The following is a 52,245-nucleotide window of genomic DNA, read 5'->3' on the forward strand; positions in this document are numbered from 1 at the left end:
ACCACAAGGAATAAGAGGAGCAACAGGAGCAACAGGAGCAAGAGGAGCAACAGGAGCAAGAGGAGCAACAGGAGCAACAGGAGCAAGAGGAGCAAGAGGAGCAACTGGAGCAACAGGAGCAACAGGTGCAAGAGGAGCAACAGGAGCAACAGGACCACAAGGTATACAAGGGGAACAAGGACTACAAGGTGAGCAAGGTATACAAGGTATACAAGGTGAGCAAGGACCACAAGGAGAACAAGGACCACAAGGTATACAAGGAGAACAAGGGCCACAAGGTGTCCAAGGGGCACAAGGAGAACAAGGACCACAAGGGTTAAGAGGAGCAACAGGAGCAACAGGCGCAACAGGACCACAAGGAATAAGAGGAGCAACAGGAGCAACTGGAGCAACAGGAGCAACAGGAGCAACAGGAGAGTCTGGAAATATTGAGGACTATGGAACAATTTATAGACAATTCCAAGATATTCAAGAATTATCTTATGCTGAAGATGTTGTTTTTAGTAATAATGAAATTGCTGGAAATAACATTCAACATGATGCTAATACTGCACCAGTAATATTACTAGGTGGACATCCTTATTTTGTAAAATATACAGTATCATATTCAGCTACTAACTGCGGTAGCAACGGAAGTGATATAATCTTTGCTCTTACTGATGGCAATGGAAATGAAATACCAGGAACTAAGCATGTAGCATCAGTTTCAAATGAAGTTTATGCTAATAATATTTCATTAGGTATTTTATTAGACGTTGATGATAATGAAATGGCAGTTGTTAAGTTAACTAACCTTACTAGAGATATTCCTAAAGTTAGAGTTCATGCAGCAACTATAACAGTTTTTGCATTAAGTTAATAAAAGTTAAAGTATTAAAATAAAGAGACTTCTAACCGTATGGTTAGAAGTCTTTAATAAATTTTAGTTAAAATTTATTAATTATCGTTTGTGTCAGTTGTATTATTATCGGAATCAGAATTACTATTATCATCATTTGGTATAATATCAGAAGATGATGTATTAGTATCTTTTATAGAGTTTGAATTATCTTGTTCAGGAGTAGTATTATTATCCATAGGATTTAATGTATCATCAATAGTGTCATTTGACTCTATATTTTCAGAACCACTAATAACAGGTGAATCAACAGAATTAGTAGAATTATCGTTATTTATATCACTTGAATTATTATTAAATAAGTTAGTAAACCAGTTCCATATTTTTTCGAAAAATCCTTTAGTTTCTTCAGAACTTGGTAATTTAATTGCATTGTCATCTGTTGCATCTACAACAACATTATCACCTAAAAGATCATCATTAGTTGTTTCTAATATGCCAAGATCCTTTTCATTACTATTAAATAATCCAGTAAACCAATCTCCTAAACCAGTAAACCATTCTTTTATAGACTCAATAAAACCTACTGATACTTTTTCACCCATAGCATCAAGTTTTTCATTAACAACATCTTTAACACTATTTAAAGCATCTTTCATTTCTTTATAATCATAATCTTGTTCTGAAACTTTAGCCATTAAGTTTTCTAATTGTTGTTGTTGTTCAGGAGTTAATGTAACATTATAATTATTAGTTACATTATTTATTGTATCTGCAATTTGTATAGTATCTTGAGTATTATTTTTAATAATTTCAGTTTTAATATCGTTTATAACACCAGTAGCTTTGTCTTGTCCAATATCTTCACCTAAGTCACCAGTTATAACTAGTTCTTCAGAAGCAATTTCTTTTTTTGTTTCATCAAGAGGTTCACCAGTTGCATCTTCAAAGGCTTTCATTATTCCAGTTAAAGCACCAGTACCACTTACACCGCCAGAAATTGGAGTCATTGCAATTACATTTGCATCAGTAATTCCACAAGTGGTAAGAGTACTAGCTATCATTGAAGAAGTAACATAAGTTAAATTTACTGTTTTAACATTAAGGCCATTTCCTTTTGAAGTAGGTTGTACATAAGCACAAGAGTAGGTTCTAGTACCAAGTTGAGCTTCAGTAGCAACTCCCTCTAAGTATTTTCTTTCTTCTTGGTTATTAACTTCTAATATAACAACTTCATTTTCTTTTACACCAAAGTAATCTAAAACTATTTGTTTTTGTTCAGATGATAGGTTTGTCCCTAAAGTCACAACATTAGCACCATCAGCATAAACTGTGCTAATATTTCCTAAAATTATTATTCCACATATAAGTAGTGTAGAAATCCTCTTCTTTAATCCCATAATTATCTCCTCTTAAATTAAAATATTTTATTGTAAGGTAAGTTAAATACCTAAATGGAATTACGTAGTTAAAGCAGTATGTATTACCTATTTTAATAAATTATATCTAATTAATATTTTAAAATCAAATGAACACTTTCTTAAGATTTTATAATTATATCATAGATTATATAAATGGCTACAATTATAAAGTATGATATAATGAGTAAATAAACAAAGGAAATTTAGTGAGGTGACAAATTTGGCTAAAGTTATAGTTGTTGGGGGAGGGCCTGCAGGAATTATGGCAGCTCTTAGTGCAGCAAAAAATAATGAAGTTACATTAATAGAAAGAAATAAAGAAATTGGTATGAAATTAAGACTTACTGGTGGAGGTCGCTGTAATATAACTAATAATAGGGATATAGAAGAATTTTTTGACAAGATAGTTAATAATAAAAAGTTTTTATATAGTGCGTTATATACATTTTCTAATTATTCACTTTTAGAATACTTAAGTAACAATGGACTTGAATATAAAGTTGAACTTGATGAAAAAGTATATACAAAAAGTGATAAGGCTGATGAAGTTATAGAATTACTAAAAAATGATTTAGAGAAGAATAAAGTTAAAATTAGATACAATACAATGGTAAGTGACTTAATAGTTGAAAATGAAGATATTAAAGGTGTTGTAACATCTTATGGTGAAAGAATATTAGGTGATAAAGTTATAATAACAACAGGAGGAAAGAGTTTTCCTAATACAGGTTCTGATGGAACTATGTATTCTATATTAGAAAAGTATGGGCATACAATTACACCTATATACGCGGCTTTAATACCACTAGTTATAAAAGAGGATTTTGTTAAAAGTTTACAAGGGGTTGCAATGAAAGATGTTGTAGTTTCTGCAAAACTTAAAAAGAAAAAAATTGAAAAGTTTGGAGATATGTTATTTACACACTTTGGTATTTCAGGCCCTGCAGTTTTAAAACTTTCTTCATATATAACTAAGGCTTTAAGTGAAAGGGAAGTAGAAGTATCTTTAGATTTCTTAAAAGATAAATCTAAAGATGAAATTTCACAAATAATGAGAAGTAATCCTAATAAAACTGTATTAAACAATTTAAAAGGTGTTCTTCCACAGAACTTTTTAAAAGTTGTATTTGAAATGTTAGGGTTAACTGAAATTAAATCAAGTGATTTAAAGAAGGAAGATGAAAATAAAATAATTGAGTATATGAAGGAAATGAAGCTTACAGCAAGAGAAACTTTAACTATAAAAGCTGCTCAAGTAACATCAGGCGGAGTAAAAGTAAAAGAAATTAATGCTTCAACTATGGAATCTAAGGTAATTAAAAATCTTTACTTTGCAGGTGAAGTTATTGATATAGATGCAGAAACAGGTGGATATAACCTTCAAATGGCTTTTTCAACAGGATATTTAGCCGGCTCAGATTATTAAAATAATTATTTTGATATATAGTTAATAATATATGAATCTATCAAACAGTAGATAAATTTTTAAACTTATCTACTGTTTTTTATATTATAAATCAAATAAATTTAACACCTAATATTACTTTGTACATTTGATATTTTTTTATTTTATTTAATAAATCATTTTCACTCATAAAATATCATATTTTCAAAAGTATATATCCTTAGTTAATTCAAGATGAAGTGAAGTTACAAAATAACTTAGATAGTTTATTAAAGAATTATGATTTGATTTAAAAGATCATATTTTGAGATTGTAGCAAATAAAAAATTAAAGAGTATTATGATAGTAAGTAGTTTTTTATGGGGAAAATTATGAATCAAAATGGAAATAATAGTTTTGATGAGTTTATAAAATTTTTTAATGAATATATGGCCTCTTTTGATTCAGAAACTACTGATGAAAATAGCAGTAGTAACACTTCACAAGCAAGTAATGGTAGATGTGAAAATTGCATGTTTGGAAATGAAAATGCAGAGGCTACAGAAGATCAAAGGAAGGCATGTAGTGATGTGCCAGGTGGATTTCAAGATTTTAATCCACAAATACTTAATTTGATAACTGTTTTGTTTGGTAATATTGCAGCACAAAAGATGCCATTTAATGTACAAAATGCTTTAGGTAACTGGCTTCAACTTTTAGGTCAAGTAATAATAACATTTAATGCTCAACAACAATATTTTCAAGGTGGACCAGGAAGAATATATAGTCCAATTTATAGAAATGCAGCTAATCCATTTTGCTCAAATTCAAGTGATGAGGGACAAGCTAATGTAAGTTCAAGTAAAAAGAAAAAAACAACCAGCAGTTCAGAAAATAAGGTACAATCAAGTAACGATATAAATGAATTAAAGAAATCCATATCAGAGTTAAGCAAGCAAATAAAGGAATTACAAAGTGAAATTGAAAATTTAAAGAAAAAATAAGGATGTGAAGCTAATAGAAATATATAGACTTTACATCTTTATTTTATTATAAATAATTTTTAGTATGGAATAGTTAAGTATTTATAAGGACAAAGTAATAGTGGAAATTTAATTCTTTTAAATAAAGGTTGTGAGAAAATGCTTGATTATTTTGTGAAAAAATATAATTTAAATATTACATCAATGATAAGAAATGGAACAGTTGCAGTAATTACAATGGCTGGTGTTGGAGTCTTATTTGGTGTTAAAAATATAATGATAGCATTTCCAATTGCATTAACCTCAACAGTAATAGGAAGACAAAATTTTTATGTTAAGCCACTTAGTAGAATAGGGCGAATTTTATTGCTAGATTTATTTATTGTTTTAGTTGCATTTATTTCATCATTAAATCCTTGGACTGGTATTTTAATAGATTTAGTAGCAATATTTTTAATAATATATATTGTATCCTCACCTTATGATGCAACATTTTATAAACCTTTTATAATGTTATATGTATTTACTCAATATTCTAAGATATCTATTTATGAACTTCCAAATAGATTATTAGCAGTTATATTTGGTGCAATGATAATAATTATTGGAACCTATATTAAAAGGGCTAATGCAAAAGTTGTTTTTGGAAACAGTGTTAATTCTGCTTTGAAAAGTTTAAAAGTTCAGCTAGATAATATTTTAGAAGATAATTTTGATTATAAGTTAACAAAAGATTGCTCAAAAATAATGATGGATTTGGTTTATAAAGTATATACAACAAGGCATAAAGGATATTTAACTACTAACCTTGGAACTATTCAGTTTAAATTATATTTAAATATAGAGTATATAAATATATGCTTGAAGAAGGTTTTTCAAGAGTATAAAAATAACAATATTTCAAAGGAAGAACTAGGAGATTTATGGTCGTTAATTGATTTAATAATTAATTATTCAAAGGAATCATGTAAGATAAGTGATATAGTCTATAAAAATACTTTTATAATTGAAAAAAATAAAAATTCAATGAATTTATATAAAGAAGTATTATTTGCTATTTCATCAATTATAGAATGTATTAAAGATTTGGAAAAATTAGATGATAAAGATATTAATAAAATATATAAGAATTGGGAAAGGACTTATTTAGATAAACCTAAAGTAATTTTTAAAGAATATTTTGTGATTTCATCAATTAGGTTTAAATTTGCTATGAGAATGTCAATTACATTGTCATTTGCAATTTTTATAGCAGAATTCTTAGGTTTTTATAAAGTGATTTGGGCAATAATCACTATAATGTCTATTATGCAACCTTATTATGAAGATACTATTTCGAAGAGTAGAGAAAGAGTAAAAGGAAATATTATAGCTATCTTACTTACAGGAATAATAATACATTTATTTGATTCTAAGTGGGTTATAATAGGGATCTTAGTTTTATCTTTGTATTTATTATATGGATTTAAAGAGTATTATAAAATATCATTATTTGCAGCTATGGCATCAATATGTGTATCATCATTAACAGTAAATATTAATAAATTATTATTTTATAGAATTTTATATGTGATTATAGGGGTAGTTATAGTTTTGTTAGCTAATAAGTTTATATTTCCATATAAATTGAAGGATGGAATAGAACAATTGGTTAGAAAAATTTTAAGATATGATGAATATTTAATGGATTCTACTCGGGATTATTTAAATAAAAGCAATGGGGCTAATTCTATAAGAGATTTAGTAATACATATAACTTTATTAACACAAAAGCTATATCTTAGAAATATGCAATATGGAGATGAAAAGATTGAACAGTTTGTTGATTTAAATAATGAGATTGTAGTAAGAATTGGATATAAAGCTTTAATTGTTTATGGAAAAAGATATAATGAAAATATTTTTAAATATATAAGTAATTTATATGAGGAACTGCAGGAGAGAATTAAAGGGTTAATATAAGAAAAGATATAGATTAGAAATAGGGGGAACTAATCTATATCTTTCTGAAGGGAATGATATTAACTAATAAATAACACTAATTTCTATGTGTTATTTTCTTTAGTATAGTGCATTAATATGTCAAATTAATGACAGTTGCATTAATTTGACATAATTTAGTAATAATAATTCATATTTGTATAAGTTACTATGTAATAAGAGTATAATAATATAAATAAAGTATTTTTTATAGTTAAGAAGGGAGATAAATGAAAAATGTTGTCTTAAAAAAAGTTAGGGTTAGATTGATAATAATAATTTTAGTAATTATATTCAGTGTAATAGGTTTTTTAAAAATAAAAAGTGATAGTAAAAAGTGGGTAGATGCAGATGTTACTGTTAAGCTACCTTTTGAAATAGATATATTGAGTACAGGAAAGTCAGATTTTATTTTGATTGAATGTGAAGGAAAATTTATTGTTATAGATACAGGATTTTATGAAAATAGCACCGTAATAAATGATTATTTAAATTATAAAGGTATTGAAGAAATTGAATATTTGATTTTAACCCATAATGATAAAGATCATATAGGTGGAGCGCCTACTATTTTAGATAATTTTAAAATTAAAAATTTAATTCAAGCTGATTATGAAAAAGATACTGTACAATATAAGAATTATATTGAAGCAGTAAAAAGAAATGAGTTGACACCTGTTTTATTGCATAACAAAATTGTTAAAAATATTAATGGTGCTAATATAACTATTTATCCGGCCATTAAAGATGAGTATGAAAAGTCAAATGATTATTGTATTATTGTTGGAATTGATTATGGAAAGTATAGATTTTTATTTGCAGCAGATGCTGAAGATGAAAGAATGAGGGAATTTATTAATGAAAATACTGGTGAATATACTTTTTTAAAGATGGCTCATCATGGAATATATAATAATGAGGTAGGAGATTTTTTAGAATCTGTATCCCCTAAATATGCAGTAATAACTTGCTCTCAGTTTATGTATCCTGATAGAAAACTAGTATCTTTATTAGAAAAATATAAAATAAAAACTTTTTATACTAGTAGTGGTGATATTAGTATTAAGAGTGATGGTGAAAATATTTATTTTATACAAAAGTAATAGAATTTTTCAAGAGTATGAGGTGGAAAATACCTAGTATAGATAACAAGATAATTGGAATAGATTATGATTGAAGATAAATGGAAATTGATAAAAATAAATTAAGACTACTGTAATAGATTTTTACAGTAGTCTTAATTAGTTTTTTCTCATAGTATAATTTATATATTATTTTAAATATGAGGTAGAAATGAAAAATACTCAATGGTATATAGTAAAATTAAGAGGGGAAAAGAACAGATTATCATTTACTTCTGAAGAAGCATGTAAAATAGCAAAAAAGATAGGCATTGATTTTACAAAAGAAAAATTTGATTTAAATGAGTTTACTATGGGGATAAATGTAGAGCTTGAACATGGTACTAAATTTTCAAAGGCAAATGTAACTAATAATGATCCTATTTTAACAGGTAAAATTGCATATGCACATCTTTTAGAGTTTCCTGATTATTATACAAGGCTTAAGAAGTTAGAAGCAGAGGCCGATATATATTGGAAAACTAAAAGGTAGTTAATCAAATGTGAGAGTTAGCTTAAAGGCGCTTAGAGATAAAAAAACGAAACTTTAAAGTTTAAGGAATTACAAATATATTTATATATAATATAAAAAATAAAAATCCCATGAAATTATTATTTTTCATGGGGTTTTAAATTATTAAATTTATATTTTATTTTATAAATACAAATTCTTTATCAGTAGAAAGCTCTTCAGAATATTTGAAAGATAGTTCAGAAAAGTTTTTAACATCTTCAATATTTTCTATGTTATTAGATGCTAGATATCTTACCATAAGACCTCTAGCCATTTTAGCCTCTGTAGCTTTTACTTTAATTTTATCATCTTTTAATTCTCCAAATATACAAGTAATAAATATATCATCTTTGCTTAAATATTTTTCGATTGCTTTACTATATTCTTTTGAAGCTAAATTTAAAATAACATTACTATTTTTAGTTATTTCTTTATATAAACTATTGCCCCAAAACTCATAAAGATTTTTATTATTATCGATTTTAAGTTTTGCTTGCATTTCTAATCTATATGGTACAACTCCATCAAAAGGATTAAGAACCCCATAAAATCCAGATAGTATTTTTAAATGAGATTTTACATAATTAAATTCATCTTCGCTAAAAGAATCTGGAGACATATATTTATATTGAATTCCTTCATAAGTTAATAAGGCTGGAGATAGATTTTTATTTAAATGCATATTTTTATATCTTTCAAAATTTAATTGAGCTAAATCATCATTACAAACTAATAGTTTTTTTAGTTCATCATATGAAAGTGATTTCAATTGATTATGTAATATGTTAGTTTTATCCATAAAGACAGGGTGATATTCATAAATAATATCATCATTGTTTATATTCATTTTTTTTGCTGGGGAAATAATTATATTCATTTTTTCAACTCCTAAATTATGCAACTAATATTAATTATTATTTAGTATAACATATTATTTAGTTTTATTATAATGAATAAATTCTTTTAGCATCATAATTATATTTGATAAAAAAGTAAAATTTTAATAATGAATATAAAAGAAATTAGAAAATGAAAATTTTAAATAAGATGTTACTTTGATATAATTAAAATATAAATAAATTAAAAGGGGAGGAAAAAGATGATTAAACATATTATTTTATGGAATTTTCAAGATGGTAAAGGTAGTGAAGAGGATAAATTAAAAATAAAAAATGGATTAGAAGGTTTAAAAGGTAAGATTCCAGGAATTATTGGAATAGAGGTTATAACTAATCCAGTAGCAGGTAGTAATGCAGATATAATGTTAAATAGTACATTTGAAAGCATTGAGGCATTAAATAATTATCAAGTTCATGAAGAACATGTTAAGATTGCTACAATAGTTAGAAGTATTACTTGCAATAGAATGTGTATGGATTATGAAATATAGTTTATAAAATTTCAAGAGGAGAATAAAGTGGAAGAAGAATATATAGATTATATTGTGAAACAATATTTTAAGGATGAAAATTATTATGTTAAACAAGAAAGTAGTGGAATGAATAATACTACTAAATTCTTATGCGTAGGAGATAAAAAATATATTTTAAGAATATATGAAAGTCACAGGGATAGTAAAAAGGTGAACTATGAACATTTAGTCTTAGAGGAGCTTAATAAAAGAAATTTATCATTTAATATTCCAAAGCCAAAACAAAATTTAAAAGGTAATACTATAAGTGTTAGTATAGATGAAAAGCTAGTGTCAATAGCTGAAATGATAAAAGGATCTAATCCTAAATTACATACTACTAAACAATTTTATAGCTTAGGTAAAGTTGTTGGTGAAATAACAAAAGAGTTAGGTAGTATAGAAGTTGAGCTTAATCCTATTTATGAACCATGCTATGAACTAGAAAAGTCTTATCCTAAATGCCCTTTAAATAAAGTAATAGAGTTTTGTATTTATCCATCTAATGAATTTGAAAATGAAAGAGAATATTTAAAGGAATTAAGTAGATATTTTATTGAATTTCAAGAGGTAATACCTAAATTAAGAAGTTTGCCACATCAGATTATTCATGGAGATATTAATGCATCTAATGTATTAGAGGATGAATATAACAATATATCAGCAGTTTTAGATTTTGAATTTTCAGCTAGGGATTTAAGGGCTATGGATTTAGCAATATGTTTGTCAGAAGCAATTTCAAATGAAAATGATGACAAAGTAAAACTAGAAAATATGAGAAGCTTTATTAATGGTTATAAGGAATATATAAAACTTTCAATTGATGAGATAAATGTAATACCATCATTAATTATGCTTAGAAGACTTGATGTGATAATACATTTTCTTGTTAGATATAAAGATGGAATTAGTAATAATTTTATGTCTTCAGAAAAAATTTTAAAAGAGCAGATTATAAAAGCAATAACACTATGTAAATGGGTTAAATCAAATGAAGAAAAAATAAGAAGATTATTTTAATTAATATTAAAATATTAAAATATTAATTAATATGAGGGTAAGCATATTAATTAAATTTATTTATATAAATTAATATGAACTTAAAAAACAAGGTGCTTTTTAGGAGGGTTTTGATATGAATGAGGTTATAAAAAATATTAAAGCTAGAAGAAGTTGTAGAGAATATATTGATACACAAATATCAACTGAAGATTTGAATGAAATCTTAGAGTGTGCTTTATGTGGACCAAGTGGAATGAATAGCCAAGGATGTTATTATACTGCAATTCAAAATAAAGAGGTATTACAAGAATTAAATAAAGCAGTTAAAGCTGTATTTAGAGAAAGAGAAGATTCAAGGGGATTTGATGAAGATTACAATTTTTATTATAAAGCACCAACCCTTGTAATAGTTACTGCAAAAAAGGATTATAAATATTTTTATACTGATGGAGCGGCAGGATTAGAAAATATATTTTTAGCAGCTACATCTTTGGGCATGGGAACATGTTGGATTAATCAATTAGCAGATACTTATGATAATCCACAAGTAAGAAAAATACTTGATAGATGTCATATACCTTCTGATTTTGGAGTAGTTGGTTGTGCAGCAATTGGTTATTCAGCAAGAGCAAGTGTTGCACCAAAGAGAATTCAAGGAAGAAGTTTAATAGTTAGATAAAAGAATTTTAAAGAGTAGGTCAATATATATTGTACGTATTTTAATTAATTGATACAGCAATATATATTGACTTTATTTTTATAAGAAAGTTAATGGAAAATATTTTATAAAATATAAATTTGGTTTATAATATGTGTATTATAAAGGGAAAGAGGCTTTATCTATATAAATGATAAAGCTTTATATATATATATGAAAACTATATTAAAATAAAGTTGAAGAATAAATGTATAATGATGCAAATAATAATAATGTAATTTTATAAATAAGATACTTTAATGAAAAAATAATATTAAGGAGATGAAGATATGTTTAAGGTCATAACTGTTTTAATTCATATAATTAATTTGGTAACAATATTATATATGATATTCAAAGAAAAACGTTCAGCTAACAATATCATAGCTTGGACTTTGGTTTTATATTTGGCACCATTTATAGGTTTTATCGTGTTTATACTAATTGGTAGAAAAATGAATAAAGCTAATATGTTTGGGTTTAAAAATGCAGAGCTAAAAATATTTGAAAATTACACAAATCAAGTTAAAGAAAGAGAAAGTTTAAAAGATGAAAATATTGATATAGAAAATATTGATATGATTAGAGCTCTTGAAGCAACAGATTATTCTCCTTATAGAAGTAATAATGATGTTTATATGTATTCAGATGGAACTTTGTTTTTTGAAGAATTATTGACAAGTTTAAAAAAAGCTAAACAAAGTATAAATATAGAGTTTTATATATTTAAGAATGATAATATAGGTACTGAGATATTAAATATATTAGAAGAAAAAGCTAAAGAAGGAGTAGAAGTTAGATTATTATATGATTCAGTTGGAAGTAGATCTTTAAATAGAAATGTGCTTAAGAAATTAACTGATGTTGGAGGTAAGGTTGGTGAATTTTTCCCTTCATGGCTAAAACTTATTAATATTAATATGAACTTTAGAAACCATAGAAAGATCGTTGTGATAGATAATAAAATTGGATTTGTTGGTGGATTTAATGTTGGCGATGAATATTTAGGAAAAGATGATAAGTTTGGATATTGGAGAGACACTCACATAAAATTTAAAGGTAGTGCAGTTAAGGATTTAAATTTAAGATTTTTAGCAGATTGGAGATATGCTACGAAAGAAGAAGTTACATTAAATCATGTATTAGAAATTAATGAAGATGAGCTAAAAAAATCTAATATAGGAATGCAGATAGTATCAAGTGGACCAGATTTAAGTGATAGGTATGAAATAAAGTTAGCATATTTAAAAATGATACAAAAAGCAAAAAGATATCTTTATATACAATCTCCATATTTAATAATTGATAATAGTATTTCAGATAGTTTAAAATTAGCAGCTGCTTCAGGTGTTGATGTAAGAATAATGTTACCAGGCAAAGGTGATCACCCTTTTGTATATTGGGCAAATTTAGTTTATGCAGGTGAATTAATAAAAGAAGGAGTAAAAGTATATCATTACGATAGAAATGCGTTTTTACATGCAAAAACTATAGTTATAGATGGTAAAATTTGTTCAATAGGAACTGCTAATATGGATACAAGAAGTTTTGAATTGAATTTTGAAGTTATTTCAGTTATATATTCAGAAAAAATAGCAAAAGAGCAAAAATATGAATTTGAAAAAGATATGATGAAATGTGAAGAGTTAACTATAGAAAAGTATAATAAAAGAAGTACAATTGTTAAGGTTAAGGAATCTATTTCAAGATTATTATCAGATATACTATAAAGTTATATTGTAATAAATAAAATAAGAAAAATAAAATTATATAAAGTATTATAAACATTAATTTAGTTTTAAAATGTATGTAAGTCAGACAATCTGATAAAAAATAAATGTATTACTAGAAGGAATTAATATAGAATCTTAATAGAATTTATATTAATTCCTATAGAAAAATACATTTATTTTTTTGTACTTTCAAGTTGTATAATTCTAGAATAATCTTTTAACTCATCTAAAAATATACTAGCAGCTTTTGAAAGTGTTAATTCTTTAGGATAAATAAATGAAAGGGAACGAGTGAAATGATTATCAAGTTTTATACTAGATATCTCATTTCTATTTTCGTCTTCTGCAATAACATGTTTAGAAATTATAGTTATCCCTAAGTTATTTTTAACAGCTTCTTTAACAGCTAGGTTACTTCCTAATACCATCATACTTTTAGGAATTATTTTATTTTCTGTAAAGAATAAATCTAGATATTCTCGAGTTCCAGAGCCATCTTCTCTTGCAATCCAAGCTTTGTTCTGAAGATTTTCAATGTTAAATTCAGTAGATTTTAATGGATCAGTGTAAGGTATCGCTAATACCATATCATCATGTAAAAAATATTCTTGTTTAAATAAGGATGATGAAGCAGCTCCTTCTATAAGGCCTATATCTAATTTAAATTTTTTTAATTCACTAGAAATAAGAGCTGTATTTTCGATTATAACTTCAATATCAACATCAGGATATTTTTTTGAAAAAATAGCTAAAAATTTAGGGAGTATATATTCTCCTATAGTTAAACTAGCGCCTATTTTTAAGCTACCTTTAACAGAAGAGGATAAGTTTTTAACATCGATAAATGTTACATCTAATAAACTTATTATTTCTTTAGCCCTTTTATAAAGTGTGTATCCACTTTCGGTAATAGATATAGTTTTTTGTTTTATTGATCTGTTTATTAAAGTAACTCCAAATATATTTTCTAAATTTTTGATATGAGTACTAACACTAGGTTGAGATAAGTTCAAATATTCTGCTGCTTTAGTAAAATTTTTATAATCAACTACAGAGATAAAAGTTTTAAGTTCTTCAATCATTTTAAAGCCCTCCTTATGTAATTAAGTATAAAGTAATAATATTATTATACACTAATTATTAAAAAAAGTAATGATTATTATGATTAAGATTTATTTTACTAATGAATAAGAGGTGGATATACTAATAGTATAAAGATTTAAATAATAAAAGATTCGGAGTGATAATATGAAGGAAAATAAATTTATAGAGTATATTAAAGGTATAGTACCAGGATTTTTGGTTGCATTAGCAGTAGCATTAGTTGGAATGTTTATTGCAAAATTTGTCCCTAAATTAGGTGCTGGTACTATATCTATATTTTTAGGGATGTTTGTAGGAAATTTATTTTTAAATCAAGATGTATTTCAAAAAGGATATAAATTTTCAGAGACAGATATATTATCATATTCTATAGTTTTATTAGGAGCAACATTAAGTATAGGAACATTATTAGAGCTTGGTATAGGTGGATTTGCTTTCATAATAATACAAATGGCAATAACTATTGTTGGTGCTATTTATATAGGAAAAAAATTAGGATTTAGTCAAAATTTTAGATTTTTAATGGCTAGTGGAAATGCCGTATGTGGTTCATCAGCTATAGCAGCAACAGCACCTGTAATAGAAGCTGATGATAAAGATAAGGGAATTTCAATAACTATAGTAAATATAACAGGTATTGTTTTAATGTTTATTTTACCATTAATATCAAAGGCATTATTTAAAAATGATACTTTAGCTACAGGAGCATTAATAGGCGGAACTTTACAATCCGTTGGACAAGTAGCAGCTAGTGGAGCTATGGTTGGTGAGCAAGTAAAGGATATGGCTATGATATTTAAAATATTAAGAGTTGTATTACTTGTTGTTGTAGTATTTGTATTTGGACATATAAAAAATAAAACTAATGAAGAAATAATCGAAGAAGAAGCAACAGATATTAAAAAGGGAAAAGTTAGAATTCCTTGGTATGTAATAGGATTTTTTGTAACTTGTGCATTATTTTCTTTGAAAATAATACCTAATAATATATCTCATATATGTAAAGAAATAAGTAACAATTTAGAAATAATTGCTTTAGCTGCAATTGGATTAAGAGTAAATGTAAGAGATTTGCTTAAACAAGGAAAAGCTGTATCTTTATATGCATTAGGAGTAGGAACACTTCAAATAATATCAGCACTAGCATTAATAGCAATTTTACTTTAACAACAGTTAAAGTTGACAACGTGAAAATATAAAAGTATTATTATTAAAATAATTATAAGATATTTTTAGAGGTGGAAATAATGGATAATGGACTTATACATATATACTGTGGTGATGGCAAAGGTAAAACAACAGCAGCAATGGGGTTAGCTATAAGAGCAGCCGGAAGAAAGAAGAAAGTATTCATTACTCAGTTTTTGAAAAGTGGTAAAAGTGGAGAATTAATATCATTAGAGAAGTTAGATGAGTATATTACATTTTTCCCAGGAAAACCAGTTAATAAATTTGTTTGGAATATGAATGAGGAAGAAAAGTTACAAGCTAAAATAGAACATACTAAAAGGTTTCAGGAAATTAAGGACATAATAAATAAAGAAGAGTATGATTTATTAATACTAGATGAAATAATAGCTACTATAAATAATGAATTTATAGAATTAAATGATGTAATAGAATTTTTAAGAAATAAACCTAAATCATTAGAGGTTGTAATGACAGGTAGAGATCCCAAAGATGAACTAGTGGAATTATCTAATTACGTAACAGAAATGAAGTGTATCAAACATCCCTTTAAAGAAGGTATTCCATCTAGGGTTGGAATAGAATTATAGGGGCTAGTCAATTTAATTTACTTAATATATAATACAATATGTGCTATAAAAATAAAATTCTACTTTTTAAACACATTTAACAAAAAAGATAAAATAAAAAGGAGTAATATATGAGAGCAGTATATAGAAATCCAAAAGAATTGGCTACAAAGCTAAAAGATGTAGTAGATTTATATCAAGATGATTTATTATCATATGAAAAGCTAGAAGCAACAGTTGTAGCTATGATAAAGGCTAATGATGATAGAATATATAAAAATGGATTTATGCCAACTAAATTAATTGCAGCAATTGGAGAAGAAAGAAAATCTATAGTTGATAAAATAGCTGCTGATAACAATTTATAATTAGATGAAATTTAAAGTTAGTATTTAGTAATTATCTTAGGTTACGTTAAATACTAACTTTTTTATTGTGAAAAATAATATTTAATTATATTTAAAAACTTATTAAAAAAATAGTAAATTTAAAAAGAGGATTAATATATTTTAAAAAATAAAAAAATATGGTAAAATAAATCTACAATTTGTTCCCAAAATATACTACTGCGCTAGGAAAGGAAGGTATTGTGATGGAGAATAATGAATTACAATATAATTTACGTAAATTTGAAGAGGATGAAAATCACATAGAATACTTTATATCTATTTTTCCTGAATATATAAAATCTAATCCAGAAAAGGCTAAAGAAATTCTTGATTTAGTAATGGAAATAGCGCTAAATAAAGAATATGAGCTTGCTTATGGATGGTGTTTAATGTATATTGGGTGGTATTGTTTTACAATTAGTGATTATACAAATGCTTGCAAGTATAGACTAGATGCTAATGAAATATTTATTAAAAATAATTGTGTAAAAGGACTTATATTTTCATATAATGGATTATTAGCGGATTATACAAGATTAGGAAATTTAGAACTAGCGATAGAAAGTGGATTATCAGGAATAGATTTAGCAGAAAAAGAAAATGATGAAAAAGCATTAATTCATTTAATGATTAATACAGCAATAGCATATATGGATTATAGAAAATATGATGAGGCTAAAAGACTATTAAATAAAATAAATGAAGTTTATAGACAAATACAGGGAAGTGAATTAATAGTTTATTATATAACCTTAGCTGAAGTAGAAGTAATTTCTGGTGATATTAATAAGGGATATGAGTGTTGTGAAGTTGCAATAGAATTAATTAAAGAGCTAGGATGCTGGATATATGAGTGTGAGATTCTTTCCATTAGGGCAGAGGCAAATTCAAAACTTGGGAAAAATAAAGAAGCAGAAATAGATTTTGAAGTGGCAATTAAAAGCGCTAAAAGTTTTAAAAATATTATTTATATTGTAAAAACATTAAGGCGATGGGCTAAACATTATAATAGAATTGGTGAATTGGATAAAGCAGAGAAAAAGTTAATTGAAGCTTTTAATGAGGTAAATAGTTTAAACTCATTATTAGATAAAAGTGAAATATGTTACGAGTTAAATGAATTATATGCACAACTAAAAAGATATGAAGATGCGTATAAGTTTTTAAAAGAACATTTAGAAATAGAAAAAGAAATTTTTAATAACAAGAGTAGTAGTTGGCTTGCAAGACTACATAATAAGGAAATAACAAGAGAAGCAAAAATTTATAGAGAGCTATATCAAGAAATAGATTTACTATCAGGGATAGGTAAAAAATTCACTTCAGATTTAAAAATTGAGAGAAATTTAGAAGTAATATATGAAGAAGTAAAAGAATTAATGGAGGCAGATGTTTTTGGAATAGCCTCATATAGCAAAGAAGAAAAAATATTGAAATATGATTTATTTATTGTCAACGGAAAAAGAAAAAATTGTGGCATATCAGCTTTAGAAGAAGAAAACTTTGGAACATGGTGTTATAAAAATAAAGAAAATATAGTTATTAATGATATGGAAAATGAATATAGAAAATATGTTCCAAGTAGAAATAAAGGTATTGAAGATGATAATTGTAATGTTAAAAACATAAAATCAGCAATATTTTGTCCTATAGTAGTTGAAAATGAAGTATTAGGAATATTAACTGTACAAAGCTATAAGAAAAATTCATATAATAAAAATACTGTTAAAAAGCTAGAAATACTAGCGTCATATATTGCAATTGCACTTGAAAATGCCAAGTTATTTAAAAATATAGAGTATTCAGCAACTCATGATTGGTTAACAGATGTTTATAATAGAAAAGAAATACTTAAAAGAGGACAAACTATAATTCAAAATAATAAAGGATGTTCTGTAATGATTATGGATATTGATTATTTTAAAAGTATAAATGATAATTATGGGCATGCTACAGGTGATTATGTACTAAAAACTATAAGTGACCTTATGAAAAAGGATATTAAAGGCAATGGATATATCGGAAGATATGGAGGAGAAGAATTTCTTATTGTAGTTAATAGTAGCAATAAGGAGTATGTATCAGTACTAGCAAATAATATCAGAAAAAATATTGAGAACTATAACTTTATTGTTGATTCTAAAAAAATAAATGTTACTGTAAGTATAGGAGTATATAATTACTTGAAAGATGATAAATATTTTAATAAGCATATAAAACTTGCTGATGAAGCTTTATATTTAGCTAAATTATTTGGACGTAATAGAGTAGTTAATTATTAGCGTTTTAAAGAAATATAAACTAAAAGGGACTATTTTACAGTCCCTTTTATTTATCTTTTGTATAAAATTATGAGTTGCAATTTAAAATTAGCATCCGCAACCAGTAGATTCATTGTCGCTTCCAGCAGTAGCAGCACTTATACAAGATCCTTTAAAACAACTAACCTTTAAACATTTACGGATAATTTGAGTATTATCTTTAAAAATCTTTAACATATAAGTTGTATTTGGACATAAAGGACCTAATAAGAATTGGCCATTATCGTCAGTGAAAGTATGAGTTAATGGAATTGGATAGTCACACTTATCATTAACTTGGAGTAATTTAACTACTGCATCAGCTACAGGTAGTCCATTTTCATCAAGTACTGTACCAAATATACAGCTTCTAGTTTCTTTTGGTAATTTAACAACTGCATCTATTTGTTCATTATACCCAGTCTTAAAAATACAATTTCCTATTCTTCCGCTCATGAATTTATCCTCCTAAGTTTATCGTAATATACTATAATATATTCTTAGAAGAAAACAATGTGTACATAAAATCAAAAGTTATTTATGTAAATAAAGCTTGGAGGGATAAATTAACAAAGGAGTAATAGGAAGTGATTAAATAGAAGATAATAATATTGATAGTAGAAATATTATTAAATGAAAATATACAATAAAAATTATTATTTAATAAGAAATATTGTAACAAATGTTACTGAAATAATAATTAGTTATTTGTATAATTAAGATTATAATACATCTATATATTTAAGGAGGAAAAATAAATGAGCTGTGGATGCGGAAATATGAATAAAAAAGATGGGAAATCAGTAGTTGACTTAGTTAGAAGTAAAGGAAAAGCAGACTTCCCTTTAGCAACTCCTCATGAAATAGAATGTAGTTGTGGAAAGACATTTACAATGAAAAAATTAGTTGATAATTGTCCTTATTGCAAAATGACATATGGTGTTACTCCTTGTTCATCAAGAGATAAGGAAAATATAGCAGCTGCAGGAATAGAATATTAATTTAGTAAAAATGTTAAATCTTAACTAAATATTAGTTTGGATTTAACATTTTTTTATCTTAAATTATTTCAATGTTCTGAATGTATATCCTTCATTTTTTAGTAGCTTAATTATTCCTGGTAAAGCTTCTACTGTAGTAGTTTTTGTCATACAGTCATGCATTAAAATAATAGCTGGATTTTTATAGTTACCCTCTTTATCTTTAATGTTTTTAGCAACATTTTGAATAAGTGTTTCGGCAGGTATATTATTTCCTTTTGCATCTCCAGAATCTACATTCCAGTCATAAACATTTATGCCTTGTTCATTAAGCTTTTTAGTTATGTTTTTAGTAAAGTCTTTACCTCTAGAATTAGCTACAATAGTATTATGAGACCCACCAGGAAATCTAAAAATTGTACAATCACTACCGGTTGTTTCTTTAATGAACTTTTGTTGCTTTTCAAAGTTATTAAAAAATGCTTTTTCTGAGGTATAGATGTGCTGAAACTCATGATCAGCGGTATGATTGCCAATTGCATTCCCTTCTTTGTATGCTCTTTCTACAAATTTAATATGGGGCTCTATATAAGGTGATATAATGAAAAATGTTGCATGAACATCATTATCTTTTAAAATGTCAAGTATTAGTTCTGTATTTTTACTAGGACCATCATCAAAGGTCAAATAAACAATTTTTTCAGTTGGATTTGAATTCACTTCACAATTTAAATTATAATAAAAAATATTAATCATAATAAAAAAAGAAGATAGAAAAATCGTAAGTTTTTTTAAAGAATAAATTCCATATTTATGTGTTGTTTTAGATTTATTGACTAAGTTAAAATTAAAAATCTTATTAAATTTAAATTTTTCATTTGTATTATACATATCATAAACTCTCCTTATGTTGAATTCCTATAGTATTTTATCCAATAGTAGTATTAGTTTATGCAAAGCTATAAACAGAGAATAAACTAATAGATAAAATTTTATTGTGAACATATACAAATATAAGGAATATTATAAATTAGAAAGAATTCAAGGAGATTAAAGGTAAATGAATCCATATGAATTAATCATGAAAATTGATAGAAAAATGAAACAAGATCCTAATTTTGCTAATAGGTTTAATAAACTAGTTGCAGAGTTTAATAGAACTCCTGGTTTACAACAAGAAGTAATGAGAATAGCACAAATTCAAGATGAGAAAAAAAGAAAAAAAGCTTTAGAAAATCTTCCAGATAATATAAAGCAATCAGTTGCAGAGATGTTTAGATTATTAAATAGTTAAATTTATTAAAACTTAAATAATAAAAAATAACCAATTTATTATGAAATTGGTTATTTTTTTGTTTTATATAGAAAAGTAGTGAGTAAGATAGTATTATAATAGTAGTATAAAAATAGATAAAATGTAAATTTAAGTATTTGGAGGGAGGAGTGGTGGAAATTAACTTAAATACAATAAAGGTAAACAATAAAATACAAATAAGAACTTTAGATTTAGTATGGTTTATGGTTATACCATTAATAAATATAAATTATTATATAGCAAGTACAATTACTAAAAATGGACATAATCTAGCGACTATATTTGATAAAGTTATGAAATTTAATTCAATTTTCATAATTCCATATGTATATTGGTATGTGTATATTGTAATAGGATTTATAATTATATTAATACAATCTCGAGTAAATTACATGAGAACATTTTTATCATTTTTCATTGGAATGGGAATATGCTACTGTATTTATTATATCTATCCAACAGAAATTATTAGACCTAATATTGAAAATTCAAATGTGTTGAATTATTTAGTTAATATTATTTATTCAGCTGATAGGTCGGTAAATTGCTTTCCATCTTTACATGCATTAACAACCTATTTTATAATGCGATATACTAAATATGAAAAAAACAAGAAAAATTTTTATTATACACAAATTGTAGGGTCATTAATAATTTTATCTACGGTTTTTATAAAGCAACATTTCGTAGCAGATATTATAGGGGCTATGGTTATATGTGAAGTAATAATTTATTTTATGAATAAAGTAAGTGAGGATAGGATAAAAAAAGTTTTAGATATACCATATAAAATAAAAGATAAAATAGTAGCAAATTTAAAAAGTAAAATAAAAACTAAGGCTATTGATAGTGATGAAAAAAAGTTTTTTAGTAGGAAAATATAAAAATAACAAGCTAAAGAATATCTAAATATTAGATATTCTTGAGCTCTTTTTATATAAAAATATAAACAGAGTTTTGAATAAATTAAAAAAGATGAGTAAAACTAAAAACATACTAAGGAGGAAGCAATATGGAGTTTTTGTATAATTTTTTTATTTATGGATTTTTAGGATGGATATTAGAAAATGTTTTTAGTTACGCAGTTACTGGACATTATAAAGAAGAGGGTTTTTTGATTGGACCATTTAAGCCTATGTATGCAATTGCTATGGCGTGGATTATTCAATTACACAATGCTTTTCCTAATAAGATATTTTTATTATTTATATCAATTGTTATTCCTACTACTGTTGAATACACAACGGGTATTATAATGAGAAAATATTTTAATAAGGATTATTGGGATTATTTTAATGAAAGATATAATTACAAGGGAATAATATGCTTACGATTTTCTATAGCATGGACTATTATTAGTATTTTGACTATAGAGTTTTTACAACCTTTTTTAATAATAAGAATATATAGTATAGTAAAACCTATATGGCCTATATTAGCAATTTTATTAATAATATTATTAACTTTTGATGAGGTGTATACATTAATAAAATTTAAGAATAAGGGACAAATTAATTTGAAATAGAAAGTTAGATTTACATAAAAAGATATTGTTATTAATTTAAATAACAGTATCTTTTTTAAGTTTTAAAATTTTAATTATTAATATATAATAAAACCAATAATAATTAAAAATGAAAGAGGTAAGATATGAGTTTGATTAGTACATACGAAAAATTTGCAAAGATAAATACTGAATTTATAGCTTTTATTGAGAAAGCTATAAAAGAGGATTTTAAAAATTTTACTGAAGAACAGATGAAAATGAATTTAAAAATAGCATTAAAGAATTATGAAGATTTGAAGTTTGAAAGTGATGAGATTGTTGCTGCAAATGATGAAGAAAAAAATAATTTAAATGATTTAAAATATTTAATAATGAGTGGATTATTTTTAGTATCAGATTTAAACCATTTTTATAATATAAATGAATATGAAAGATTTAAAATGAGAGGAATAAATTATATAAATAATAGTAGAAGGGGTAAATCATTTTAAATAAAGTTATAAAACCAATAATAACAAATTTTATTGTTATCATGGGTTTATATATAATATTTAAAAATAGATTATATATAAATTAAGAATGTGACTACATCATCCGATGTAGTCACATTCTTAATTATTGATATAATTATATAAGATATCTTGTTCAGTACCTATTTGATTAGTAATTTTTACTTTTATAGAGGAAAGAAAATTATCAATATCAAGAGTCTTGTCTGTATGATTATTTACTGCTTCTAATAGTATGGAAGATACTGTATCGTCTAACATTGTTTTATTAATTAAAGGAAGATTGTTAGAAATATCTCTATATAAAAGATTTGCAGCTTGATTTCCTAAAAATTCACTTTTATCATATGTAATTGATTTATAATAGTTATTTTCATCAAGTATAAGAGCTCTAGCTAATTTCCATGCTTGAGTTTTATATTTACTTGTAGCAACGATAGATATTGCATTTGTATTTTCAGAACTATATAAACCAAGAGGTAATCTAGTAACACGCCATTTACCAATAGTGTCTGGTGTAGTTTCTTTTAAATAATCTTCTCCCCATTTATTTAAATGAATCATAGCTATTTCACCATTGCGTACAGCATTTCTTCCTTCATCAGTCCATAAATCTAATCTTGATATTAATCCTAAATTATAAGCTTCATTTGCAATTAAAAGAGCGTCTCTCATTTTATCATTTTCAATGTTTAAATTCATATTATCATCAAAGATTCCTTGAGAATTTAATGTTAGCTTTACAAAAGCATCTTTCCATTGAAGAGCATAAATATTTTTTTCTTTAAGTTTCTTAGCAATTTCTAACCAACCTTCTGCAGTTTCCATGGCTAGAGCTAATTCTTCAGGCTCACTTGGTATTCCGAGTTCTTCCAAAATATCAGCCCTATAATAAGTTACTGTAGAAGCTTGTGTAAATGGAAGGGCAATAAGTTTACTTTTATCCATTGACATGCAAGAATTTATATCTGATTCAGGAAAAATATTTTTTATATTATCAAAAGAATATGAGTCGTTTAATAGGTTTTCAAAAGCATTAATTGCATTAAATTCCCCTATATAATCTAATGAATAAATAATAAGATCGGGAGAGTTTTCGGAATTAGCGGCAACTGCATTAATTATTGCATTGGCATCCATAGTATCCATTCCTGTAATATTAATAGTAGCTTTAGGATATAATGAATTAAATATGTCCTTAATTTTATCATGATCATATGAATGACATAAAACATTTAATGTAAATTCTGTAGCATTTTTATTTTCATCTGCTGATGGAATTTCAGCGCTTAACGATGGTGAAATAAGTTCATCAGCAGTAGTATTTTTATCATTAAAGCTACAACCAATAAATGATAAAGAAAATATTAAAAAAATTATAAGTGTTAGTCGTTTTATCATGTTTTTTCTCCTTAAAATATAGAAATACTAAATATAAACTTCATTTCCGCCTGAAGCTTTAGCTTTATACATCGATGTATCTGATTTTATAAAAATGCTTTCAATATCATTTCCATATTCAGGATATAATCCAACTCCTATACTTACACCAACAGTAATTGTAGAACTATCTAAATTAATTGGTTGTTTTATCGTTTCAATAATTTTAGTTGATAACTCTTCGATTTCATATTTGTCATTATAAATCAATTGAATGACAAATTCATCGCCACCTAAACGTGCTACGCAAGCTGAATTACTATCATAAGAATTAAGTATTTCCTTCATTTTTTTTGCAATTATTTGAAGAAGTTTATCTCCAGCTGAATGACCTAATGTATCATTTACAACTTTAAATTTATCTAAATCAAGGAATAATATAGCTATTCCATTCTTTCCATTATATAAGTTGTTATTGGAAAATTCGTTTATTGTATTTTTGGCATGTTCAATAAAATATTGTCTGTTTGGTAATTCAGTCAAATAATCATAATTTGCCTGTTTAAATAGTAATTTTCTTGATTCCTCTAGTTTTTTATTTGTTATTTCAGCTTCTAAAATCATGTTACTTAAGTTATCTACCATAGATTGAAAATTATAAATAAGAGAATCTATTTCAAGTATATTACTATTTTCAAAGACTATTGTTTCTTTACTTTTAAGTTTTTCAGGCAAACCACTACTTAATATAATTACTTTAGAAATTGATTTTAAAATAATATTTTTTAATAATGAAATAACTAGGAATAGTATTAATGCAAGAGGAATTAATATTTTTAATGATTCTAAGTATCCTGAAATTATAGTACTAGTGTATTGAGATGATGGAATACTAATTAAAATTTTTGAATTATCTATTGAGGTTACATACACATAGTTACAATCTTTAGAATAATTTTTGATTAAGTAAGAAGTGTCAATAGGAGACCACCATGTATAGAAGCCAGGTGAAAACTCATCAATTGATCCATCTTTTATCCAGTTTAATCCTAATGATGAATAATCATTATTAGGTAAATTACTAATTATTTTATTATTAAAGTCTACTAAATAGAAACTTATAGTGGAGTCGGAGGTAGAAACATATACGTTTAAAATATCTAATAATTTGGATACGTGAATAGGATTATTTAGCTTTAAATTGCTGTTTTCTTCTATTGTCCAATTTTCAATTTTATCATTAACATAATCAGAAGCAAGATGTAAATCTTCTGTTACTTTTAAATTAACTTCTTTTTCTGTATTAATAACTGCAATTATCACAAAGACTATAACAGGGATTATAACACTAGCTATTAGAGTATACGTTAACAAATTTGATAAAGTTAGCTTTTTTTCGTGTTTAGTAGGTAATGGTACTATTTTTCTTAATGAAATATATTGCAAAAATAAATCTGCAACTAATGCATTGAAAATTTTATTTAAAAATATTATTAAGAAAAAAAATACTGTATTGATATCAAGTGAACTGTTTGTAAAGTATAAGTTAATCAACATTAAAGGAAGTGATATTATTAATATAAATAATAAAGCATTCATTAAAATATTTTTTTGTTTTTTTGATATAAAAACCACATAAAATATACTTGTAAAAATTCAATTGTTGACAATATGTTGAAATCGTTTGTAAAAAAGAAAATAATATTTATTAACAATATAATGAAAAAACTACTCTTTCCATTAGCAAGTCCAATTATTATAAACAGTGAAATACTGCTTAGTGTTATTGGAAATGCAAAGTTAATGTTTTGAAGTAGTAATTCACTTATAATTGCTAAAATACTAAAAAGAAAAATTAAGAAATATTTTAAGTAAATATTGTATTTTTTGGTTAATGTTAATGAATTCATAATATATTTATCCCACCTATTAATTATAAAATTATATTGAAAACCTCCTATAATTAATTTTAGCATCTTCAACAATAAATGTATATAATTGTATAAATGAAATAAAAATAGTAAAAAAATACGAAAAAATATATATTTTTACTATAATTTACATTAATCTTAATAAGATTTATCAAAGTTTAATTATGATTAAATTTAAATTAAGAATTAAATATAAAACATGCAAAAACTTATTATTTAGAATATTTTTATATAAATAAAGGAGTATATATGAAAAAAATATTTATAAATGGAATTTTTATAGTATTATTAATAGAATTATATCTTGCTAAAGGAAATGAAAGTATGATTCAGATTAAAGTACCTGATTCATATGGTGCACCAAAAACATATTATCAAAAGTATTTTAATCATGATTATAATACAAATGATTATAGTAAAAAAAATGATTTGATAAATAAAGATAATAATGAATATGAGAATAAAATAGATTTTTATTTTGATGATTATGATTACTACAATAATTATTACGATTATGATTATTATGATGAAAAGTATGATTACTATCAACATCATTATTATGATGATGAAGGATATTAAATTGATATATAGGAAATTATGTTTATTAAGTGTTATCTGATTTGACAAAGAAACATAAGAGGAATAAACTTAGGATAAATAATACCAAATAAAGAGGTGAAATAAATGTCAAATTGTAATTCATGCCCAAGTAATGGCGAATGTGGAAAAGAGGAAGAAAAATGTGGTATTCAAAATAATCCATCAAATAAAATAAAAAACATTATAGCTGTAATGAGTGGAAAAGGTGGAGTAGGAAAATCTACTATGTCTGTAATGTTAGCAAGACAGCTTGTTCAAAGGGGATATTCTGTAGGAATTTTAGATGCAGATATTACGGGTCCTAGTATCCCAAGATTACTTCATATAGAAGAACAAAGAGCAATGGGGACTGAAAAATTAATTTTCCCTGTAGAAAGTAGTGAAGGAATTAAAGTTATGTCTTTAAATCTTGTTGTGGAAAAGGAAGACGAAGCTGTAATTTGGAGAGGTCCTGCAATAGTAAGTGTAGTAAATCAATTTTGGACTGGAGTATATTGGGGAGAATTAGATTACTTAATAATAGATATGCCACCAGGAACAGGGGATGTTCCTCTGACAGTAATGCAGTCTATTCCTATTAAAGGGGTAGTAATGGTTTCTATTCCTCAAGATATGATTTCTATGATTGTTTCTAAATCAATAAATATGGCTAGAAAAATGAATATTGATGTATTTGGAGTAATAGAAAATATGAGCTATATTAAATGTCCAGATTGTGATAAAACAATAAAATTGTTTAATGGTGAAAATACAGAAAAGTTCTTAAAGGATATGAATGTAGAACTTTTAGGAGAGTTACCTATGCATAGGGCAATAACTAATTATGGATCATTAGAATTAATTGAAGAAGAGGAAGAAATTGCTGAATTGTTTGATCCTATAGTTGAAAAGGTAATAGCAAAATCAAAGAAAAAATTAATGTTATAAATTTATATTTAAAAAAGTATCTAAGCTTTTTATAGCAGCTTAGATACTTTTTGTTTATGTTAAGTTTTTTTGAAATAAATAGTATATAATTGATATAAAAGTTAAAATTTGCTATAATTTTAAATAAAACGTTTAATAAAGGTGAATGAGAATGGCAACAATAAAAGAAATTGCAAGAGAAAGTGGTGTATCAATTGCAACAGTATCTAACATCATACATGGGAAGCCAGGGGCAAGTGATGAGACCAGAAAAAGGGTAATGGATGTAATAAAAAAATTAGATTATACACCAAATGTAATTGCGCAAAATTTGAAGCAAAAAAATACTAAAACTATTGGAGTAATTACAGAAGACTTAACAGTATTTAATACTGCTAATATAGTAGATGGAATTAATGAGTATTGTGATGAACAAGGTTATCAATTGGTGCTTGGAAATCTAAGATTATATAAAAAATATGATAAAAATTTTTATAACTCTGATAAATATTATAAAAGAGTTAATGAAGAATTTAAATTAATGATATCTAAGCAAGTAGAGGGAATTATATATATTGCATGTCATTGTAGGGAACTTAAGTGTATTCCTGAAAAATTTCCAATACCTATTACAATAGCATATAGTTTTGTAAAATCAGATAAATTTTCTTCGATAATTTTTGATGATGAGGAAGCAGCATATGATGCTACATGTAGACTTATTCAAAATGAAAATGAAAAAATTGGAGTAATATGTGGATTACAACAAAGTATACATACTCAAGAAAGATTAAGAGGATATCAAAGAGCTTTATATGATAACAATATACTTTTTAATCCTAGTTTTTTATATTATGGGGATTGGGAAAGGGAATCAGGATATGAAGCAGCTGAAAGGTTAGTTGAACAAGGTATTACAGCAATTTTTTCAATGAATGATGTTATGGCAGGAGGAGTATATGACTACTTAAATAATAAAAGTATATTAATTGGTAAAAATATTTCTATTATAGGTTTTGACAATAGGGAAGTAAGTCAAGCGTATAACCCTAAATTAGCAACTATGGCATTACCATTGTATGAAATAGGAAGAAAATCAGCGCAAGTATTAATTAAATCCTTGGTAGAGAATAATAAAAAGATTACAAATAAAATATACAAAATAAAATGTAAATTTATAGAGGGAAATTCCTTAAGAAAAATATAGTACTTATAGGTATAACATAGAAAAGCTATGATATACCTATTTTTTTATTAAACGTTTAAGTATAAATATTAAGAACAAATTAAATTAGTTTATATTATTATTTAGAGATAATAAGAGAAGAAAAGAGATATATTGGGATAATTATGAAAAAGAGATTAGGGATGAATTTTAAAATAAGTAAAAATATGGTATAAATATATTAGAAAGTAATTAAACGTTTTAGTAAACAATAGGGAGGAGTCAAAATGGGATTAGAGAATAATAAAAAGTTGAAATCAGTTAATCTGCAAAAAATAAAAATTAATGATGCCTTTTGGACTAAATATACTAAGTTAGTCAAGGATGTAATAATTCCTTATCAGTGGAATATATTAAATGATAATGTTAAGGGCGCTGAACCAAGTCATTGCTTGAAGAATTTTAAAATTGCAGCAGGAGAAAGTAGTGGTGAATTTGGTGGAGCAGTTTTTCAAGATACAGATGTAGCAAAATGGTTGGAAGCAGTAGCGTATACTTTAGCAACAGATAAAGATAAAAACTTAGAAGCTACTGCAGATGAGGTAATAGATTTAATAGGAAGAGCTCAATGCGAAGATGGATATTTGAATACTTATTTCACTATAAAGGAGCCAGAATTAAGATGGACAAATTTAATGGAGGGACATGAGTTATATACAGCAGGACATTTATTAGAGGCTGCTATAGCATATTATAATGCTACAGGAAAAGATAAATTTTTGAATATTATGATTAAATTTGCTGATTTGATTTGTGATACTTTTGGAAAAGAAGCAGGAAAAAATCATGGATATCCTGGACATCAGGAGATAGAATTAGCATTAGTTAAGTTATATGAAATTACAAATGAAAAAAAGTATATAGATATGGCAAAATATTTTATAGATGAAAGAGGGAAATCTCCTAATTACTTCCTAGAAGAACAAAAGAGTGAAAAATTTAAAAGGATTTTTCCGGAATTTGATGGGTATAGTCCATTATATTCACAATCACATTTACCAGTAAGAGAACAGAAAACAGCAGAGGGACATGCTGTAAGAGCTGTTTATATGTATTGTGCTATGGCGGATTTGGCATGTGAATATAATGATAGCGAATTATTTAAAGCTTGTGAAATATTATGGAAGAATATAGTTGATAAAAGAATGTATATAACAGGAAGTATAGGATCATCAGGATTATTAGAAAGATTTACAACTGATTATGATTTACCTAATGATAGTAATTATTCAGAAACATGTGCATCTATAGGGTTAGCTTTATTTGGATTAAGAATGGCTAAGATAACAAGAAAAGCAAAATATATAGATGTAGTAGAAAGAGCATTATATAATACGGTGATTTCTGGAATTTCTATGGATGGAAAGAGTTTCTTTTATGTAAATCCGTTAGAGGTATGGCCAGACTCTTGTTTATCACGTACAAGTAAAGAACATGTAAAACCAGTAAGGCAAAAATGGTTTGGTGTAGCATGTTGCCCCCCTAATATAGCAAGAACATTAGCTTCATTAGGACAATATATTTATATGAAGGCTAAAGACACTTTATATATTAATTTATTTGTTTCAAATACATCAGTAGTAGAATTGGAAGAAAAGAATATTTATGTTGAACTTGTTACAGACTTCCCAAATGACAATAATATAAATTTAAAGGTATCATCTAACAATGATAATAAGGCTTCAATTGCAATTAGAATACCTGATTATGCAGAGAATTTTAATATAACTATAAATGGTAAAAGTTGCTTATTTGAAGTAAATAAAGGATTTGCAGTTATTAATGGAAGTTTTAATGATGATATTATAAAAGTTAAATTTGATTCACCGGCAAGATTTATGTATTCAAATCCATTATTAAGAGCTGATTTTGCAAAAGTAGCAATAACAAAAGGTCCATTAGTATATTGTTTAGAGGAAGTTGATAATGGAAGTAATCTTTCAGGAATTATGGTTAATACCGCGGAGGAAATTAGTGAAATATATGATGAAAATTTATTAGGGGGAACAACTTTATTATATGTTAATGGAAAAAAAGTAGATGACAAAAATTCAAGTAGAGAAAAATTGTATTTAAATAAAAGACCTGTTTTAAATGATATTAAATTAAAGGCAATACCATATTGTTATTGGGGTAATAGGAAAAAAGGTGAAATGATTGTTTGGATGAAGGCTGATATTATTTAAATCCAATATTGAAATGTAAGTATAATATGGATTATTTTTATTTAAAAAAATAATTATAAATATTATTGTAAGTACAATATTTAGATTTTTAATTAATTGTCAATAAAATGCAGAAAGTATTTTTAATGTTTTGGAAAAAAAAACTGGAAATGTATTGACAATATTAGGTGCTATTAGTTACAATAATATTGTACTAATTCAAGAAAATGAAAATAAAATAATTGGATAAAAGTATGTAAGGAAAAAAGGGTGGAAATTTATTAAATGTCTACATAAGCAATAGCTTTTGTAATATATATTATGTATTTATGGAGGGATATTATGGTTAAGATGAAAACGTTTAAGAGATTAATGGGATTAATACTAGCCACATCAGTAACTACGGGGTTAATGGTTGGATGTGGATCAAGTGGTAATAGTGGTACTGGAAGTTCGAACTCTTCAAGTGAATCTGATAGTGATGAAACTTCAGATGAGTCTTCAGAAGAGGAAGTACAAATATTAACAGCAGGTGATGAAAATGGTACTGAACTTGAAATGTGGACATTCGTTGAATTACATGCTCAGTTTTATCAAGAAATGGTTAAAGAGTGGAATGAGCAAAATCCAGATAAGACAATTAATTTAAAATTAACAGTTTTACCTTATGGAGATATGCATACTAAATTACAATCTTCATTATTAGCAGGAAAGGGTGCTCCAGATTTATGTGATATTGAAGTTGGACAATTTCCTAATTTCTTAAAAGGTGTACCACAATTAGAAACTTTAACAGATGTAGTTGAACCTTATAAAGATTCTATAGTTGAATCAAGACTTAATCTTTATAGTTCAGATGGAGAAGTATATGGTTTACCAACACATGTTGGAGCAACAGTTGCATTCTATAATACTGAATTATTAGAAGCTGCAGGTATTGATTATACAACAATTAAAACTTGGGATGACTTTAAAGAAGCAGGTAGTAAATATTATGATGCTACTGGAAAATATTTAGGAACAGCTGATACAGGTTCTATATGGACTGAATCATTAATGATATCAGAACTTGGAAGTGATTATACTGATGATAAAGGTAATCCACAAATTGATACACCTGAAATGGAAAAGGTGCTAACAACATTAAAGGATCTTCAAGATAGTAATGCTATTGCAACAATTGCAGGTGGACAACCTGATAATGAAGAAGCTTTTGGTGAATACAACAATGGAAATTATGCTTGTGCTATTATGCCAATGTGGTATATGTCAAGATTTATTAACTATATGCCAGAGTTATCAGGTAAAATTGCTATAGCTCCAGCTCCTGTTTTTGAAGAAGGTCAAGACCGCTCAGTTGGTGGGGGAGGTACTGGTACTGTTGTTACTAACCAATGTGAAGCTAAGGATTTAGCTAAAGAATTCTTAGCATTTGCTAAGCTTTCAGAAGAAGGTAATATAAAGGTTTGGGAAATACTAGGCTTTGATCCAGTTAACACTGCTGTTTGGGATAACGAAGAAGTTACTAATAATCCAGATAACCAATATGTTCAATACTTCCAAAACAATCCTTTTGATGTTTTAAAAGAAATAAGAGATGAAATTGGATTATGCAAAGTTGTTGCTAATAGCCCTTCAATTAATGAAGTATTCTGTACTACAACTTTAAATAGTATATTCGAAGATGGAGAAAGTGTACAAGATGCTTTAGATTATGCTAAGGATGAAGTTGATAACGCAATTCAATAATAATATTTTTTAATAAATGCAAAATCCATCATAGGAGATGGGTTTTGCATAATTTATAGAGGGAGGTAACAAAGTGGTAAAAAGATTTATATATAATAAAAAGGTTGCTCCATATGTATTTATATTACCATTTATAATTATATTTTTAGTTTTCTTTATATCACCTATGGCAAGAACAATAATAATGAGCTTTCAATCAGTTTTACCAGGAATAACTGAATGGGTTGGTTTTGATAATTATAGTAGATTATTAGGTGATAAAGTATTTCTTAAAGCTATTATGAATAGTATGAAATACATGCTTTGGACATTGGTTTTATTAATACCAATTCCAATGTTATTAGCTACAGTTTTAAATAGTAAATTTGCAAAAGGAAGAGAATTCTTTAAATCAGCTCTTTATTTACCTGCATTAACATCTGTAGTTGTTGCTGGTACAATTTTTAGATTAGCATTTAGTGAATTAGATGGTGCAGTAATGAACTCTATTATAGGTTTCTTTGGAATGGATCCTATAAAATGGTTAAAAGGTGCAGGAACTGGATTTTTCGCATTATTATTATTAGCATGCTGGAGATGGACAGGTGTTAATATGTTATATTTCTTATCAGGACTTAAGAACATACCTGATGAACTTTATGAATCAGCAGATATTGATGGTGCAAACGCAGTACAAAAATTCTTTTATATAACTGTTCCACAATTAAAGCCAACAATAGTTTATGTATTAACTATTTCTATTTATGCTGGATTAGCAATGTTTACAGAAAGTTATATGATTTGGGGAGGAAATTCTTCACCTAAGAACATAGGTCTTACAATCGTAGGATATTTATATAGACAAGGTATTGAAAAGAATGCAATGGGTTATGCATCTGCAGTTGGAATTATACTATTTATTATTGCAATGACAATTAATATGATTCAATTAAAATTAAATGGAACATTTTCAAAGGAGGAGGGATAAGCAATGTCTACTTTAGAAGTATCAAGAGATATAGAAAAACCAATAAAGAAACAAGTTACAAGAAATAAGAAACGTTTAGCATTACAAGTATTGATATTTGTCTTATTCGCAATTTTATCAGTTATTATACTTATTCCATTTTACATTTTAGTTATTTCTTCATTTAAGCCAGGTAATGATTTAATACGTTATGGAATAAACTTAAAGTTAGAATTTGATAAGATGTCCTTAGATAACTTTATATTCTTATTTACTGGTCAGCATCAATATTTTACATGGTTCTTTAACAGTTTGTTTTTAACAGCAGTATCAGTAATAGTTACATTATTTGTATGTGCAGCAGTAGGATATGGATTTGCAATGTATGATTTTAAGGGTAAAAATTTTCTATTTATTTGCGTATTATTTGTTATGATGGTTCCTTTTGAAATATTAATGGTGCCTATGTATAGTCAAATAATTGATATGGGTCTTATTGATACTTATACGGGTATCGTATTGCCAGGTATAACTAGTGCATCTACAGTATTTTTCTTTAGGCAATATCTATTAGGGATACCAAAAGATTTAATTAGTGCCGGTAGAATAGATGGTGCTTCAGAATATGGTATATTCTTTAGAATTATTATTCCGATTATGAAACCAGCATTTGCTGCAATGGCAATATTAAATACTATGGGTGCTTGGAATAATTTATTATGGCCTTTATTAGTCTTAAAAACAGATACAAAATTTACTTTACCAATAGGTTTAAATACATTGCTAACACCATATGGAAACAACTATGATTTATTGATAGTAGGATCATTCTTCTCAGTAATTCCAGTATTAATAATATTCTTATGTTTCCAAAAATACTTTGTTGATGGTATGACAGCAGGAGCTGTAAAGGGATAAAGTGGAAGAGTAAGGTACCTTATGAGCAAAAAAGCTAAAATGATAATAAATAAAGATTTTAAGATTTCAGAAATAGATTTAACTAAGTGAGGGTATTATTACTTTTCAATTAGGTAAAGCATCTTGTAATGTAATAAGATTAGGAAAAAAATAAGGGTAAATATATTTGCTGAGCATCTTGGATTTGCAATTATTAGTGTACTATAGTAGTTTTTTAAATCGCTTTGTAATTTACTTGCAGATTAATATTAATAAAAATTAAAAAGTGGTGTTTACAAGAAGGAGTGTCGCAGAATGTTAAAGGAAATTGAACTAAGTTATAGTGATAAAAATGAGATGCTTAGTGTTATTAAAGCATTAGCAAATGAGGCTAGAATTAATATTTTAGAGTTATTAGATGATGGGTGCTTAAATGTAAATGAAATAGCGGAGAAGCTAGATATGCCAGTATCTACAACAGCTTTGAATATTAAAATATTAGAAGAAGCTGGTTTAGTAATGACAGAGTTACAACCAGGAATTAGAGGTTCGATGAAGGTTAGTAGTAAATCATGTAGAGATGTAATTATTAACTTAGATAGTAAACAAAGTAGGGCACTAGAAAATAGTATATATATAAATATGCCAATAGGAAGTTATAGTGATTGTATTGTAAAACCATCTTGTGGATTAGTCGGAGAGAAAGGAAGCATAGGTAAATTTGATAAGCCAAGCAGTTTTTATTATCCTGAAAAAGTTAATGCACAATTGTTATGGTTTTATAAAGGATATATAGAATATAAATTTCCATATGAATCTATAAAAAATTCTAATATAACAATGTTAGAACTTTCAATTGAAATGTGTTCAGAAGCACCATTTTATAGGAATGATTGGCCTTCAGATATAACATTATGGGTAAATGATATAGAAGTAGGGACTTGGACTAGCCCAGGAGATTTTGGAGGAAGAAGAGGGAAAAATAATCCACAATGGTGGCCTGATAATATTAATCAATATGGGCTTTTGAAATACTGGAGAATCAAAAAAGATGGTACTTATATTGATAATATGAAATTATCAGATAAAAAAATTAGTGAATTTAAATTAGAAGATAATGATTATATAAGTGTAAAAATTGGTATAAAGGAAGAAGCAAAAAATATCGGGGGGATAAGTATTTTTGGTAAGAGTTTTGGAGATTATCCACAAGATATTGTAATGAAATTGGAATACGACAAAATTAAAGAGTAAAAAGAGTGGTATTAGAAATGGAGGTCATTATGGCAGTTAAAGAAATCGTAAAACCTATTATATTACAAAGGGCAGATCCATGGATATATAAACATACAGATGGATATTATTATTTTACAGCATCTGTTCCAGAATATGATAGAATTGAAATAAGAAGATCAAAAACTATAAATGGATTAGCAGAATCGGAAGCAGTAACTGTGTGGAGAAAGCATAAAGAAGGAATGTTAAGTGCAAATATATGGGCACCAGAAATTCATTATATCGATGGAAAATGGTATGTATATTTTGCAGCTGCTAGAACGACTGAAACTAAAGAAGGATTATTTGATCATAGGATATTTGTTTTAGAAAATGAAAGTGAAAATCCATTAGAAGGATCGTGGGTAGAAAAAGGGCAATTAAAAACTAATTGGGAGTCATTTGCATTAGATGCTACTACTTTTGAACATAAAGGAATTAGATACTTAGTTTGGGCTCAAAAAGATCCTAATATATGTGGAAATTCAAATTTATATATTGCAAAAATGAGTAATCCTTGGACAATTGAAGGAAAACAAGTAATGATTACAGAGCCAGAGTATGATTGGGAAAAGATAGGCTTCCTTGTTAATGAAGGGCCTGCTGTTATAAATAGAAATGGTAAGATATTCATTTCATATTCAGCAAGTGCAACTGATTTTAATTATTGTATGGGAGTTCTAATAGCTGATGAAAATAGTGATTTATTAAATAAAGATTCTTGGCATAAATCAGAAACACCAGTTTTTAAGACTGATGAAGAAAAGGAAATATACGGACCAGGTCATAGTTGTTTTACTGTTTCAGAGGATGGAAAAACAGATATGTTGGTATATCATGCTAGAAATTATAAAGATATAGTAGGAGATCCATTATATGATCCAAATAGACATACTTTTATTAAGAAATTAAGTTATGATAATAATGGAAATATAATATTTAGTTAAAGTGCAAATAAACTTAGCAGGTAATTATAAAGTTACCAGCTAAGTTTATTTTTATTATATAATATTATTAAATGTAAAAATATATTAATTATTATTAGATTCTATTTCATTACTATAGTTTTCACCGATAACCCTATCATAAGTGATTAAATCAAGTTCAGCATTTCTCTCATTAGAACTTTGAACACTTGGAGAGTAAAGTGGATAGTCATTCATAATACTTTTCATAGTACTAGTAAACTTTGTATCTTCACTGCCAATCATATCAGTTACTACATAAGGAATATAAAAAGCTGAAATAGTTTTATCATCTTTATCTAAAATGCTTGAATTATAATTGTTCCAAATAATATATTTTTGAGTATAGATTAATTCAGAATTAGCATCTGAAACCCCTAGTCTGTTATAAACATCATCATCAGGAGTAAAGAATGGGAAATGATCCCCAACAAATACTAAAACAACATCCTCATCAAAATCTTTAAGCCAATTAGTAAATTCTCTTAAAGTATCACTTGTTTCTTTTATACCGGCTAAATAGTATGATAATTGATCAGCGCCTTCAGCAGTTTCTTCGTAGTAAGGCTGATGATTTTGCATTGTAGTAGCAAAAATATAACTTGGATTATCACTTGATTCTAGTACTGATTTTATTTGATTAAATACACTTTCATCTGAAATATACCTTCTAAATTTAGTAGTTTCTACTGTCATATTATCATCAAAGTATAAGTTATCAAAGCTATATTGAGAGTAAAGAGTTTCTCTATCATAAAAACTTTTACTAAAAGGATGAATATAAGTAGTAGAATATCCTAAATTTTTAAAGTATTTAGGTATTGTATCGATTATTTCTTGCTTTTTTAGTAAGTTTTGTGGAACAGATGGTGTATTAATTGCATAGGTTGGGAGACCAGTTAATAATTCAAATTCAGTTCTTGTTGTATATCCTCCAAAGGTTGGAACAATACAATTACCTATATATCCTTCAGATCCTACTTGGTCGAATCCAGAGTATATATCTTCATCAATATTAAGAGAATCAAACACTCTAAAATCACTAAATGATTCAGACATAATAAATATAACATTAGGTTTATTTTCATCAGATGTTATATTATCTGAATTTGTAGTTTTACTATCATCTGAATCTTTATTTTCAGAAGAAAATAATTCGTTTATAGAATCATAACTATAATTCTCAGGTGGATTTACAATATCCATTAAATTTTCAGAGGTAGTCTTTGCTAAATACGGCAAAAATCCTATATCACTAAACTGTTCGTTACTTTCTAATATATTAGTAGCAACATTAGTTTCTATTTCAAATGCTGAAAATACTTTTGCTGAGATGGAAGTTGTTAATGCTATAGTTAACATTACACTTATACTAGCACAAATGTAAATACGCTTTTTTAGTGAAAAATCTAGAATTAAATTATTTTTATAGGTAAAAACTATATATAGTATTAAAATTACTAAATTAAGCACTAAAGGATAAGTAATTTTTAATGATGCAAATTTTCCAACATCACTTAGATTTTTTGTCATTATTAAGTCACTAATAACTAAGTGACTTCCGCTAGTTTTATATTTAAAATATTCTACGCAAGATAGAATATAAAATATTCCACCATGAATTGTCATTGAGAGCCAGGCTTTATTTAAGATAAGAAAAATTAGTATAAATAGTATTGCAGATATTAATATATTAAATAATAAGATATTTGGCTTTGTTATTAAGAATGTCATTGTTTCAGTGAAATTTTGACAAATATTATATTCTAACAAAACAGATATCATTAATGGATATAAAATAACCAGTAAATATTTAAATATATTTTTGTAGTTTATTTTCATGATAGAATAATAACTCCTTTCGAATAATATATTTCGTATATTAATATATAACGAATATCAAATATATTATATACTTAAATGATAGATTTTGTAATTGTGTTAAGAGAATATTAAGAGAAATTTAATTGAATATATATTCATTGTTTATGAACTTAGTATAAAATAAAAATATTTTAACAAAAGAAGGTGATTTTTATGTTTGGAATACCATTAATTGAATGGGTTGGATATGCAGCATCAATAATGATTGCAATATCTTTATTAATGACTGATATATTAAAACTTAGAATAATTAATTCAATTGGATGTGTGCTGTTTGCAATTTATGGATTTATTGTAAAAGCCTATCCGGTAGGAATTATTAATACATTTATATTCTTTGTTAATATGTTTTACATATATAAATTTTCGAAAGAGTAACAATATAACGTCTTTAAAGTATAAAGCTTTAGAGGCGTTTTTATATATTATGAAAAGTACAATGCCATTAATTATATTATAAAATATGATTATAGTGTATAATTAAAATAAATTTATAATAATATAATGGAATCTTAAAATTTATTTCAAACTATAAGAAGCAAAAGAGGTGCAATATGGGGTTAATGGATTCAATATTAGGTTTGTATGATATGATGAAAAATGATTTTGGAGAGGAAAGAAAAAAGAAAAGAAATTTTAAATATATAAGAACCTATTTTGATATGGAAGAGCATGATGGATATACTTTAGATGATCAAACATGGGATGACTTTAATATGGATGAAGTATTTGAAAAGGTTGATAGAACATATAGTAGTGCTGGAGAAGCTATATTATATAAAATGCTTAGAAATCCACTTCATGATAAAAAGAAGTTAGATGAAAGAGATAAGTTTATTGAAGAATTAAGAAGTGATAGTGATTTAAGAACTAAGCTTCAGATGATTTATTTTAAGCTTGGTTATGATAGAAAAAATACTTTTTTAGATATGATAATGGAGCCTCTTGAGGAAAATAAAACTAAATATTATTTATATATCTTTTTTGGAAGAGTATTAATGCTTGGAACTATTATTTTATCAATATTATTTAAGGAACCATACTGGTTACTTGTTACTTTTTGTTTATTATGGGTAAATGTCTTTATTAATGATAAGGAAAGAAAGAATGTTAAATCACAAGGATTATTATACTTAAGAAATATAATAATTTCTGCAAAAAAAATTCAAAAGATAAATAATCCTAAAATAAAAAATTATACTGATGAAATATCAAAGTTGTTAAAGGAATTAAAGGCAATTGATAGTGCTACAAGAACTATTCATTTGGCAAACGTTGGAGGAGGAGTTTTTGAGGTATTAACTATACCATTTTTATTAGAAGAAACTTCTTTTTACAGAGTAGCAAGCCTTTTAGGTGAAAAGAGAGAAGAAATTATAGATTTATATTATTTAGTAGGAGAAATAGAAAGTTATATATCAATTGCTTCTTATAAAGAAGAGATAAAAGGTAAATATACTAAGCCAGTATTCAATGATGAAGTAAATATCAATATAGTTGATGGAATACATCCACTTGTAAAAAATGCTGTAGCTAATTCTATTAAATTTGAAAAGAGGGGAATAGTTTTAACTGGGACTAATATGTCAGGTAAATCTACTTTCTTAAGAATGATAGGATTAAATATGATTTTTGCTCAAACTTTTAATTTCACTTTAACTAAAAAATATGAAGCTTGCTTCTTTAACATAGTATCATCTATTAGTCCAAGTGATGATGTTACTTTAGGAAAGAGTTTTTATATGGCAGAAGCAGAAGCATTACTTAGAATTATAAAAGCATTGGATTTGGAATTACCAGTATTTTGTCCTATTGATGAAATATTTAGAGGAACAAATCCTATTGAAAGAATTTCATCGTCAGCTGAAATTCTTAAATATATAAATAGTAAAGATAGTATATCTATAGTAGCAACTCATGATAGGGAACTTACAGACATACTTAAGGATAATTATGAATTCTTCTATTTTAGTGAAAAAGTTGATAGTAAGGGATTAAACTTTGATTATAAGTTAAAAAGAGGAGTATCTAAAACTCGTAATGCTATTAAATTATTAGATTATATTGGATATCCAAAAGAAATAATTAAAAAATCTTATTTAAGAGCCGAAACTTTAGAAAAATATATGTAAAACCATGGTTATATTAGTTTATGTTTTTATTAGCTAATATAACCTTTTTTATTAAAACTGTATAAATGTTTTCTTAGGGGAATTGTAGAATTTTTTTATATTATTGAAAAATAGAGAAGAAAATGAAGAAAATTTAATGGAAAAAAATACCTAAAAAGGCTATAGTTTTAGAGAAAAAGCTATATAATAAATATATGAGTTTTTTTTAGGGAGGGGTTATTGTGAAAAAGATAAGCAAATTAAATATAATAGCTATAGTAACAATAGGAATAATACTTTTAATTATACCCATTTCAATTCAAGCAAATGGAAGAGATGCAAGTAAGAGAATAAATAAATATGTTGCTCTCGGTGATGAGGTTGCATCTGAAAGTAAAGATTATTATGATGTATCTTATGTATCATTAATAAAAGATTTTTTAAAAGCTTTAAATTCAGATCTAGCTTATAGTAATTTAAGTATGGAAGGAATAACATCAGCTGAATTACTTGACATAATAAAATTAAATAAAGAGGAAATAAAAGATGCTAATTTAATTACTATATCTATAGGGGGAAATAATATATTAAATGTAATTATGAACAATTTATATAGTAATATTGATAGCGAATCTCTAGAAGAATATGATGAAGAAATGTTTGAGGCTATTGTAAGTGAATACTTGAATAGTGATGAAAAAAATTTAGAAGTTATAAATGAAATAGAAGTTTTTGAAAAAGATTTTACTAATATAATTAAACAAATAAAAAAGTTATCTCCTGATGCAGATATTTATATAAATACTGTGTATAATCCTATTAATAAAAAAGGAGATATATATGATTACTTTAATGAAAAAATAAGTGCTATTAATGAAGTAATTACAAAAAATTATAGCATATATGATTATAAAGTCATTGATTGCTATAACATTTTAAATAGTGATGAAAAATTAAATTTTCATGTTGTAAATAATGAATTTAAAATCTATCCCAATAAAGTTGGACATGCAATGATGGCAACTCAAGTTATTTCTGAATATGAGGATTATGTAAACTTAGAAGTAGAGAAAGTTACAACTTCTAGCAATAATATTAAAGGTAAAACTATTCCAAGTAGTAATGTAATTGTTGTATCTGAAAATGGGACAGTAGGAACAACTCAAGCAAAAAAGAATGGTGAATTTGAAATTGAGATATCGCCAATGGTTTCAGGAACTAATCTAGAAGTATTAGTTTATGATAATAATATTTTCTCAATTTTGTATAAATTTCAGAAATTAGTGGTTAAAAAGGGTTTATTTACATCATAATTAGTTTGGCCACATTTGATATGGACAATCATATTTTTCTTTCAATATGGTAATACTAAGCTTGAAATACTTAGGAGTAATTATAATAAACTAAAGATAATATTGGAGGAAAAAAGTATGAAGAAAAAAGTTATATCATTATTGATTTGTTCTGCATTAATGATGGTAGAAGGTGTTACTTATGCTCAAACTATAACTAATAATTCAAGTGATAGTAAGACTACAGTAGAAGCACCTGCAGAAGAAAAGGAACAAACTAAATCTAAGGAAACATCTGAACCTTCAGAAGAAAAATCTTCAGATGAAAAGTGCAAAAAAACTTCTCAAGATGATATAGAAGAAACTTCTTCAAACCCTTGCAAGAAGAAAGAAAAAGAAGAGAAGAAGAAGGAAAAAGAAGACAAGAAGTGCAAGGACGACAATAAGAAAGAAGAAAAGAAAAAAGAAGAAACTAAGTGTAAGGATGAATCTAAGAAAGAAGAAAAAAAGAAAGACGAATCTAAATGCAAAGATGAGTCTAAGAAAGATGAATCAAAAGATCAAAATAAATGTAAATGCAGAGATGAAGAAAAAGCTGCAGAATAATATAAATAAAACAATAGGGTCTATAAATTTAGACTCTATTGTTTTATTTACGATGAATTTCCTAGGAAATTTTATTTATAGCTTCACTTAAAACTTTACCTATAGAATCATGAATTACTAAATCAGCTTTATTATCAGCAGAAGTTGAACTCTTATTTATAAGAACAAGATTCTTTCCACTAAAGTAATCAATAAGTCCAGCAGCAGGATAAACAACAAGAGAAGTTCCACCTATAATTAATGTATCAGCATTTGCAATGGCATTAACTGCACCCCTAATGACATTATCATCTAAACCTTCTTCATAAAGAACAACATCAGGTTTAACATTACCACCACATTTAGTACAAGTAGGTACTCCCTTAGATTGTAAAATGAATTTTTCATCATAAAAAGCATGACATTTAGTGCAGTAGTTTCTTAAAACAGAACCATGAAGTTCAAATACAGTTTTGTTACCGGCAGCTTGATGGAGTCCATCAATATTTTGAGTAACAATAGCTTTTAATTTACCCATTTCTTCTAGTTTAGCTAATGCGATATGACCAGCATTAGGCTTTGCATTAGGATATATTAGTTTAGCTTTATAAAAGTTAAAAAATTCTTCTGGATATCTTATATAAAAACTATGAGAAACTAATTGTTCAGGAGTAAAAGTAACATTAAGTTTTTCATTAAATAATCCATTGGAACTTCTAAAATCAGGAATTCCGCTTTCAGTTGACATTCCAGCCCCACCAAAGAAGACTATATTGTTACTTTCTTTTAGTATTTTTGTTAACTTATCTATTTCAGCAGTCATAAAATCACCGACCTTTTTATAATTTATATTTTTATTATTGCACAAATAAATGTAAAAATAAAATGCATTAATCACTTTTTCATATTTATATTTGCAATGAGTACAATATAGTGTAGAAATAAATTAGAGGTGAATAAAATGGCATTAAGACAACTTAGATATGAAGGTGATGAGATTTTAAGGAAAAAGTGCAAAAAAGTCGAAGAAGTTGATGATCATATAAGAATGATATTAGATGATATGCTTGATACTTTGCATAATACAGAAGATGGAGCAGCAATTGCAGCACCGCAAATTGGAATATTAAAAAGGCTTGTAGTAATAGATATGGGAACTGGCATAATTAAATTAGTTAATCCAGAGATTATTGAAGAAAAGGGAATTCAAGAATGTGTAGAAGGATGCTTAAGTATTCCTAATAAATATGGCAATACAATTCGCCCTAAAAAAGTTACAATAAAGGCATTAAATGAAAATGGAGAAGAAATAATTTTGACTGGAAGAGGAGAAATGGCAAAGTGTTTTTGCCATGAAATAGATCACTTAGATGGAATTCTTTTTATAGATAAAGTTACTAAATGGTTAAAGATGAATAATAAGTAAAATAATTTAAAGGTGCTTGAAAGAGCACTTTTTTATTAAAGGAAAATGTGGTCATACAATGTGGTGCAGAGGTGATTGTAAATGAAGGGAAAAAGCAATATGAAGGTTGCATTATGTCAGATAAATATTGAATTTGAAAATAAAGAATATAATAAAAAGAAAATTATAGCTAAAGTTAAAGAAGCAAAAAATAACGAGGCAAATTTATGTTTATTTCCTGAAATGACTTTGACAGGATTTGGTATTGATGTTGAGTTAATAGGAGAGAAAGAGAATAAAACCATAGATTTTTTCAGAAAAATATGTATTGATAATAATATAAATGTAGGATTTGGATGGGTAAAAAAAATAAATAGTAGTGGAGAAAATCATTTTACTATAATAAATTATAAAGGTGAGATAATATCCGATTATATAAAGATTCATCCTTTTTCTTTTAGTAATGAAGATAAGCATTATTTATCAGGAGAAGAAATAGTGAAGTGTACAATAGATAACACTAAGCTTGCTTCTTTTATTTGTTATGACTTAAGATTTCCAGAAATATTTCAATGTGTTTCAAATGATGTAGATATTATAATTGTTAGTGCTAATTGGCCACAGAATAGAAGTGAACACTGGAAAACACTGTTGAAGGCTAGAGCTATTGAAAATCAAGTTTATATACTTGGTGTTAATTGTGTTGGAAAAATAGATGGTTTATATTACTCTGGAGATTCATGTATTATTGATCCTAATGGTCAGGTAATAGAAAGTATAGAAAATGTTGAGGGAATAATTTATGGGATTATTGATTTAAAGGAAATAATAGCATTGAGAAAATCTTTTCCTGTTAAGAGTGATAGAAAAAATCAATTATACAATCAGTTCATGATTTTAAATATGTTAAAATCATAAGAAAGTATAGTTTTTCTTATTTTAGCATATGTGTTTTATTTAACTTGACCATCAGAAAAGTTGATTACTAATTTTTTCTGATGGTCAAGTTTTAAAATTTATTTACTAGATTCCCAATGTTGATTTAAAGTATTAAAAATAAATCTTAAAGTTTTACCAATTTCAAGATAACTTTCATCATTTAAGTTAGCTAGAGAAACTCTTAAACCCCATCTAGAAGATGCAAAACCATCTCCATTTAATAAAATAATAGAATAATTTTTAGCTAAATCATAAAGAATGTCAAATGGTGTGTAATTTTCTTCAATAAACTTAGCAAAGTTAATTCCATACTCAATTCTAGCCCAATCTAATATATTTATTTCAGTATAATAAGAAGCATAATGAGGGTTATTAAAAACTTTAAGTTCTAAGCCTTCACATAGTAACTCCTTACGTCTTTTACAGATATCAATAGTAAGATTTTTATAATTATTTTCTAAATCAACTAATGCAAATCCACAGAAAAATGCCATTTGTACTTGTTGTGGTGTTGAAAGACCTGCAGTATGATTTAAAGCAACTTGTCTACTATCAGCAACTAATCTATCCATAAATGATAATTCTTCAGGATTTGAAGATAAATGACAGTAACGTTTGCTTAAAGTGTCTTTGTGTGTTTCAGGTAGCTCACCTATAAGTTTATTATAAATATTATTTTCGTTTAATATTATTGCACCAAGTCTCCAACCAGTTACACCAAAATATTTTGATAATGAATAAACACCAATAGTATTATAAGGTAAATCACTAATTACAGATTTGAAGTTATTAACAAATGTGCAATAAACATCATCAGTAATAATCATTAAATTAGGATTATATTTAGTTACAATATTCTTTAGTGTATTTCTACAATCATCATTTAGTGCAATAGATGCAGGATTGTTTGGATTCACTATAAATACAGCCTTAATACTTTTATCTTTTAATTTATTTAAATCATCTTCACTGTATTGGTAAGTAGGAAGACCATTTTCATCAACTTCATTAGCATGAATATTTATTACATCAAAATTGTAATGAGGTAAATGTGGTATTTCTAAATAAGGAGTAAAAATAGGTGTCATAAGAGCTATTTTGTCACCTTTATTCAATAGGTGATTTTTTTCAAGAGAATCAAAGATATAGCACATTGCTGCAGTTCCACCTTCAACTCCAAAAACATCAAAATTATTTTCAAATTTAATATCACCACATAATTCTTTAAGTAAATATTTATTTACAAGTTTTTCTATATTTACGAGCATTCTATCAGGAACAGGATAATTATCACCTATAATTCCATCAGCTAATTCAAAAATCCATTCATCTTCATTAAATCCAAGATTATTAATTCCATAATCATAAATTTTTTGTATTAAATCAATTCCAGGTAGTGAAGGATTTGTGTTAATATATTCTAATAATCTTTTAGCAATACCTTTTTTTTGTACCATACCAGCTAAGGAATTAATGTTTAAAGTACGTTGAGTTTCTAATATTGCAAATTGACCAAAAGTAAAAAATGCTTGTCTAGGTTCAGCAGCAGTCCAATTAGGATTTCCTCTACCAGCATCTAAAATTGTATTATTATTTAAAGATGCTAATTTTAATAATTTATCTTTAAATTCAAATGGACTTACGGTTCCATAAATATTTTTCAAGTTTTCTTTAGTTAATTCTGTATTCATTATGAATGTCTCCTTTCAGGATGTATAAACACTGAAATATTTCTTGCAAGTATTAATTTTATAATAGAATTAGTGAAATTAAAATAGAAAAAATAAGTTTTAGTAATATAATAAAATAAGTTAAAATAAATATAAAAAAAATAGTAAATTGATATAAAAGTCTTGGAAATTTATTTAAATTAATAAAAATGGGGAAAGAATTATTATATTATAAGTATTTAAGGTATAAAAAAAAGGTGCAATTATACATGCACCTTAATTTTAATGAGTTAATACTTCAACTCCAGTTTCTGTTACTAATACTGTATACTCCCATTGCGCTGAAGGATAACCATCTTCAGTTAATGTAGTCCAACCATCATCAGAATCTATAAATATATCTGGTTTTCCCATATTTATCATTGGTTCAATGGTAAATACCATACCAGGAACTAATAACATTCCAGTTCCTTTTTTACCTACATGTGAAACAAAAGGTGTTTCATGGAATTCAAGACCTATGCCATGACCACCAAATTCTCTAACTACAGAGTAACCATTAGCTTCAGCGTGAGTTTGAACAGCTTCAGCTATATCACCTAAAAATCCCCAAGGTTTTGCAGCTGCTAAACCTTTATCTAAGCATTCCTTTGCTACTCTTACTAATTTCTCTAAATCAGGATGTACTTGACCAATCATAAACATTCTAGAGGCATCTGAAAAATAACCATTATATATAGTAGAAACATCTACATTTATTATATCACCATCTTCTAAAATAACATCTTCACTAGGAATACCATGGCAAACTTCATCATTTAATGATGTACAAACACTTTTAGGATACCCTTGGAAGTTTAATGGAGCAGGTATAGCACCTTGTGATACTGTGTAATCATGAACAATAGTATTAATTTCTTCAGTTGACATTCCTGCTTTGATTTTACTGCTCACTAAATCTAAAACTGCAGTATTAATTGCAGCACTTTCTTTAATTTTTTCTATTTGTTCAGGTGTTTTAATAATATTTCTAGGTGGTACTACATGACCTTTTAATTTATAAGAGTGGACTTTTTCATCAAAAGCCAAATGACAGTTTTTATACTTTTTATTACTACCACACCAACAGTGGTCATTTCTACTTAAGTTCATATTTTTTATCTCCTTGTTACTATTTATATATTTTTATTATATTACTTTATTAATAAAAAGGAAAACTAATAATATAAATATATGATATATGCAATTTTATTTAATTAAAAACTATTTAATTATGTTATAAAGATACTTTATAATATAACTAGAGAGGAATGAAATGGAAGGTAATGAAAATGAAAAAAAGCTTAGTTGGAAAAAGTAATTTAATATACAAGGCTTTTATGATAATAGGTATAATATTAGTTTTGTATTATTTAGTTTTAAAATTAATGTTTGGATTTATAGCATTTTCTAGTATGTTTTGTATGCTAGGAATAGTTTTAATTATTTATAGTTTTATAGAATTAAAGTTCCAAATAAATATTTGGGGCAAGATTCCTAAAATAATAAGAAATATAGTTACTATATTATTTACAATAGGATTAGTTTTATTTATAAGTGTAGAAGGTCTTATAATATATAATGGTCATCATGTTGATAAGGAAAAGCCAGATTATTTAATGGTATTAGGAGCAGGACTGAGGGGAACAAAAATTAGTACATCATTATTATATAGGCTAGAAACAGCATTAGATTTTCATGAATTATATCCTGATGTAAAGATAATTGTATCTGGAGGGCAAGGTGAAGGGGAAAAGATTAGTGAAGCTAGTGCAATGAGGAATTTCCTTGTTGATAATGGAGTAGATTCAAGTCAAATTATAATGGAAGATAAATCAACTGATACATATGAAAATTTTTTATATACAAAGAAAATATTAGATGAGGAAAGTGAAGTAAAAGATCCTACTGTTACTGTAATATCTAATAATTTTCATATGTTTAGAGCAAAATTTTTAGCCAAAGAAGTTGGGATTAATACTTTAGGATATCCGGCTCCATCTCATAAAGTATCGGCTGTAGTGTTTTATGTTAGAGAATTTTTTGGAGTAATAAAGGCTTTTGTATTTAAAAGATAATAAGAACATTGAGAAGGTTATATTAAATAAATCTTCTCAATTTTTTATAAAAATTTAAGGGGGAATTAGTAAATGTATATTATTGAAACAAGTAATTTATCAAAGTCCTACGGGAAAAATAGAGGGATAATAGATATAAATCTGAAAATAAAAGAAGGCGAAATATTTGGATTTGTAGGGCCAAATGGCGCTGGGAAATCTACTACAATAAGAACATTATTAAATTTTATTTTTCCAACAGGGGGAAGTGGAAAAATATTAGGGATGGATATAGTAAAGCAAAGTAAAGATATTAAAAAGCAAATAGGATATGTACCTAGTGAAGTTAAATTTTATGATGAAATAAAGGTCAAAGATATAATTAAATATTCATGTAGTTTTTATGATGGAATTAATCAAGAAGATGTTGATAAACTTTATGAATTGTTAGAAGTAGATGTTGAGAAAAGAATGTCAGAGCTTTCTTTAGGAAATAAGAAAAAGGTTGCAATAGTACAGGCGTTAATTCACAAACCAAGGTTATTAATATTAGATGAACCTACGAATGGATTAGACCCATTAATTCAAAAAAGGTTATTTGAATTATTAAAAAAGGCAAATAAAGAAGGAACTACAGTATTTTTTTCATCTCATAACCTAGTGGAAGTGGAAAATTTTTGTGATAGAGTAGCGGTAATTAAAGAGGGTAAAATTATTGACACTGTAGTTTTAGAAAAGTTAGCTAAAAAAGCAGCTTTAAAGATAGTTTTAAGCTGCAAAGAAATAAATAAAGAGATAATAAAAGAAATAGGAGGACAAGTTATTTCTAAAGAAAAGAATGAATTTGTTTTTAATTATAGTAATGATGTAGATAGTTTGATTAAGAAGCTTTCAGCATATAAAATAAGTAAATTATTAATTAGTGAACAAACACTTGAAGATACATTTATGAATTATTATGAAAGCAAGGGAGTAAGATAATATGAATATTTTTAATTTTGAATTTAAAAGGTTATTGAAGGGGAATATCATTTGGGCTTTAGTGTGTAGTGTTTTAATTGTAATGTTTATGTTATTCTTTCCAAGTATGAAGGAGATGGGAATGCAAGAGTTAGTAGGATCAAAATTAGAATCACTTCCAGAGGCATTTTTAGAAGCTTTTAATATAAGTGGAGCCACTGATTTTAGTAATATTTCTGATTTTTCTGCTTATGTTCTTCAATATATAGTAATGGCAGGTGGAATATATGCGGCAATACTTGGAGTATCATCTTTAGCTAAGGAGGAAAGTGAAGGTACTATTGAATTTTTATATTCTAAACCTGTTACAAGAAGTAGAATAGTTACAGCAAAGATTTTAGCTAATGCATTTATACTTTTTATATTTATAATTATAGTTTTTATTATAACTATAATTTCAACTATAATCGTTAAACCGGATGATGTAAAATTTGTATCAGTGATTACAGATATAAATAAGATTTATTTAGGAATGGCTTTAATTTCATATGTATTTATGACAATAGGTTTTTTAATATCAGTTTTTGTAAAGTCTGCAAAGAAAGCTACATCAATAGCATTAGGAATATTTTTTGCAAGTTATATATTAGGAATATTTTCAAAGCTTCAAGATAGATTAAGTGGATTCATATATTTATCTCCGTTTGATTATGCTGCTCCATCAAATGTAATAAAAAATGGATTTGAAGAAAAGTATATTATTATAGGATTAGGTATAATGATAATATCACTTGCTGGAACTTATATAATATATAATAAGAAAGATTATAATATATAAGTTGATGATAATTCAATTTGAGAAAAATAAATAAGCATATTTTAGTTAATTATAATTTGATAAATTTAATTTTAGATAAATATTTAAGGAAATACCACCAATTATAAATTAAAAATGGTGGTATTTTTAATAATATGGAAAGTAAATGAATAAAAATATTAATAAAGATTAATATTAAATATGTAAAAGTTTTTGTTATAAATGATTTGAAAGGGGGTAGACGGTATGAGTAACAAGTTTATATTTAATGAGGATATAAATAAAATAATAACTAAAAGAAAATCAGTTAGAACATATAATACTGAAAAGATACCAGATGAAATATTAAATAAACTTAATGAATATATTAAATCCCTAAGTGGACCTTTTGATGAAAAGGTAGTATTTAAAATACTTGATTCTAAAGAACATATTAATGGAGCTAAACTTGGAACATATGGAATAATAAAAGGTGCAACAAAATTCATTGCAGCAAAGATAAAGGAAGGGGAATTTGCATTAGAAGAATTAGGATATGAAATGGAATCTTTAGTCTTATATGCAACAGCTTTGGGGTTAGGTACTTGTTGGATTGGAGGCACTTTTAAAAAAGGACAATTTACTAAGGCAATGGAAGTTGAATCAGGAGAAATTTTACCTATAATATCACCAATCGGATATGAAAGTGAAAATAAAAGCTTTGTAGAAAAAACAATGAGAAGATTTTCAAATTGTGATTATAGAAAGCCATGGAATAAAATTTTCTTTTTTAGAGATTTTTCATGCCCCTTAACTGAACATGCTACTTTAGATGGATTCAAAGATGCATTAGAAAATGTAAGATTGGCCCCATCAGCTTTAAATAAACAACCTTGGAGAATAGTAAAGCATGGAGATGATTTTCATTTTTTTATTTCTAATGATAAAGAGGAAGCTAAAGAAGGATATGATATTAACAAAATAGATTTAGGAATTGCAATGTGTCACTTTGATTTAACTTGTAAAGAACTTGGAATAAATGGTGGATTTAAAGTAATAGATCCTAAAATTGAAGAGGTACCAAAGCATTATAAGTATATTATTACTTGGATTAAAGAGGAACAAAAGAGATAAATATAAGAAAATATCTATAAGTATAGTTAGAAATACTTTTAATGTATGTAAATAAATAATTTGGATAAAATAATTTTAGGATTAATTATATAGTTTATATACAGTGGAGGTTATTAATTATGGCTTTTGAAAAATTAGAAAACAAAATTAATAAAATTAATAAAAAAATCAAGCAAGGAAGATTATCTCAAGAAATTGCTGATGAAATTAGCAATGTAATTAATGAAGTAGAAGAGTTAGGCGATGAAGCAAAAGATAAATTTAAAAGTGCAGTAGATAATATGAAAAAATCATTAAATAAAATGAAGTAATAAGGGGCTGTCGCACTAAATAATTAGTGCGAGGCCCCTTTTGCAAAAAAAAAATAAATCCCAGACTCTATAAGCCTA

Annotated in this window: 50 protein-coding genes; 39 read left to right on the forward strand and 11 right to left on the reverse strand. The window is 26.2% G+C overall.

Annotated features, from left to right (window positions below):
• Positions 1 to 859, forward strand: an 859-nt coding sequence (locus ABUA17_RS01730) for a hypothetical protein (RefSeq protein ID WP_349817923.1), incomplete at its 5' end; no start/stop codon positions are given.
• Positions 860 to 936: 77 nt separating this feature from the next.
• On the opposite strand, the gene ABUA17_RS01735 is transcribed toward ABUA17_RS01730, so the two are convergent.
• A complete protein-coding gene (locus tag ABUA17_RS01735; protein WP_042399998.1) occupies positions 937 to 2,238 on the reverse strand; it encodes a DUF1002 domain-containing protein in 1,302 nt (433 codons plus the stop codon).
• Positions 2,239 to 2,479: 241 nt separating this feature from the next.
• Between ABUA17_RS01735 and ABUA17_RS01740 the strand changes: the two genes are divergently transcribed.
• From ABUA17_RS01740 to ABUA17_RS01760, 5 genes are all read left to right on the forward strand, one after another.
• Positions 2,480 to 3,685 carry a BaiN/RdsA family NAD(P)/FAD-dependent oxidoreductase gene (locus tag ABUA17_RS01740; RefSeq protein ID WP_042399995.1) on the forward strand — a complete coding sequence of 402 codons (1,206 nt, stop codon included), beginning with the start codon at positions 2,480 to 2,482 and terminating at the stop codon, positions 3,683 to 3,685.
• 350 nt (positions 3,686 to 4,035) lie between these two features.
• The gene (locus tag ABUA17_RS01745; RefSeq protein WP_055291772.1) at positions 4,036 to 4,647 is read left to right on the forward strand and encodes a hypothetical protein; all 612 of its coding nucleotides are present in this window, start codon (positions 4,036 to 4,038) and stop codon (positions 4,645 to 4,647) included.
• 153 nt (positions 4,648 to 4,800) lie between these two features.
• On the forward strand, positions 4,801 to 6,588 hold the full coding sequence (locus ABUA17_RS01750) for an FUSC family protein (RefSeq protein ID WP_242833258.1): 1,788 nt from the start codon (positions 4,801 to 4,803) through the stop codon (positions 6,586 to 6,588).
• A gap of 248 nt (positions 6,589 to 6,836) precedes the next feature.
• Complete coding sequence (locus tag ABUA17_RS01755) at positions 6,837 to 7,709, forward strand: ComEC/Rec2 family competence protein (protein WP_042399987.1); 873 nt, start codon at positions 6,837 to 6,839, stop codon at positions 7,707 to 7,709.
• Between the two features lie 190 nt (positions 7,710 to 7,899).
• Positions 7,900 to 8,220 (forward strand): DUF5661 family protein, encoded by a 321-nt coding sequence (locus tag ABUA17_RS01760; protein ID WP_042399985.1) that lies wholly within the window; start codon positions 7,900 to 7,902, stop codon positions 8,218 to 8,220.
• A gap of 157 nt (positions 8,221 to 8,377) precedes the next feature.
• Here ABUA17_RS01760 and yaaA read toward each other — a convergent pair whose 3' ends face one another.
• Entirely contained in the window at positions 8,378 to 9,118 is a 741-nt protein-coding gene (yaaA, locus tag ABUA17_RS01765) for a peroxide stress protein YaaA (protein WP_055274901.1), read from the reverse strand.
• A gap of 222 nt (positions 9,119 to 9,340) precedes the next feature.
• On the opposite strand from yaaA, the gene ABUA17_RS01770 reads away from it, so the two are divergent.
• From ABUA17_RS01770 to cls, 4 genes are all read left to right on the forward strand, one after another.
• Positions 9,341 to 9,631: a Dabb family protein gene (locus ABUA17_RS01770; protein WP_195951457.1), complete on the forward strand. Its 291-nt coding sequence runs from the start codon at positions 9,341 to 9,343 to the stop codon at positions 9,629 to 9,631.
• 27 nt (positions 9,632 to 9,658) lie between these two features.
• On the forward strand, positions 9,659 to 10,672 hold the full coding sequence (locus tag ABUA17_RS01775; protein WP_055274904.1) for a phosphotransferase: 1,014 nt from the start codon (positions 9,659 to 9,661) through the stop codon (positions 10,670 to 10,672).
• Between the two features lie 115 nt (positions 10,673 to 10,787).
• Positions 10,788 to 11,333: a nitroreductase family protein gene (locus ABUA17_RS01780; protein ID WP_055274906.1), complete on the forward strand. Its 546-nt coding sequence runs from the start codon at positions 10,788 to 10,790 to the stop codon at positions 11,331 to 11,333.
• Positions 11,334 to 11,641: 308 nt separating this feature from the next.
• The gene (gene cls, locus ABUA17_RS01785; RefSeq protein WP_195951458.1) at positions 11,642 to 13,081 is read left to right on the forward strand and encodes a cardiolipin synthase; all 1,440 of its coding nucleotides are present in this window, start codon (positions 11,642 to 11,644) and stop codon (positions 13,079 to 13,081) included.
• A gap of 176 nt (positions 13,082 to 13,257) precedes the next feature.
• On the opposite strand, the gene ABUA17_RS01790 is transcribed toward cls, so the two are convergent.
• Positions 13,258 to 14,166, reverse strand: coding sequence for a LysR family transcriptional regulator (locus ABUA17_RS01790; RefSeq protein WP_042399978.1), 909 nt, complete (start codon positions 14,164 to 14,166; stop codon positions 13,258 to 13,260).
• Between the two features lie 166 nt (positions 14,167 to 14,332).
• Here ABUA17_RS01790 and ABUA17_RS01795 point away from each other — a divergent pair, with 166 nt between their 5' ends.
• The 4 genes from ABUA17_RS01795 to ABUA17_RS01810 all read left to right on the forward strand — a co-directional run bounded on the left by ABUA17_RS01795 (position 14,333) and on the right by ABUA17_RS01810 (position 18,616).
• On the forward strand, positions 14,333 to 15,355 hold the full coding sequence (locus ABUA17_RS01795; RefSeq protein WP_042399977.1) for a YeiH family protein: 1,023 nt from the start codon (positions 14,333 to 14,335) through the stop codon (positions 15,353 to 15,355).
• A gap of 80 nt (positions 15,356 to 15,435) precedes the next feature.
• Entirely contained in the window at positions 15,436 to 15,966 is a 531-nt protein-coding gene (locus tag ABUA17_RS01800; RefSeq protein ID WP_042399974.1) for a cob(I)yrinic acid a,c-diamide adenosyltransferase, read from the forward strand.
• 110 nt (positions 15,967 to 16,076) lie between these two features.
• Positions 16,077 to 16,313 (forward strand): TIGR04540 family protein, encoded by a 237-nt coding sequence (locus ABUA17_RS01805; protein ID WP_042399971.1) that lies wholly within the window; start codon positions 16,077 to 16,079, stop codon positions 16,311 to 16,313.
• A gap of 224 nt (positions 16,314 to 16,537) precedes the next feature.
• On the forward strand, positions 16,538 to 18,616 hold the full coding sequence (locus ABUA17_RS01810; protein WP_349817922.1) for a sensor domain-containing diguanylate cyclase: 2,079 nt from the start codon (positions 16,538 to 16,540) through the stop codon (positions 18,614 to 18,616).
• An 87-nt stretch (positions 18,617 to 18,703) separates the two neighbouring features.
• Here ABUA17_RS01810 and ABUA17_RS01815 read toward each other — a convergent pair whose 3' ends face one another.
• Positions 18,704 to 19,090 (reverse strand): carboxypeptidase-like regulatory domain-containing protein, encoded by a 387-nt coding sequence (locus ABUA17_RS01815; RefSeq protein WP_042399965.1) that lies wholly within the window; start codon positions 19,088 to 19,090, stop codon positions 18,704 to 18,706.
• A gap of 302 nt (positions 19,091 to 19,392) precedes the next feature.
• On the opposite strand from ABUA17_RS01815, the gene ABUA17_RS01820 reads away from it, so the two are divergent.
• The gene (locus ABUA17_RS01820) at positions 19,393 to 19,635 is read left to right on the forward strand and encodes a hypothetical protein (protein ID WP_042399962.1); all 243 of its coding nucleotides are present in this window, start codon (positions 19,393 to 19,395) and stop codon (positions 19,633 to 19,635) included.
• A gap of 63 nt (positions 19,636 to 19,698) precedes the next feature.
• Here ABUA17_RS01820 and ABUA17_RS01825 read toward each other — a convergent pair whose 3' ends face one another.
• The gene (locus tag ABUA17_RS01825; RefSeq protein WP_055291785.1) at positions 19,699 to 20,505 is read right to left on the reverse strand and encodes a polysaccharide deacetylase family protein; all 807 of its coding nucleotides are present in this window, start codon (positions 20,503 to 20,505) and stop codon (positions 19,699 to 19,701) included.
• A gap of 169 nt (positions 20,506 to 20,674) precedes the next feature.
• On the opposite strand from ABUA17_RS01825, the gene ABUA17_RS01830 reads away from it, so the two are divergent.
• From ABUA17_RS01830 to ABUA17_RS01845, 4 genes are all read left to right on the forward strand, one after another.
• Entirely contained in the window at positions 20,675 to 20,908 is a 234-nt protein-coding gene (locus tag ABUA17_RS01830; protein WP_042399959.1) for a hypothetical protein, read from the forward strand.
• 152 nt (positions 20,909 to 21,060) lie between these two features.
• On the forward strand, positions 21,061 to 21,813 hold the full coding sequence (locus ABUA17_RS01835) for a phosphatase PAP2 family protein (RefSeq protein ID WP_242833257.1): 753 nt from the start codon (positions 21,061 to 21,063) through the stop codon (positions 21,811 to 21,813).
• A gap of 128 nt (positions 21,814 to 21,941) precedes the next feature.
• Positions 21,942 to 22,454, forward strand: a complete 513-nt coding sequence (locus ABUA17_RS01840; protein WP_042399953.1) for a putative ABC transporter permease — start codon at positions 21,942 to 21,944, stop codon at positions 22,452 to 22,454.
• Between the two features lie 125 nt (positions 22,455 to 22,579).
• A complete protein-coding gene (locus ABUA17_RS01845; RefSeq protein WP_042399951.1) occupies positions 22,580 to 22,927 on the forward strand; it encodes a hypothetical protein in 348 nt (115 codons plus the stop codon).
• A 120-nt stretch (positions 22,928 to 23,047) separates the two neighbouring features.
• Here ABUA17_RS01845 and ABUA17_RS01850 read toward each other — a convergent pair whose 3' ends face one another.
• Both ABUA17_RS01850 and ABUA17_RS01855 read right to left on the reverse strand, forming a co-directional pair.
• Positions 23,048 to 24,346, reverse strand: a complete 1,299-nt coding sequence (locus ABUA17_RS01850) for an ABC transporter substrate-binding protein (protein WP_154820401.1) — start codon at positions 24,344 to 24,346, stop codon at positions 23,048 to 23,050.
• A 27-nt stretch (positions 24,347 to 24,373) separates the two neighbouring features.
• Positions 24,374 to 25,648 carry a diguanylate cyclase domain-containing protein gene (locus ABUA17_RS01855; protein ID WP_349817921.1) on the reverse strand — a complete coding sequence of 425 codons (1,275 nt, stop codon included), beginning with the start codon at positions 25,646 to 25,648 and terminating at the stop codon, positions 24,374 to 24,376.
• Positions 25,649 to 26,505: 857 nt separating this feature from the next.
• On the opposite strand from ABUA17_RS01855, the gene ABUA17_RS01860 reads away from it, so the two are divergent.
• From ABUA17_RS01860 to ABUA17_RS01900, 9 genes are all read left to right on the forward strand, one after another.
• On the forward strand, positions 26,506 to 26,835 hold the full coding sequence (locus ABUA17_RS01860; protein WP_042399941.1) for a hypothetical protein: 330 nt from the start codon (positions 26,506 to 26,508) through the stop codon (positions 26,833 to 26,835).
• Between the two features lie 105 nt (positions 26,836 to 26,940).
• On the forward strand, positions 26,941 to 27,783 hold the full coding sequence (locus ABUA17_RS01865; protein WP_042399938.1) for an Mrp/NBP35 family ATP-binding protein: 843 nt from the start codon (positions 26,941 to 26,943) through the stop codon (positions 27,781 to 27,783).
• A gap of 151 nt (positions 27,784 to 27,934) precedes the next feature.
• Positions 27,935 to 28,969 (forward strand): LacI family DNA-binding transcriptional regulator, encoded by a 1,035-nt coding sequence (locus ABUA17_RS01870; protein ID WP_042399935.1) that lies wholly within the window; start codon positions 27,935 to 27,937, stop codon positions 28,967 to 28,969.
• 245 nt (positions 28,970 to 29,214) lie between these two features.
• The gene (locus ABUA17_RS01875) at positions 29,215 to 31,173 is read left to right on the forward strand and encodes a glycoside hydrolase family 127 protein (protein WP_055274924.1); all 1,959 of its coding nucleotides are present in this window, start codon (positions 29,215 to 29,217) and stop codon (positions 31,171 to 31,173) included.
• Positions 31,174 to 31,494: 321 nt separating this feature from the next.
• A complete protein-coding gene (locus ABUA17_RS01880) occupies positions 31,495 to 32,901 on the forward strand; it encodes an ABC transporter substrate-binding protein (RefSeq protein ID WP_055274926.1) in 1,407 nt (468 codons plus the stop codon).
• Between the two features lie 73 nt (positions 32,902 to 32,974).
• Positions 32,975 to 33,868 carry a carbohydrate ABC transporter permease gene (locus ABUA17_RS01885; RefSeq protein WP_042399925.1) on the forward strand — a complete coding sequence of 298 codons (894 nt, stop codon included), beginning with the start codon at positions 32,975 to 32,977 and terminating at the stop codon, positions 33,866 to 33,868.
• Positions 33,869 to 33,871: 3 nt separating this feature from the next.
• Positions 33,872 to 34,765, forward strand: coding sequence for a carbohydrate ABC transporter permease (locus ABUA17_RS01890; protein ID WP_078061356.1), 894 nt, complete (start codon positions 33,872 to 33,874; stop codon positions 34,763 to 34,765).
• Between the two features lie 294 nt (positions 34,766 to 35,059).
• Positions 35,060 to 35,998, forward strand: coding sequence for an ArsR/SmtB family transcription factor (locus ABUA17_RS01895; RefSeq protein WP_042399920.1), 939 nt, complete (start codon positions 35,060 to 35,062; stop codon positions 35,996 to 35,998).
• A gap of 29 nt (positions 35,999 to 36,027) precedes the next feature.
• A complete protein-coding gene (locus ABUA17_RS01900) occupies positions 36,028 to 36,966 on the forward strand; it encodes a glycoside hydrolase family 43 protein (RefSeq protein WP_172676132.1) in 939 nt (312 codons plus the stop codon).
• 84 nt (positions 36,967 to 37,050) lie between these two features.
• On the opposite strand, the gene ABUA17_RS01905 is transcribed toward ABUA17_RS01900, so the two are convergent.
• Positions 37,051 to 38,826, reverse strand: coding sequence for an LTA synthase family protein (locus ABUA17_RS01905; RefSeq protein ID WP_055291793.1), 1,776 nt, complete (start codon positions 38,824 to 38,826; stop codon positions 37,051 to 37,053).
• A gap of 195 nt (positions 38,827 to 39,021) precedes the next feature.
• On the opposite strand from ABUA17_RS01905, the gene ABUA17_RS01910 reads away from it, so the two are divergent.
• From ABUA17_RS01910 to ABUA17_RS01925, 4 genes are all read left to right on the forward strand, one after another.
• Positions 39,022 to 39,246, forward strand: a complete 225-nt coding sequence (locus ABUA17_RS01910; RefSeq protein WP_042399913.1) for a YgjV family protein — start codon at positions 39,022 to 39,024, stop codon at positions 39,244 to 39,246.
• Positions 39,247 to 39,422: 176 nt separating this feature from the next.
• On the forward strand, positions 39,423 to 41,000 hold the full coding sequence (locus ABUA17_RS01915) for a MutS-related protein (RefSeq protein ID WP_154820406.1): 1,578 nt from the start codon (positions 39,423 to 39,425) through the stop codon (positions 40,998 to 41,000).
• A gap of 221 nt (positions 41,001 to 41,221) precedes the next feature.
• Positions 41,222 to 42,292, forward strand: a complete 1,071-nt coding sequence (locus tag ABUA17_RS01920; RefSeq protein WP_042399911.1) for a GDSL-type esterase/lipase family protein — start codon at positions 41,222 to 41,224, stop codon at positions 42,290 to 42,292.
• A gap of 117 nt (positions 42,293 to 42,409) precedes the next feature.
• Positions 42,410 to 42,877: a hypothetical protein gene (locus ABUA17_RS01925; RefSeq protein ID WP_042399908.1), complete on the forward strand. Its 468-nt coding sequence runs from the start codon at positions 42,410 to 42,412 to the stop codon at positions 42,875 to 42,877.
• 61 nt (positions 42,878 to 42,938) lie between these two features.
• Here ABUA17_RS01925 and ABUA17_RS01930 read toward each other — a convergent pair whose 3' ends face one another.
• Positions 42,939 to 43,679: an NAD-dependent protein deacylase gene (locus ABUA17_RS01930; protein WP_042399905.1), complete on the reverse strand. Its 741-nt coding sequence runs from the start codon at positions 43,677 to 43,679 to the stop codon at positions 42,939 to 42,941.
• Between the two features lie 138 nt (positions 43,680 to 43,817).
• Here ABUA17_RS01930 and def point away from each other — a divergent pair, with 138 nt between their 5' ends.
• Both def and ABUA17_RS01940 read left to right on the forward strand, forming a co-directional pair.
• Positions 43,818 to 44,282: a peptide deformylase gene (gene def, locus ABUA17_RS01935; RefSeq protein ID WP_042399901.1), complete on the forward strand. Its 465-nt coding sequence runs from the start codon at positions 43,818 to 43,820 to the stop codon at positions 44,280 to 44,282.
• Between the two features lie 81 nt (positions 44,283 to 44,363).
• On the forward strand, positions 44,364 to 45,179 hold the full coding sequence (locus ABUA17_RS01940; RefSeq protein WP_243275994.1) for a nitrilase-related carbon-nitrogen hydrolase: 816 nt from the start codon (positions 44,364 to 44,366) through the stop codon (positions 45,177 to 45,179).
• A 98-nt stretch (positions 45,180 to 45,277) separates the two neighbouring features.
• Here the strand turns inward: ABUA17_RS01940 and aspD are convergent, their stop codons facing one another.
• Positions 45,278 to 46,894: an aspartate 4-decarboxylase gene (gene aspD / locus ABUA17_RS01945; protein ID WP_394805636.1), complete on the reverse strand. Its 1,617-nt coding sequence runs from the start codon at positions 46,892 to 46,894 to the stop codon at positions 45,278 to 45,280.
• Positions 46,895 to 47,152: 258 nt separating this feature from the next.
• Positions 47,153 to 48,022: a methionyl aminopeptidase gene (locus tag ABUA17_RS01950; protein WP_042399892.1), complete on the reverse strand. Its 870-nt coding sequence runs from the start codon at positions 48,020 to 48,022 to the stop codon at positions 47,153 to 47,155.
• Between the two features lie 179 nt (positions 48,023 to 48,201).
• Between ABUA17_RS01950 and ABUA17_RS01955 the strand changes: the two genes are divergently transcribed.
• The 5 genes from ABUA17_RS01955 to ABUA17_RS01975 all read left to right on the forward strand — a co-directional run bounded on the left by ABUA17_RS01955 (position 48,202) and on the right by ABUA17_RS01975 (position 52,167).
• Entirely contained in the window at positions 48,202 to 48,987 is a 786-nt protein-coding gene (locus ABUA17_RS01955; RefSeq protein ID WP_052330708.1) for a YdcF family protein, read from the forward strand.
• A gap of 72 nt (positions 48,988 to 49,059) precedes the next feature.
• Positions 49,060 to 49,947, forward strand: a complete 888-nt coding sequence (locus ABUA17_RS01960) for an ABC transporter ATP-binding protein (protein ID WP_195951465.1) — start codon at positions 49,060 to 49,062, stop codon at positions 49,945 to 49,947.
• Position 49,948: 1 nt separating this feature from the next.
• Positions 49,949 to 50,764: a DUF2705 family protein gene (locus ABUA17_RS01965; RefSeq protein ID WP_042399887.1), complete on the forward strand. Its 816-nt coding sequence runs from the start codon at positions 49,949 to 49,951 to the stop codon at positions 50,762 to 50,764.
• Between the two features lie 225 nt (positions 50,765 to 50,989).
• Positions 50,990 to 51,856, forward strand: a complete 867-nt coding sequence (locus tag ABUA17_RS01970) for a nitroreductase family protein (protein WP_349817920.1) — start codon at positions 50,990 to 50,992, stop codon at positions 51,854 to 51,856.
• Positions 51,857 to 51,975: 119 nt separating this feature from the next.
• The gene (locus ABUA17_RS01975) at positions 51,976 to 52,167 is read left to right on the forward strand and encodes a hypothetical protein (protein ID WP_042399881.1); all 192 of its coding nucleotides are present in this window, start codon (positions 51,976 to 51,978) and stop codon (positions 52,165 to 52,167) included.
• Positions 52,168 to 52,245: the final 78 nt, after the last annotated feature.

Source organism: Clostridium sp. RTP31139st1_H3_RTP31139_211217 (genome assembly GCF_040227035.1).
In the GTDB taxonomy this organism is placed as follows: domain Bacteria; phylum Bacillota; class Clostridia; order Clostridiales; family Clostridiaceae; genus Clostridium; species Clostridium saudiense.

Excerpts from the sequence above, each read along its gene's own strand:
- ABUA17_RS01735 (WP_042399998.1), bottom strand. The coding sequence starts at position 2,238 with ATGGGATTAAAGAAGAGGATTTCTACACTACTTATATGTGGAATAATA.
- ABUA17_RS01745 (WP_055291772.1), top strand. The coding sequence starts at position 4,036 with ATGAATCAAAATGGAAATAATAGTTTTGATGAGTTTATAAAATTTTTT.
- ABUA17_RS01755 (WP_042399987.1), top strand. The coding sequence starts at position 6,837 with ATGAAAAATGTTGTCTTAAAAAAAGTTAGGGTTAGATTGATAATAATA.
- ABUA17_RS01760 (WP_042399985.1), top strand. The coding sequence starts at position 7,900 with ATGAAAAATACTCAATGGTATATAGTAAAATTAAGAGGGGAAAAGAAC.
- yaaA (WP_055274901.1), bottom strand. The coding sequence starts at position 9,118 with ATGAATATAATTATTTCCCCAGCAAAAAAAATGAATATAAACAATGAT.
- ABUA17_RS01770 (WP_195951457.1), top strand. The coding sequence starts at position 9,341 with ATGATTAAACATATTATTTTATGGAATTTTCAAGATGGTAAAGGTAGT.
- ABUA17_RS01780 (WP_055274906.1), top strand. The coding sequence starts at position 10,788 with ATGAATGAGGTTATAAAAAATATTAAAGCTAGAAGAAGTTGTAGAGAA.
- cls (WP_195951458.1), top strand. The coding sequence starts at position 11,642 with ATGTTTAAGGTCATAACTGTTTTAATTCATATAATTAATTTGGTAACA.
- ABUA17_RS01790 (WP_042399978.1), bottom strand. The coding sequence starts at position 14,166 with ATGATTGAAGAACTTAAAACTTTTATCTCTGTAGTTGATTATAAAAAT.
- ABUA17_RS01795 (WP_042399977.1), top strand. The coding sequence starts at position 14,333 with ATGAAGGAAAATAAATTTATAGAGTATATTAAAGGTATAGTACCAGGA.
- ABUA17_RS01800 (WP_042399974.1), top strand. The coding sequence starts at position 15,436 with ATGGATAATGGACTTATACATATATACTGTGGTGATGGCAAAGGTAAA.
- ABUA17_RS01805 (WP_042399971.1), top strand. The coding sequence starts at position 16,077 with ATGAGAGCAGTATATAGAAATCCAAAAGAATTGGCTACAAAGCTAAAA.
- ABUA17_RS01810 (WP_349817922.1), top strand. The coding sequence starts at position 16,538 with ATGGAGAATAATGAATTACAATATAATTTACGTAAATTTGAAGAGGAT.
- ABUA17_RS01815 (WP_042399965.1), bottom strand. The coding sequence starts at position 19,090 with ATGAGCGGAAGAATAGGAAATTGTATTTTTAAGACTGGGTATAATGAA.
- ABUA17_RS01820 (WP_042399962.1), top strand. The coding sequence starts at position 19,393 with ATGAGCTGTGGATGCGGAAATATGAATAAAAAAGATGGGAAATCAGTA.
- ABUA17_RS01825 (WP_055291785.1), bottom strand. The coding sequence starts at position 20,505 with ATGTATAATACAAATGAAAAATTTAAATTTAATAAGATTTTTAATTTT.
- ABUA17_RS01830 (WP_042399959.1), top strand. The coding sequence starts at position 20,675 with ATGAATCCATATGAATTAATCATGAAAATTGATAGAAAAATGAAACAA.
- ABUA17_RS01840 (WP_042399953.1), top strand. The coding sequence starts at position 21,942 with ATGGAGTTTTTGTATAATTTTTTTATTTATGGATTTTTAGGATGGATA.
- ABUA17_RS01845 (WP_042399951.1), top strand. The coding sequence starts at position 22,580 with ATGAGTTTGATTAGTACATACGAAAAATTTGCAAAGATAAATACTGAA.
- ABUA17_RS01850 (WP_154820401.1), bottom strand. The coding sequence starts at position 24,346 with ATGATAAAACGACTAACACTTATAATTTTTTTAATATTTTCTTTATCA.
- ABUA17_RS01860 (WP_042399941.1), top strand. The coding sequence starts at position 26,506 with ATGAAAAAAATATTTATAAATGGAATTTTTATAGTATTATTAATAGAA.
- ABUA17_RS01865 (WP_042399938.1), top strand. The coding sequence starts at position 26,941 with ATGTCAAATTGTAATTCATGCCCAAGTAATGGCGAATGTGGAAAAGAG.
- ABUA17_RS01870 (WP_042399935.1), top strand. The coding sequence starts at position 27,935 with ATGGCAACAATAAAAGAAATTGCAAGAGAAAGTGGTGTATCAATTGCA.
- ABUA17_RS01875 (WP_055274924.1), top strand. The coding sequence starts at position 29,215 with ATGGGATTAGAGAATAATAAAAAGTTGAAATCAGTTAATCTGCAAAAA.
- ABUA17_RS01880 (WP_055274926.1), top strand. The coding sequence starts at position 31,495 with ATGGTTAAGATGAAAACGTTTAAGAGATTAATGGGATTAATACTAGCC.
- ABUA17_RS01890 (WP_078061356.1), top strand. The coding sequence starts at position 33,872 with ATGTCTACTTTAGAAGTATCAAGAGATATAGAAAAACCAATAAAGAAA.
- ABUA17_RS01895 (WP_042399920.1), top strand. The coding sequence starts at position 35,060 with ATGTTAAAGGAAATTGAACTAAGTTATAGTGATAAAAATGAGATGCTT.
- ABUA17_RS01900 (WP_172676132.1), top strand. The coding sequence starts at position 36,028 with ATGGCAGTTAAAGAAATCGTAAAACCTATTATATTACAAAGGGCAGAT.
- ABUA17_RS01905 (WP_055291793.1), bottom strand. The coding sequence starts at position 38,826 with ATGAAAATAAACTACAAAAATATATTTAAATATTTACTGGTTATTTTA.
- ABUA17_RS01910 (WP_042399913.1), top strand. The coding sequence starts at position 39,022 with ATGTTTGGAATACCATTAATTGAATGGGTTGGATATGCAGCATCAATA.
- ABUA17_RS01915 (WP_154820406.1), top strand. The coding sequence starts at position 39,423 with ATGGGGTTAATGGATTCAATATTAGGTTTGTATGATATGATGAAAAAT.
- ABUA17_RS01925 (WP_042399908.1), top strand. The coding sequence starts at position 42,410 with ATGAAGAAAAAAGTTATATCATTATTGATTTGTTCTGCATTAATGATG.
- ABUA17_RS01930 (WP_042399905.1), bottom strand. The coding sequence starts at position 43,679 with ATGACTGCTGAAATAGATAAGTTAACAAAAATACTAAAAGAAAGTAAC.
- def (WP_042399901.1), top strand. The coding sequence starts at position 43,818 with ATGGCATTAAGACAACTTAGATATGAAGGTGATGAGATTTTAAGGAAA.
- ABUA17_RS01940 (WP_243275994.1), top strand. The coding sequence starts at position 44,364 with ATGAAGGGAAAAAGCAATATGAAGGTTGCATTATGTCAGATAAATATT.
- ABUA17_RS01950 (WP_042399892.1), bottom strand. The coding sequence starts at position 48,022 with ATGAACTTAAGTAGAAATGACCACTGTTGGTGTGGTAGTAATAAAAAG.
- ABUA17_RS01955 (WP_052330708.1), top strand. The coding sequence starts at position 48,202 with ATGAAAAAAAGCTTAGTTGGAAAAAGTAATTTAATATACAAGGCTTTT.
- ABUA17_RS01960 (WP_195951465.1), top strand. The coding sequence starts at position 49,060 with ATGTATATTATTGAAACAAGTAATTTATCAAAGTCCTACGGGAAAAAT.
- ABUA17_RS01965 (WP_042399887.1), top strand. The coding sequence starts at position 49,949 with ATGAATATTTTTAATTTTGAATTTAAAAGGTTATTGAAGGGGAATATC.
- ABUA17_RS01970 (WP_349817920.1), top strand. The coding sequence starts at position 50,990 with ATGAGTAACAAGTTTATATTTAATGAGGATATAAATAAAATAATAACT.
- ABUA17_RS01975 (WP_042399881.1), top strand. The coding sequence starts at position 51,976 with ATGGCTTTTGAAAAATTAGAAAACAAAATTAATAAAATTAATAAAAAA.